This is a genomic window from Flavimobilis rhizosphaerae (assembly GCF_014852685.1).
GTDB lineage: Bacteria > Actinomycetota > Actinomycetes > Actinomycetales > Cellulomonadaceae > Flavimobilis > Flavimobilis rhizosphaerae.
In genome coordinates, this window is the sequence record NZ_JACZDF010000001.1 from 172,253 (window position 1) to 229,923 (window position 57,671).

45 protein-coding genes, 1 tRNA gene and 1 riboswitch (2 of these 47 running past the window's edge) are annotated in these 57,671 nt (G+C 73.8%); of the genes, 33 read left to right on the plus strand and 13 right to left on the minus strand.

The window, feature by feature from the left end; genetic code table 11:
* Together IGS67_RS00730 and IGS67_RS00735 are read left to right on the plus strand one after the other, a co-directional pair.
* A protein-coding gene (locus tag IGS67_RS00730; RefSeq protein WP_192276805.1) for a proline dehydrogenase family protein crosses the window boundary here: on the plus strand, positions 1 to 2,118 show its 3' portion. 1,470 nt of this gene lie to the left of the window's left edge; the window shows 2,118 of its 3,588 coding nt (coding positions 1,471-3,588); the start codon falls outside the window, past its left edge; it ends in the stop codon at positions 2,116 to 2,118.
* Positions 2,119 to 2,415: 297 nt separating this feature from the next.
* Positions 2,416 to 3,039, plus strand: a complete 624-nt coding sequence (locus tag IGS67_RS00735) for a hypothetical protein (protein WP_192276807.1) — start codon at positions 2,416 to 2,418, stop codon at positions 3,037 to 3,039.
* Between the two features lie 29 nt (positions 3,040 to 3,068).
* Here the strand turns inward: IGS67_RS00735 and IGS67_RS00740 are convergent, their stop codons facing one another.
* Positions 3,069 to 3,929 carry an HAD family hydrolase gene (locus tag IGS67_RS00740; protein ID WP_192276810.1) on the minus strand — a complete coding sequence of 287 codons (861 nt, stop codon included), beginning with the start codon at positions 3,927 to 3,929 and terminating at the stop codon, positions 3,069 to 3,071.
* Positions 3,930 to 4,022: 93 nt separating this feature from the next.
* On the opposite strand from IGS67_RS00740, the gene ssd reads away from it, so the two are divergent.
* The 8 genes from ssd (at position 4,023) to IGS67_RS00780 (ending at position 9,843) form a co-directional block, all read left to right on the plus strand.
* Positions 4,023 to 4,871: a septum site-determining protein Ssd gene (gene ssd, locus IGS67_RS00745; protein WP_192276813.1), complete on the plus strand. Its 849-nt coding sequence runs from the start codon at positions 4,023 to 4,025 to the stop codon at positions 4,869 to 4,871.
* The gene (locus IGS67_RS00750; RefSeq protein WP_192276816.1) at positions 4,868 to 6,028 is read left to right on the plus strand and encodes a TadA family conjugal transfer-associated ATPase; all 1,161 of its coding nucleotides are present in this window, start codon (positions 4,868 to 4,870) and stop codon (positions 6,026 to 6,028) included. Before ssd ends, IGS67_RS00750 begins: the two co-directional genes overlap by 4 nt.
* Positions 6,025 to 6,747, plus strand: coding sequence for a type II secretion protein F (locus tag IGS67_RS00755; RefSeq protein ID WP_192276819.1), 723 nt, complete (start codon positions 6,025 to 6,027; stop codon positions 6,745 to 6,747). The genes IGS67_RS00750 and IGS67_RS00755 overlap by 4 nt, the downstream gene beginning before the upstream one ends.
* Positions 6,744 to 7,478 carry a hypothetical protein gene (locus IGS67_RS00760; RefSeq protein WP_192276821.1) on the plus strand — a complete coding sequence of 245 codons (735 nt, stop codon included), beginning with the start codon at positions 6,744 to 6,746 and terminating at the stop codon, positions 7,476 to 7,478. The genes IGS67_RS00755 and IGS67_RS00760 overlap by 4 nt, the downstream gene beginning before the upstream one ends.
* A gap of 96 nt (positions 7,479 to 7,574) precedes the next feature.
* Positions 7,575 to 8,489 (plus strand): hypothetical protein, encoded by a 915-nt coding sequence (locus IGS67_RS00765; RefSeq protein ID WP_192276823.1) that lies wholly within the window; start codon positions 7,575 to 7,577, stop codon positions 8,487 to 8,489.
* A gap of 204 nt (positions 8,490 to 8,693) precedes the next feature.
* The gene (locus IGS67_RS00770) at positions 8,694 to 8,966 is read left to right on the plus strand and encodes a DUF4244 domain-containing protein (protein WP_192276825.1); all 273 of its coding nucleotides are present in this window, start codon (positions 8,694 to 8,696) and stop codon (positions 8,964 to 8,966) included.
* Entirely contained in the window at positions 8,966 to 9,328 is a 363-nt protein-coding gene (locus IGS67_RS00775) for a TadE family type IV pilus minor pilin (protein ID WP_235977473.1), read from the plus strand. Before IGS67_RS00770 ends, IGS67_RS00775 begins: the two co-directional genes overlap by 1 nt.
* 92 nt (positions 9,329 to 9,420) lie before the next feature.
* Positions 9,421 to 9,843: an Rv3654c family TadE-like protein gene (locus IGS67_RS00780; RefSeq protein ID WP_328741276.1), complete on the plus strand. Its 423-nt coding sequence runs from the start codon at positions 9,421 to 9,423 to the stop codon at positions 9,841 to 9,843.
* Between the two features lie 5 nt (positions 9,844 to 9,848).
* Here the strand turns inward: IGS67_RS00780 and IGS67_RS00785 are convergent, their stop codons facing one another.
* Positions 9,849 to 12,317 (minus strand): DEAD/DEAH box helicase, encoded by a 2,469-nt coding sequence (locus IGS67_RS00785; RefSeq protein ID WP_192276827.1) that lies wholly within the window; start codon positions 12,315 to 12,317, stop codon positions 9,849 to 9,851.
* Between the two features lie 143 nt (positions 12,318 to 12,460).
* Positions 12,461 to 12,571: riboswitch (SAM riboswitch) on the plus strand.
* A gap of 316 nt (positions 12,572 to 12,887) precedes the next feature.
* Between IGS67_RS00785 and IGS67_RS00790 the strand changes: the two genes are divergently transcribed.
* From IGS67_RS00790 to IGS67_RS00810, 5 genes are all read left to right on the plus strand, one after another.
* Positions 12,888 to 13,883, plus strand: coding sequence for an LLM class flavin-dependent oxidoreductase (locus IGS67_RS00790; RefSeq protein WP_192276828.1), 996 nt, complete (start codon positions 12,888 to 12,890; stop codon positions 13,881 to 13,883).
* A gap of 273 nt (positions 13,884 to 14,156) precedes the next feature.
* Positions 14,157 to 15,413, plus strand: coding sequence for an MFS transporter (locus IGS67_RS00795; RefSeq protein ID WP_192276830.1), 1,257 nt, complete (start codon positions 14,157 to 14,159; stop codon positions 15,411 to 15,413).
* 114 nt (positions 15,414 to 15,527) lie between these two features.
* Complete coding sequence (locus tag IGS67_RS00800) at positions 15,528 to 15,932, plus strand: PadR family transcriptional regulator (protein ID WP_192276832.1); 405 nt, start codon at positions 15,528 to 15,530, stop codon at positions 15,930 to 15,932.
* Positions 15,929 to 16,645 carry a hypothetical protein gene (locus IGS67_RS00805; protein WP_192276835.1) on the plus strand — a complete coding sequence of 239 codons (717 nt, stop codon included), beginning with the start codon at positions 15,929 to 15,931 and terminating at the stop codon, positions 16,643 to 16,645. Before IGS67_RS00800 ends, IGS67_RS00805 begins: the two co-directional genes overlap by 4 nt.
* Before the next feature lie 176 nt (positions 16,646 to 16,821).
* Positions 16,822 to 18,102, plus strand: coding sequence for an aminotransferase class I/II-fold pyridoxal phosphate-dependent enzyme (locus IGS67_RS00810; RefSeq protein WP_192276838.1), 1,281 nt, complete (start codon positions 16,822 to 16,824; stop codon positions 18,100 to 18,102).
* A gap of 98 nt (positions 18,103 to 18,200) precedes the next feature.
* Here the strand turns inward: IGS67_RS00810 and IGS67_RS00815 are convergent, their stop codons facing one another.
* The 4 genes from IGS67_RS00815 to IGS67_RS00830 all read right to left on the minus strand — a co-directional run bounded on the left by IGS67_RS00815 (position 18,201) and on the right by IGS67_RS00830 (position 23,363).
* Positions 18,201 to 20,369: a hypothetical protein gene (locus IGS67_RS00815; protein ID WP_192276841.1), complete on the minus strand. Its 2,169-nt coding sequence runs from the start codon at positions 20,367 to 20,369 to the stop codon at positions 18,201 to 18,203.
* Positions 20,366 to 20,914 (minus strand): SigE family RNA polymerase sigma factor, encoded by a 549-nt coding sequence (locus IGS67_RS00820; protein WP_192276844.1) that lies wholly within the window; start codon positions 20,912 to 20,914, stop codon positions 20,366 to 20,368. The genes IGS67_RS00815 and IGS67_RS00820 overlap by 4 nt, the downstream gene beginning before the upstream one ends.
* 170 nt (positions 20,915 to 21,084) lie before the next feature.
* Entirely contained in the window at positions 21,085 to 22,812 is a 1,728-nt protein-coding gene (locus tag IGS67_RS00825) for a hypothetical protein (RefSeq protein WP_192276847.1), read from the minus strand.
* The gene (locus tag IGS67_RS00830; RefSeq protein WP_192276850.1) at positions 22,809 to 23,363 is read right to left on the minus strand and encodes an RNA polymerase sigma factor; all 555 of its coding nucleotides are present in this window, start codon (positions 23,361 to 23,363) and stop codon (positions 22,809 to 22,811) included. Before IGS67_RS00830 ends, IGS67_RS00825 begins: the two co-directional genes overlap by 4 nt.
* A gap of 237 nt (positions 23,364 to 23,600) precedes the next feature.
* Here IGS67_RS00830 and IGS67_RS00835 point away from each other — a divergent pair, with 237 nt between their 5' ends.
* From IGS67_RS00835 to topA, 5 genes are all read left to right on the plus strand, one after another.
* The gene (locus tag IGS67_RS00835; protein ID WP_192276853.1) at positions 23,601 to 25,901 is read left to right on the plus strand and encodes a sodium-translocating pyrophosphatase; all 2,301 of its coding nucleotides are present in this window, start codon (positions 23,601 to 23,603) and stop codon (positions 25,899 to 25,901) included.
* A 93-nt stretch (positions 25,902 to 25,994) separates the two neighbouring features.
* On the plus strand, positions 25,995 to 27,647 hold the full coding sequence (locus IGS67_RS00840; protein ID WP_192276856.1) for a DUF7059 domain-containing protein: 1,653 nt from the start codon (positions 25,995 to 25,997) through the stop codon (positions 27,645 to 27,647).
* A 13-nt stretch (positions 27,648 to 27,660) separates the two neighbouring features.
* Entirely contained in the window at positions 27,661 to 28,437 is a 777-nt protein-coding gene (locus tag IGS67_RS00845) for an endonuclease/exonuclease/phosphatase family protein (RefSeq protein WP_192276859.1), read from the plus strand.
* Positions 28,438 to 28,503: 66 nt separating this feature from the next.
* Positions 28,504 to 29,622: a phosphatase PAP2 family protein gene (locus IGS67_RS00850; protein ID WP_328741288.1), complete on the plus strand. Its 1,119-nt coding sequence runs from the start codon at positions 28,504 to 28,506 to the stop codon at positions 29,620 to 29,622.
* Positions 29,623 to 29,787: 165 nt separating this feature from the next.
* Positions 29,788 to 32,613 (plus strand): type I DNA topoisomerase, encoded by a 2,826-nt coding sequence (topA, locus tag IGS67_RS00855; RefSeq protein ID WP_192276862.1) that lies wholly within the window; start codon positions 29,788 to 29,790, stop codon positions 32,611 to 32,613.
* A gap of 386 nt (positions 32,614 to 32,999) precedes the next feature.
* On the opposite strand, the gene IGS67_RS00860 is transcribed toward topA, so the two are convergent.
* From IGS67_RS00860 to IGS67_RS00870, 3 genes are all read right to left on the minus strand, one after another.
* The gene (locus IGS67_RS00860; RefSeq protein ID WP_192276865.1) at positions 33,000 to 33,923 is read right to left on the minus strand and encodes a type IV toxin-antitoxin system AbiEi family antitoxin domain-containing protein; all 924 of its coding nucleotides are present in this window, start codon (positions 33,921 to 33,923) and stop codon (positions 33,000 to 33,002) included.
* 467 nt (positions 33,924 to 34,390) lie between these two features.
* Complete coding sequence (locus IGS67_RS00865; protein WP_192276868.1) at positions 34,391 to 37,009, minus strand: ABC transporter permease; 2,619 nt, start codon at positions 37,007 to 37,009, stop codon at positions 34,391 to 34,393.
* Positions 37,006 to 37,818, minus strand: coding sequence for an ABC transporter ATP-binding protein (locus IGS67_RS00870; RefSeq protein ID WP_192276871.1), 813 nt, complete (start codon positions 37,816 to 37,818; stop codon positions 37,006 to 37,008). The genes IGS67_RS00865 and IGS67_RS00870 overlap by 4 nt, the downstream gene beginning before the upstream one ends.
* Positions 37,819 to 37,990: 172 nt before the next feature.
* Here IGS67_RS00870 and IGS67_RS00875 point away from each other — a divergent pair, with 172 nt between their 5' ends.
* From IGS67_RS00875 to IGS67_RS00910, 8 genes are all read left to right on the plus strand, one after another.
* On the plus strand, positions 37,991 to 39,025 hold the full coding sequence (locus IGS67_RS00875) for a Gfo/Idh/MocA family protein (protein ID WP_192276874.1): 1,035 nt from the start codon (positions 37,991 to 37,993) through the stop codon (positions 39,023 to 39,025).
* Positions 39,026 to 39,066: 41 nt separating this feature from the next.
* Positions 39,067 to 39,780 (plus strand): dTMP kinase, encoded by a 714-nt coding sequence (gene tmk / locus IGS67_RS00880; protein ID WP_192276877.1) that lies wholly within the window; start codon positions 39,067 to 39,069, stop codon positions 39,778 to 39,780.
* The gene (locus IGS67_RS00885; RefSeq protein WP_192276882.1) at positions 39,777 to 40,922 is read left to right on the plus strand and encodes a DNA polymerase III subunit delta'; all 1,146 of its coding nucleotides are present in this window, start codon (positions 39,777 to 39,779) and stop codon (positions 40,920 to 40,922) included. Before tmk ends, IGS67_RS00885 begins: the two co-directional genes overlap by 4 nt.
* A 96-nt stretch (positions 40,923 to 41,018) precedes the next feature.
* The gene (locus IGS67_RS13580; protein WP_210766947.1) at positions 41,019 to 41,621 is read left to right on the plus strand and encodes an ArsR/SmtB family transcription factor; all 603 of its coding nucleotides are present in this window, start codon (positions 41,019 to 41,021) and stop codon (positions 41,619 to 41,621) included.
* 257 nt (positions 41,622 to 41,878) lie between these two features.
* Positions 41,879 to 43,213: an MFS transporter gene (locus IGS67_RS00895; protein ID WP_192276885.1), complete on the plus strand. Its 1,335-nt coding sequence runs from the start codon at positions 41,879 to 41,881 to the stop codon at positions 43,211 to 43,213.
* A 165-nt stretch (positions 43,214 to 43,378) separates the two neighbouring features.
* Positions 43,379 to 44,968 (plus strand): alpha/beta hydrolase, encoded by a 1,590-nt coding sequence (locus IGS67_RS00900; protein ID WP_328741301.1) that lies wholly within the window; start codon positions 43,379 to 43,381, stop codon positions 44,966 to 44,968.
* A 94-nt stretch (positions 44,969 to 45,062) separates the two neighbouring features.
* Positions 45,063 to 45,135: transfer RNA gene (locus IGS67_RS00905), tRNA-Thr, on the plus strand.
* 145 nt (positions 45,136 to 45,280) lie between these two features.
* Positions 45,281 to 46,453: an MFS transporter gene (locus IGS67_RS00910; RefSeq protein ID WP_407925802.1), complete on the plus strand. Its 1,173-nt coding sequence runs from the start codon at positions 45,281 to 45,283 to the stop codon at positions 46,451 to 46,453.
* Between the two features lie 279 nt (positions 46,454 to 46,732).
* On the opposite strand, the gene IGS67_RS00915 is transcribed toward IGS67_RS00910, so the two are convergent.
* Positions 46,733 to 47,650 (minus strand): universal stress protein, encoded by a 918-nt coding sequence (locus IGS67_RS00915; protein WP_192276891.1) that lies wholly within the window; start codon positions 47,648 to 47,650, stop codon positions 46,733 to 46,735.
* Positions 47,651 to 47,860: 210 nt separating this feature from the next.
* Here IGS67_RS00915 and IGS67_RS00920 point away from each other — a divergent pair, with 210 nt between their 5' ends.
* Both IGS67_RS00920 and IGS67_RS00925 read left to right on the plus strand, forming a co-directional pair.
* Positions 47,861 to 48,346 carry an RNA polymerase sigma factor gene (locus tag IGS67_RS00920; RefSeq protein WP_328741304.1) on the plus strand — a complete coding sequence of 162 codons (486 nt, stop codon included), beginning with the start codon at positions 47,861 to 47,863 and terminating at the stop codon, positions 48,344 to 48,346.
* A gap of 5 nt (positions 48,347 to 48,351) precedes the next feature.
* A complete protein-coding gene (locus IGS67_RS00925) occupies positions 48,352 to 49,515 on the plus strand; it encodes a hypothetical protein (protein ID WP_192276897.1) in 1,164 nt (387 codons plus the stop codon).
* Positions 49,516 to 49,575: 60 nt separating this feature from the next.
* On the opposite strand, the gene IGS67_RS00930 is transcribed toward IGS67_RS00925, so the two are convergent.
* Positions 49,576 to 50,094, minus strand: a complete 519-nt coding sequence (locus IGS67_RS00930; RefSeq protein WP_192276900.1) for a DUF3806 domain-containing protein — start codon at positions 50,092 to 50,094, stop codon at positions 49,576 to 49,578.
* 169 nt (positions 50,095 to 50,263) lie between these two features.
* Here IGS67_RS00930 and IGS67_RS00935 point away from each other — a divergent pair, with 169 nt between their 5' ends.
* From IGS67_RS00935 to IGS67_RS00945, 3 genes are all read left to right on the plus strand, one after another.
* Positions 50,264 to 50,701 carry an OsmC family peroxiredoxin gene (locus IGS67_RS00935; protein WP_102510050.1) on the plus strand — a complete coding sequence of 146 codons (438 nt, stop codon included), beginning with the start codon at positions 50,264 to 50,266 and terminating at the stop codon, positions 50,699 to 50,701.
* A gap of 77 nt (positions 50,702 to 50,778) precedes the next feature.
* The gene (locus tag IGS67_RS00940) at positions 50,779 to 53,757 is read left to right on the plus strand and encodes an FAD-binding and (Fe-S)-binding domain-containing protein (RefSeq protein ID WP_328741310.1); all 2,979 of its coding nucleotides are present in this window, start codon (positions 50,779 to 50,781) and stop codon (positions 53,755 to 53,757) included.
* Positions 53,758 to 53,874: 117 nt separating this feature from the next.
* Positions 53,875 to 55,803: a hypothetical protein gene (locus tag IGS67_RS00945; RefSeq protein ID WP_192276904.1), complete on the plus strand. Its 1,929-nt coding sequence runs from the start codon at positions 53,875 to 53,877 to the stop codon at positions 55,801 to 55,803.
* Between the two features lie 61 nt (positions 55,804 to 55,864).
* On the opposite strand, the gene IGS67_RS00950 is transcribed toward IGS67_RS00945, so the two are convergent.
* Entirely contained in the window at positions 55,865 to 56,896 is a 1,032-nt protein-coding gene (locus tag IGS67_RS00950; RefSeq protein WP_328741312.1) for an alpha/beta hydrolase, read from the minus strand.
* Positions 56,893 to 57,671: the 3' portion of a zinc-binding dehydrogenase gene (locus tag IGS67_RS00955; RefSeq protein ID WP_192276907.1), read on the minus strand. 178 nt of this gene lie beyond the right edge of the window; 779 of the gene's 957 nt are visible here — the last part of the coding sequence; its start codon lies beyond the right edge, outside the window; its stop codon occupies positions 56,893 to 56,895. The genes IGS67_RS00950 and IGS67_RS00955 overlap by 4 nt, the downstream gene beginning before the upstream one ends.

Here is a 57,671-nt window from a genome sequence, read left to right on the forward strand (position 1 = left end):
GAACCGCGTGTAGGCGTGGAAGACCAGGACCGGGACCCGACCGGGGGTGCGGAGCTCGAGTTCTGGAACGTGCCCGACCTCGACCCTGCCCTCGCCGTCGTGCGGGAGCGGGCAGCGCGGATGCGGGACGGGTCCGCGCCGCCCGCCGAGCCTGCGCCGCTCGTGCCCGTGACGAGCACGGCCGCCGCCGACGCGGTCGTCGCGCGTGCGGTCGAGGTCGGTGCGACGTGGGCGGCCGTCCCGCCCGGCGCCCGCGGGGCCGCGTTGAGGAGGGCGGCCGAGCTCCTCGAGGAACGTCGGGATGCGATCGCGCAGACGGCGGTCGCGGAGGCCGGCAAGACCGTCGCGGAGATCGACCCGGAGATCTCGGAGGCGATCGACCTCGCCCGCTGGTACGCGGGGTCCGCCGAACGGCTCGACCCCGACCACGAGGACGCCGACCCGGACGCTGTCCACAGGCCGTGGGGCGTCACGCTCGTCACCCCGCCGTGGAACTTCCCCGTCGCCATCCCGCTCGGCTCCGCGCTCGCGTCGCTCGCCGCGGGCTCGCCCGCGCTCCTCAAACCCTCGCACCTCACGCCCCTGTCCGCCGCCATGGCGGCGGGCGCGGTGCGCGACGCGCTCGCGGAGCGGGGGCACGCGCCCGACGTCCTCCAGGTGCTCGACGTCGCCGGCAGCGGCGAGGCTGACGTCGGCAGCCACCTCGTGCGCCACCCCGACGTCGCGCGCGTCCTGCTCACCGGGTCGCTCGCGACCGCGCGGCTCTTCGCGCGCATGCGCCCGGGCCTCGACGTCCTCGCGGAGACGTCGGGCAAGAACGCCATGATCGTCACGCCGTCCGCCGACGTCGACCTCGCCGTCGCCGACACCGTGCGCTCCGCCTTCGGCCACGCCGGGCAGAAGTGCTCGGCCGCGTCCCTGCTCGTCCTCGTCGGCTCTGCCGGCACCGACGACCGCCTGCGCAGCCAGCTCGCCGACGCCGTGACGTCCCTCGCCGTCGGGCCCGCGACCGACGCCGGAACCGTCATGGGCCCGCTCACGCCCGTCGCCGACGGCGACCTCCTGCGCGCCCTCACGACGCTCGAGCCCGGCGAGAGCTGGCTCGTCGAGCCCCGGCGCCTCGACGACGCCGGCCGCGCGTGGACGCCCGGGGTGCGCTACGACGTCCGGCCCGGCTCGTGGTTCGCCCGCACGGAGGCGTTCGGCCCCGTCCTCGGCGTCGTCCGTGTCCCGACGCTCGACGACGCGATCGCCGTCGTCAACAGCGTCGACCTCGGCCTCACGAGCGGCCTGCACTCGCTCGACGACGACGAGATCGACCGCTGGACCGAGCGCGTCGAGGCCGGGAACCTCTACGTCAACCGGCACACGACCGGCGCGATCGTCCGCCGCCAACCGTTCGGCGGCTGGAAGGCGTCCGTCGTCGGGCCCGGAGCCAAGGCCGGAGGCCCCCACTACGTCGCGCAGATCGGCACGTGGGCCGACGCCCCCGACGTGCCCGACCGCGAGACCGCGCCCGGCGCGTGGCTCGCGCGGGCGGGGGAGTCCGACGCCCGCTGGTGGCGCGAGCAATTCTCGCGCGAGCACGACCCGAGCGGCCTCACCGTCGAGTCGAACGTCCTGCGCTACCGACCTCTGCCGCACGCGACCGTGCGTGTCGGACCCGGCGCGCTTGCAGTCGAGGTGACGCGCGTGCTCGCCGCCGCCGAGCGGTGCGGCGTGCCCGTCGACGTGTCGGTCGATCCGGGCGTCGTGCGTGGGGGCGTGGGTGCCGCGGGAGTCGAGCGCAGCCGTGCGCCGGCGGACGCCGGGCACGGCACGGCGCCTGGGGACGCGGGGGCGGACGGCGCGTACCTCGATCTCGTCCTGCCCGGCGACGCCCGCGTCGAGGACGCCGCGTCGTTCGCGTCGCGCGTCGCCGCGGGCGACGTCGACGGGCGCGTCCGCGTCGTCGGGCGCAGTCCCGGACTCCGCGAGGCCGCCGCGAGCCGGACCGGGTTCGTCACCGTGCTCGACGCGCCCGTCGTCGCCTCGGGCGGACGCGAGCTGCTCGCGTTCCTCCGCGAGCAGGCCGTGAGCCGCACGCGGCACCGGTACGGGCACGTCGAGCCGCGCTGAACCCACGAGACGGGTGACCTCGGGACAAGGTGCCTACGACCAGGAGTGCAAAAGCGCCAAATTTAGCACAACGCCAATCGCATATCGGTGGTGGACGGGGTGAGTCCCGGAACGTGGAGTCAGTGGGTGCGGTGGACAACCTTGCACGAGCTCGGACACGCGCTCTCGCTCGACGACAATCCGGTGACCTCTCAGGCGTCGATCATGAAATATCCGTCTGCGTCTGTGGTGCCCTTTCAGTCGCCGCGTCCGTACGACATTGCCGACGTCCTTGCCTTTTGCTGAGGAGCGAGCATCATGGGAGCCATCCGTCTGCGAACCGATGTGTCGTACGTGCTGCGAGGGGTCGCTGTGGTGATTGCCGCGGCCGGTCTCGCGAGCTGCTCGACGGGGGTGTCGACGCCGCCCGAGGAGACCATCACCTACAGCGCCGCGTACGTGTCGTACGACAGTCCGGAGTCCCTCACCGCCGATGCCGCCTTGGTCGTTGAGGGGCGCGTCGTCCGGAGCGAGGTCAGGGAGATCCCTCTGGAGAGTCACCCGGACGGGACCGGCCCGCGGTCCAACCCTGCTCTCGGTGCGACGTCGGAGACGGTGGCGATGCCCCCGCTCGTCTACACGGTGGCGACGGTGAAGATCCAGCGGGTGATACGTGGAGACGCCGAGGTAGGGGCCGCCCTCGAGGTCAAGCAGCTGGGCGGCACGCTCGACGGTAGGAGCGCTGTGCTTCCCGGCGCGGCGACGCTCGCCACCGGTAGCACGTACGTCCTGTACCTGGGACCGGGAGGAGTAGGCCCCTCGAGTCTCCTCAACCAGGACCAGGCCGCCTATATCGAGGTCACGCCCGGAGAGTTTGCCCCCGCTGTTCAGGGTGATGCAGTCGCACGCGAGGTGGCGACGTTGCTCTCGTCAGATCGCTGACCGCGCCCGCGTCGGGAGCGGGCCCAACCTCATCGGGCGGCGCGGCGCCGCCGCTGCACCGCCCACACGATCGCGCCCGCTGCGGCCGCGAGCGCGACGCCGGCCGCGATCCCGCGCCGCGGCGTGAGGAACGCCTCGATCGCGACGGGGCGCGTGAAGGTGAGCACGTCCCAGCCCTCCTCGGCGGCGAGCCGCCGCAGCGTGCGGTCGGGGTTGACGACGAACCCGTGCCCGACGGCCCCGAGCATCGGCGCGTCCGTGATCGAGTCGGAGTACGCGTAGGACTCCTCGAGGTCGTAGCCGTGCAGCGCGGCGAGCTCGCGGACCGCGACGGCCTTGTTCTCGCCGTACGCGTAAAAGTCGATGCCGCCCGTGTACCGGCCGTCGACGATCTCCATGCGCGTCGCGACGACGTGGTCCGCGCCGAGCGCGGCCGCGATGGGCTCGACGACCTCCGTGCCGGACGCGGAGACGATGACGACGTCCCGCCCGGCCGCGTGATGCTCGGCCATGAGCTCGACGGCCTCGGCGTAGACGTACGGGTCGATGAGGTCGTGGAGCGTCTCGGCGACGATCTCGCTCACCTGCGCGACGTCCCATCCCTCGACGAGCGCGGAGAGCGTGCGGCGCATGCGCTCGGTCTGCTCGGCGTCCGCGCCGCCCGCCATGTAGAGGACGTGCGCGTACGCGGAGCGGAGCATCGCGCGGCGTGAGAGGAGGCCGCCCGCGGCGAAGGGTCGGGAGAACGCGGACACGCTCGACGTTGCGATGACGGTCTTGTCGAGGTCGAAGAACGCGGCGGTCGGCCGGGGCCGTGACGCCGCAGGTCGCTGCGCGGTCACGGGACCGAGCCTAGCGGCACGGCTGACCACAGGCTGGGCGGCCGGCATCCCGTCCACAGATCCGGAAGGAGGGATCGCGCGGTGCGTGCCGACGGGGGAACGTCGGCTGCGGAACGTGCACGACGAGACCCGGAGGTGACCATGGCGCTGTGGACCGTGCCGCCCGTCAGCGAGACCGCCACAGGGGCGGCGCCCGGCGACGTCGCCCGGCAGCGGCTGGCGCTCGACGGCGACGTGTGGGACGCAGGCCCGACCATGCTTGCGGCGCCGCCCGCCCGCCTGCGTCTCGTCCTCGGCGTGAGCGGGGCACGCGGCGGGACCGGCGCGAGCACGCTCGCAGCCGCGTGCGCCCGCGCGCTCGCCCGGCGCGACGGCGCGTGCGTCCTCGTCGACCTCGACGAGGATGGCGGCGGCATCGACGTCCTCTGCGGGGTCGAGGACCAGCCCGGCCTGCGCTGGGCGGACCTGCGCGACGCGACCGGTGACGTGCCGGCAGCCGAGCTCCGTGCGCTCCTGCCGACCTGGGGCGACGTCGACGTGCTCAGCCACGACCGGGCCCGCCCCGGCGAGGTCGCGCCCGGCGCGCTCCACGACGTCCTCGCGGCGCTCGGCACCGACGTGCCGCTCGTCCTCGACCTGCCCCGGCACGTGCGCTCGCGACCGCCCGTGCCCGTCGACCTCCACGTGCTCGTCGTGCCGCGCGACCTCCAAGGAGTTGCCGCCGCGCAGCGCAGCCTCCACGACCTCCACCCCGCCGCCCCGGTGCGGCTCGTGACGTCAGGCGCAGCTCCGGGTGGTCTCACCGAGGGCGTCGTCGCGGACGCCGTCGGAGTCGACGTCCTCGCGCGCCTCCACCTCGACCGCACCCTGCCGCGCGCCGTCGAACGAGGCGTCGGCCCCTGCGGGCCACGCCTGCACCGCACGGCGCTCGCGGTGCTCGGCGCGCTCGAGCGCGCCCGCGCGCCGCTCGCCGCCGGGAGCCGGCCATGAGGACGTGCGACGACGCGTTGCTCGCCGACGTCCGCGCACGTCTCGCGACCGTGCCCGCGGGCGCGGCCGACCTCACGGACGTCGTCCGCGACGCCGTCCGCCGCCGCGGCGTCGTCCTCGGCTCGCACGCCCTCGAACGGCTCGTCCACGACGTGCGCGACGCGACCTACGGCGCCGGCCCCCTCCAGACGCTGCTCGACGAGCCCGGCGTCACCGACGTCCTCGTCAACGGCCCACGCGACGTGTGGATCGACCGGGGCGACGGGCTCGAGCCCGTCCCGATCGACCTCGGCACGGACGACGACGTGCGCGCTCTCGCCGTCCACCTCGCCGCCGCAGAAGGGCAGCGGCTCGACGACGCGAGCCCCGTCGTCGACGCCCGCCTGCCCGACGGCACGCGGCTGCACGCCGTCGTCGCACCCGTGTGCCCGCGGGGCGCGATCGTGTCACTGCGCGTCCTGAGGCCCGGCAGCCTGCCCTACACCGAGCTTGTCGAGGCCGGCATGCTCCCACCCGGCAGCAGCGACCTCCTGCCCGCGCTCGTGACGTCGCGCGCGAACGTCGTCGTGGCCGGCGCGACGGGAAGCGGCAAGACGACGCTCCTCGCGGCGCTGCTCGCTCTCGTCCCCGCCGACGAGCGGATCGTCGTCGTCGAGGAGGCGCGCGAGCTCGTCCCGACGCACCCCCACGTCCTCCACCTGCTCGCGCGACGCCCCAACGTCGAGGGGCGTGGCGAGGTGACGCTCGCCGACCTCGTCCGCGCGACCCTGCGCATGCGACCCGACAGGATCGTCCTCGGCGAGTGCCGGGGAGCTGAGGTGCGCGAGCTCCTCACCGCCCTCAACACTGGGCACGACGGCGGCTGGGCGACCCTCCACGCGAACTCCGCCGCTGACGTGCCCGCTCGGCTCGCGGCGCTCGGCGCGCTCGCCGGCCTCGCGCCGGAGGCCGTCGCCGCGCAGGCCGCGGCGGCTCTCGATGCGGTCGTCCACGTGCGCCGCACCGCCGGGCATCGGCACGTCGCCGAGGTCGGGATCGTCGCGCTCGATGCGGGGCAGCTCGTCGTCACGCCCGCGCTCACGTGGGACGGCCACGGCGCACCGCGCCGCGGGCCCGGCTGGGAACGGCTCGTCGACCGTCTCGGGGAAGGCCCGTGATGGCCGTCGTCGTCGGAGCGCTCGTCGGTGTGCTCGCGTTCCTCGCCGCGGGCGGCGTGCCGCGCACCGGCGTGCGGCCGGTCCGCACGACGACGGAGTCGACGCTGCGCGCACCGGGCAGCGCGGTCGACGTGCTGCTCGCGACCGTTGCCGCCTCGCTGCGGGCTGGCACCCCGCCCGCGCACGCGTGGGCGCACGCCGGGGTGCTCGCGACGCCCGACGGCGTCCCGCACGCCGGCTCGCTCGCCCTCCGGATCGACGGCTCGGCCCGTGAGGACCCCGACGACGAAGGTGCATCGGACCGTCCCGATGACGCACGCGCGCCGCGTCCACGGCCGGGGAGACGGCGCCGCCACGGGCACACCGCCGCACGGGAACGCCGCGCGCAGGTTGCCGCCCTCGTTGCGGCCAGCCGTCTCGCCGCGCGGCTCGGCGCCCCGCTCGCCGACACCCTCGAGCACGTCGGCCGCGAGGCCGTCGCCGCCGAGACCCGTGCCGCACGACGCCGCGCCGCACTCGCCGGCCCCCGCGCGACCGCACGGCTCCTCGCATGGCTGCCGCTGCTCGGACTCCTCGTCGCGAGCCTCCTCGGCGGCGACCCCGTGAACACCGTGCTCGGCGGAGGCGCGGGCGCCCTCTCCGTCACGTGCGGCGCGCTCGCGCTCGCGGCCGGACACCGCTGGATCCGGGTGCTCGTGCGACAGGCGGAACACCCGTGACGGACCCGGCCGTGCTCGTCGTCCTCGGCACGGCGCTCCTCCTCGCCGCGTCGGGCGACGGGTGGGGGAGAGGTCGCGGCGTCCGTGGCCCAGGCAGAGCGGTGAACGACGGCGCGCGGGACGGTCACACGCTGGCCGGCGGCCCCGACCCGGGGCGTGCGGCGTCGGCAGGGCGGCTCGTCGCCGCCACCTCGGCCACGGACGACACCGAGAGCGCCGACGACCCCGTCGACGACGTCGGCGTCGTGCTCGAGCTGCTCGCCGTCGCGACGGGCGCCACGTCGCTGCCAGACGCCCTCCGCGTCGTCGGGGACGCGGTCGACGGCCCGACAGGCCGCGGCCTCGTCACCGCGGGAGCCGCGCTCGTCCTCGGCGCCGCATGGGACGAGGCCTGGGCCGCCGCAGGCGCTGAGGGGAAGCCGTCGGACGACGCCGTCGGCCGTCGGACCAGACGCTCTGTCGGCTCAGCGGGGCACAGCGGCACCCGACCGCGCATCCTCGACCTCGTCGCTGACTGCCTCCGCCCCGCCTGGGAGCAGGGCGCCGCACCCGGGGCCGCGCTCCGCGCCGCACGTGACCGGCACGACCGCGAGGCCGACGCGCGCGCCGTCGAGGCCGCAGAACGGCTCGCCGTGCGCCTCGTCGTCCCGCTCGGCCTGTGCCTCCTGCCCGCGTTCGCGCTGCTCGGGCTCGTCCCCGCGGTCATCGCGCTCGGTGCGGGGCTCCTCTGAGCCGACCCACGACCGACCCGCCGCCGAAACATCTTGGAAGCACGCTCCACCTACCGTCGGACGCGGAACCGCGCCCCGCGTGGAAGGAGCCCGTCCGTGAGCGTCCAGGTGAGCTGCACCGCCCTCGTCGTCCCCCGCACCATCGACGTGCGTACGCTTGCGCGCGCCTGGTTCCCGCACGCCACGTGGCTGCGCGAACCTCTCGCTCCCCGTCCCGCGCAGGCACTCGTCGGGGCGCGGTTCCGGGGAGCGCCGGCCACCGACGAGAACGGTGCCCTCGGGCTCCTCGAGGTCGCTGACGGCGCACGCGTCGTCGGGCCCTTCCCGACCGCGCGCGACGACGAGGTGACGTGGTGGGTCACCGAGGTCGACGAGGACGGGAGCACAGGGTCGGTCGCCCGCGCGTGGGCGCGCGCGGTCGCCGCGCACACCGCAGGGGCGACCGGCACACCTGCCCACCCGGCGGCGGGCGCGCTCGTCGCGGCCGTCGAGCATGCGTGCCGCGCTCCCGGCGCGGGCCCCGACGCGGGCGTGCGCGAGGCCGCAGAGCGGGCGTGGGCCGACGTCCGTGCGACCGGGCTCGACCGGTCCGAGAGCGTCCGCGGCGGGTGGCGCACCCTCTTCTCGCCCATGCTCGTCGACGTCCAGCAGGCCTTCGACCTGCTCGTACGGCACGGCCTGCGGACGAGCCTCGACAACGTCGCCGAACGACACCGCGGCGTCGTCGGTGCCCTCGGGTACACGCTCGTCGGCCGCACCGCGTTCGACGGGGCCGTCGTCCTGCGCATGTACCGCGCCGAGCTCGAGCCGCCCGCGCTGCGGGAGCTGCCGTGGCGCGACCACGGTCCGTTCGCGTACGAGCTCACGTGGCAGTCTGAGCACGAGGGAGGCGAGGCCGTCGACGCGATCGCCCGGCGCCGGGTGCTGCCGACGATCACGCGGCTCGCGCACGCGATGCGCGACGCGTGCACCGGCACGATCCTCACCGGGGACGGGTTCGTCGAGGCCTGACACCCCGGCGCGTGCGGGGCGGCGACCGTCCCGTGCCGAGATGCGTCAGCGTGCAGGGCTGCCCACAGGAGGGGGCGGTGGGAACCTCGTCCACGGATCTCGCCGCGCCCCTTCCGTGACCTCCTCGCACGGCCCACCGTGGTGCTCCGCGGGCCGCCTGGCCCGCGCGCACCGCGGCCCCGGCCGCCGACCAGAGGAGGACCCATGAGTGCCCTGACGCTCGTCCCCGACCTGCCCACCGACCACCCTGAGACCGCGGTGGCCGACGCGCCGCCGACCGACGCCCCCACCCGCAGCTGGCTCGCGACGACCGTCGCCCAGCTGCGCGCCCACCGCGAGCGTGGCGCCGCGACCGCCGAGTACGCCGTGACGATCATCGCGGCCGTCGGCCTCGCCGGCCTCCTCGTGACGATCCTCGCGAGCAGCGACGTGCGCACGATGCTCCTCAAGATCGTCAAGCAGGCGCTGACGATCTGATGAGCGGCCAGTCACGACCGCGACCCCGCCGCGACGACCGCGGGTCCGTCACGGCCGAGGTCGCGGTCGTGCTGCCGGTCGTCGTCGTCGCGCTCCTCGTTGTCCTCACTGTCGCGGCCGTCGGCGTCGCGCACCTGAGCGTGCTCGACGGCGCCCGGGCGGGCGCACGCGCCGCAGCGCTCGGGCTCACCGAGGCCGACGCCGTCGCGGCAGCCCGCCGCGTCGCAGGCGCGACGGCGTCGGTCGATCTCGTCGTCACCGATGGGTGGGCGAGCGTCGCCGTCCGGCGCGGCGTCGGCGACGGACGGGGCCCGCTCGGGGCGCTCGGTGTCAGCGCGACCGCTGTCGCGGCGGTGGAGTGACCGTGCTGCGGACGAGGCAGGCCCGCTCCAGGTTACCGAGGACGCGGGACCGGGCGCGCCGCGGGCGTGACCGTCACCGATCCGCTCGGCCGGTGAGCCGCCCGCTCGACGACCGCTGCATCGACGGACCGGCGCCCGACGACGGCAGTGCCTCCGTCCTGCTCCTCGCGGTGCTCGCCGTCGCCGCGGTGCTCGCCGGGACGCTCGCCCTCACGGCGTCGGCGCGGGCGCTCGGAGCCGCGACCTCGTCGGCCGCAGATCTGGCGGCGCTCGCGGGCGCGCAGGCTGCTGCGGCTCCGTGGACGGGCGCGGTGCCGTGCACGGTCGCAGCCGAGGCCGCGACCCGCAACGGCGCCGAGATCGTCACGTGCGACGTCGACGGGCTCGGCGTCGTCGAGGTCACCGTGCGCAGGTCGCCGCGCGGTGCGCTCGCGCGCGTCGCCGGGCCGCGCACCGCCACCGCGCGTGCAGGCCCGGCATGGGTGCGCGACGCCGAGCAGGCAGGTGCCCGATGACCGCGTCAGCGCATGACGTGCCCGCCGGGAGCGCACGCGAGCACCGCGTCGAGCAGCCGCACCGCGGCCTCCTTCTCGAGCGGGTTGTTCTGCGAGCCGCACTTGGGCGACTGCACGCATGCGGGGCAGCCCGCCTGGCACGGGCAGTCCGCGATCGACTCGCGCGTCGCGCGCAGCCACGTCGCGCCGAGCTCGAAGCCGCGCTCCGCGAAGCCCGCGCCGCCCGGGTAGGCGTCGTAGACGAAGACCGTCGCCTCGCCCGTGTCGACGTGCATCGCGGTCGAGACGCCGCCGAGGTCCCAGCGGTCGCATGTCGCGAGCAGCGGCAGCAGACCGATCGACGCATGCTCGGCCGCGTGGAGCGCACCGGGCGCGAGCTCGGCGGTGACGCCCGCCGCCTCGAGCACGTCGGCCGGCGCCGTCCACCACACGGCGGTCGTCGGCAGCGTGCGCGGCGGCAGGTTGAGGTCGTGGTTCGAGACGATCTCGAGGCCCGGCAGGCGACGCTTCGTGTACGAGACGACCTGCGTCGTCACGTCGACGTCACCGAGGCCCCAGCGCACCGAGCGCCCGCCCGCGGTCCACGTGCGCTCGCGCGCGCCGTCGTGCACGGCGATCGTCGTGATGTCGTGCGACCACGTGCCGTAGTCGACGTCCTTGCGCCCGACGAGCGCGACCTTGTCCTCGAGGTCGAGCTCCCGCACGACGTACGACGTGCCCTGATGGACGTACACGGCGCCCGTGTGCACGGAACCGTCGGCGCCCGCCGCGTCGACCGTGCCGAGCATGCGGCCGGTGCCGTCCTCGACGACGCGCACCGGCTCGCCGCCCGAGCCGCGCAGGTCGGTGAGCCCGGCCGCCGACGTCGGGTGCGTCCAGAACCAGCCCGACGGCCGGCGTCGCAGAGCGCCGCGCCGCTCGAGCACGACGAGCACCTCGCGGGCGTGCGGCCCGAACGCGTCGAGGTCGTCCTCGCGCAGCGGTAGCTCGGCCGCGGCAGCGCACAGGTGCGGCGCGAGCACGTGCGGGTTGCCCGGGTCGAAGACCGTCGCCTCGAGCGGGGCGTCGAAGATCGCCTCGGGATGGTGGACGAGGTACGTGTCGAGAGGGTCCTCGCGTGCGACGAACGCGACGAGACCGTCGGCCCCCGCCCTCCCGGCGCGCCCCGCCTGCTGCCAGATCGACATGCGCGTGCCCGGCCAACCGACGACGAGCACCGCGTCGAGACCCGAGATGTCGACGCCGAGCTCAAGGGCGTTCGTCGTCGCGAGCGCCCGCAGCCGGCCCGAGCGGATCGCGTCCTCGAGCTCGCGGCGCTCCTCGGGCAGGTAGCCGCCGCGGTACGCCGCGACCGCGTCGCGCAGGCGCGGGGACACCGCGGCCAGCGCCCGCTGCGCGCTCAGCGCGACCGACTCGGCGCCGCGCCGCGACCGGCAGAACGCGAGCGTCCGGGCGCCCGCCGACGTGAGGTCCGCGAGGAGGTCGGCGGCCTCCGCGGTCGCCGAGCGGCGAGGCCGCGGCTCGGTCTCCTCGGGTGCGTCGACCCACCACTCTTCGGGCGTCGTCCCGGGCGTGAACGTGACGAAGCCGTCGTCGACGCCCGCGTCCGTGCCGGGCAGCTCAGCGGGCTCCCACAGGACGAACGTGCGGCGGCCCGTGGGCGCCGTGTCCGCGGTCACCGCGACGACCTCGCCCGCGTCGACGCCCACGAGACGCGCGGTCGTGCGCGCCGGCTCGGCACTCGTCGCCGACGCGACGACGAACGTCGGGCCCTCCGGGCGGCCCGAGTAGTGCGCGCACAGGCGTCGCAGGCGGCGCAGCACGAGCGCGACGTGCGCGCCGAGCACACCGCGGAACGCGTGGCCCTCGTCGACGACGACGTACCGCAGCGAGCGCAGCAGCCGAGCCCACCGCGCGTGCTGCGGCAGGAGCGCGAAGTGCAGGAAGTCGGGGTTCGTCAGCACGACGTCCGCGTGGTCGCGGACCCAGCGCCGCTCCTCGTACGGGGTGTCGCCGTCGCACGTCGCGACCTTGACGTCGGGCGTGCCTGCGGCCGCGAGCAGCTGCTCGAGGCCGACGAGCTGGTCGGCGGCGAGCGCCTTCGTCGGGCAGAGGTACAGGACGGAGCCGCGGGAACGCACAGACTCGATCCGGCCCGGGTCGAACGTGCCGCGCGCGTGGTCGACCCGGACCGACGTGAGCGCGGGCAGCCAGAACGCGAGGGACTTGCCCGAGCCCGTCGACGTGCCGATGACCGTGTGGTGCCCCGCCCACGCGGCGTCCGCCGCCTCGACCTGGTGACGCCACGGGCGTTCGACGCCCAGTGCGCGGTAGCCCGAGACGAGGTCTCGGTCCGCCCACTCGGGCCAGTCCGCGTGCGTCCCCGCGCGCGCCGGCACGTGCTCGACGTGCGTCGCACGGTCGGCGCGACGCCCGCCCGCGAGGAGCACGTCAAGAAGGTCGGTGGGCACCAACACATCCTCCCACCGCGACAATGTCCCGAAGGGTGGGATGAATCGGTCCGAACCGTTGACACGTGCGCGACCAAGGTCCTAGTTTCGAAGCACTTGCGGTGGGCGCCTGACGGCGCTTGCCGAGAAGAGAACGATCAACCTCAGGTCATGAGCGTCAGCGCCAAGCCCCGGCTGGCTGACCAGCAACCCCCGCGCGGGGGTGCTCCGGGTGAGGACCAGGCTCCGTCCGCCGTGGACGGGGCAACGAGCGCAGCCGCCACGTGCGGCGCGGACAGGAGAGCACGATGCACCAGGCAGGATGGCAGCGACCCGTCGCGGCGACCCGTCAGGCCCGAATGTGCATGTGTATGTCGACCTGTGCCGACCGGTGCTGTCAGCGCTGACCAGCGCGACCACCGTCTGAGCACTCAGCTCGCGACCAGCTCGCGCGCCCCCGTCCACGCCGGCGCCACGCGCCGCCCGGACCACCCCCGCCGTCGCGCGGGACCACGACACTCTTTGGACGACCCCCTGCCGCCGAGCGCCACGACGCGCCGCCCGGAGGGTCGTCCCTGCCCGGAAGGCACAGCCATGACCCCGCAGAACCGCACCAACACCCCGAACCCTGCACTGAACGAGCGCGCCCGGATCCACCTCGGCCTCGACCTCAGCGCCGCCGGCGCCCGCCGCTTCTCGGGCCACCTGCCCGTCCCCGCGCCCGTGGGCGCCCTCAACGCCGAGCGCCTCAACGACCTCGTGCGCACCGCCGAGCGCGGAACTCTCGACCTCGTCGCCATCAGCGACGACTTCCGGCTCCAGCCCGAGACCATCGGCCTGCTCCGCGGCCGCCTCGACGCTGCCGTCATCACCTCCCGCCTCGGTCGCATCACCGACCGCCTCGGCCTCGTCGCGACGATCTCGCCCGAGTCCAACGAGCCCGGCCACGTCGCGACGGCCCTCCAGACGATCTCCCGGAACTCGGGCGGGCGCGCCGGCTGGCAGGTCGACGGCTCGACGCCCGACCGCCTTGTCCAGGCCGTCACCCGCCAGGTGTCCTCGATCGCGCCGACCGTCGTCTCTGTCCGCAACCACGCCCACCTCGAGCGCGCGGGCCGCCTCGCGGACGTCGTCCGCATCGGCGCTCACACCCTCGAGGACGCGCGCGAGCAGCGCCGCATCGTGCGGACCGCGGCCCTCGAGGCCGGTCGCGACGCTGACGACGTGCTCGTGCTCGTCGACCTCTTCGCCGTCACCGGCCCCGACCGTGCGAGCGCCGAGGCGCGCCTCGACCTCCTCGACGCGTTTGAGGGCACCGAGGTCGTCGCCGCGCACTCCGGCTCGATCATCCAGGTCGGCACGCCCCTCGACCTCGCCGACCTCATCGAGGAGTGGCACGCCGCGGGCGCCGTCGACGGCTTCGTCGTGACGCCGTCGTCGCTCGTCGCCGACGTCACGGGCCTCGTCGACGGGGTCGTGCCCGCGCTGCGCGCCAAGGGCCTGTTCCGCGACTCGTACCCGGGCGCAACCCTTCGCGAGACGCTCGGCCTCGCAAGCTCGGTGCGCTCGCTCACGGGCTCGGGTCGCTAACCGAACCCGCCTGCGCCCCGCCACCTCTGCCGAGGAGTCCGCGCAGATGGTCACGCCGAGTGGCCATCTGCGCGGACTCCTGGGGTCGGGGGTGGCGTCGCTCACCAGCCCGGCCATACGCGCCAGCCGCGTGCTACCGTCAACGGCGGTGCCCATCGGCACCCCGGCAGGACCCCGCCGACGCCACCAGGCCGCGGACGAGTCCTCCGCCCACGTGCATCACCTGCTCCCGCAGCAAGGCGGCACCGCCCCTGCACGAGAAGGACCACGCGCATGAGCACCACGACGTCCACGCCCGCACCCGCTCACCCGACGAGCCTCGCGAGCTCGCTCGTCCGCGCGACCGGCTGGGGCTACTACCCGGTCGCCGCGATCGCGCGCCTGCCGTTCGCGATGGTCGTCGTCGGCGTCCTTACCTACGTGACGACGGTGACGGGCTCGGTCGCGCTCGGCGGGCTCGCCTCGGGCGCGGTCGGTGTGGGCGTCGTGCTCGCGGGACCGTTCGTCGGCGGGCTCGTCGACCGTCACGGGCAGCGCCGCGTCGTGCCCGTCGTCGGTCTGCTCAACGCGGTGGCCGTCGCCGTCGTGCCGCTCGTCGTCCATGCGGACGCGACGCGCCCGCTCGTCGTCGCCGTCGCGTTCCTCGCGGGAGCGACCGTCCCGCAGGTCGCGCCGCTGTCGCGGACGCGGCTTGTGACGATCGTCGGGGCGCGCGTCGTCCCGGAGAAGCGGGTGTCGACGTTCGCGCACGTCATGTCGTACGAGTCGGCGATCGACGAGACGGCGTTCGTCATCGGCCCCGTGCTCGTCGGTGTGCTCGCCGCGATGGTCGCGCCGTGGCTGCCGCTCGCGGTCGCGGCGACGCTGAGTCTCACCGCCGTCGTCGCGTTCGCGCTGCACCCGACGGCGGCCGTGCGGGCCGTCGGCCATGCGACCGAGGAGCGTGCGCCGCTGCGCGAGATCGTGCGGGCGCGGGTGCTCGTCGTCGTCGGTGGGGCGTTTGCCGTCGGCCTGTTCTTCGGGACGACGCTCACATCGCTCACCGCCTTCATGGGGGAGCAGGGCCGCGGTGACGAGGCTGGTCTCGCGTACGGCGCGATGGGTCTGACGTCGGCCGTGCTCGCGCTCGGGGTGGCGCTGCTGCCGCGGGCGTTCGTGCCGCGTTGGCGATGGGTCGTGTTCGGCACGGTCATCGTCGTGTCGTCGGCGCTCTACGCGACGCTCGCGGCGGGGGCGTCGCCGATCCTCGCGCTGCTGCTCATGGGGCTCGGCGTCGGCCCGGTGCTCGTCACGGTGCTATCGATGGCGTCGGCGCGCAGCCCGCAGGGGCGTGCGGCGACGACGATGACGCTGACGACCGCAGCGCTCAGCCTCGCGCAGGCCGTGGCGTCCGCGGTGACGGGCCAGGTGGCGGAGGCGCAGGGTGCGGGGCCGGCGATGGTTCTGCCGCTCGTGTCGGCGGTGCTGCTCGTCGTGCTGGGCCTGGCCAACGTCGCGCTCGAGCGCCGCGCCACGCCCGCAGCCGCCTGACGCCCACGCCTCAATACCGCGCGCGGGCAGGCCTGGCGGGCACTGCCAGTCCGACGCCCTGGCAGCATCGCGAGGTAGGTGGCATGGCTGACTAGATTGCGTTACTGTCTAGCCATGACCGACACGACCTGGCCCGCCGAGTGGCTTCGCGGCGTGCTCGAACCCTGCGTCCTCCACGTCCTCGCCGACGGCCCGACGTATGGCTACGCGATCGCCGAGCGGCTCGACGAGCTCGGCCTCGGCCGTCTCAAGGGCGGCACCCTCTACCCGCTTCTCGGCCGCCTCGAGACCGCCGGCCACGTCACCGTCGAGTGGCGCGCCGGCGACGGCGGCCCCGGCCGCAAGTACTACGAGCTCACGCCCGACGGCCGCGCCGCGCTCGCCGACGCCCGGGTGCGCTGGCGCGCGTTCACGACGACGACGCTCGCAATCCTCGCGCCCGACGGCGCGCCGCCCGACGGGCGCGACGTTCCCCACCCCCACCCCATGCGCACCCCGACGACGGAGGTCCTCCCGTGACACGCACCCCTGACCCTGCGGCCCTCGCCCCGCACGTCGAGCCGTCGTGGCTCGACGCGTTCGTCCTCGCCCTCCGGGTGCACGGCGTGCCCGGCACCCTCATCGGCGACGCGCTCGCGGAGGTCGAGTCGCACTGCGCCGAGGCCGGGGAACCGGCAGCGGAGGCGTTCGGCGACCCCGTGGCGTACGCACAGTCGCTCGAACTCGCGCCCGACGAGAGCCTCGAGTCGGAGATCCGGTGGGGCGGGGTGTGGTCCGGGCTGCAGCTCGTCGCGCTCTTCGCCGTCCCCGCGGCCGTCCGGGGCCTCGTCCGCGGCGAGCCCGTCAACGTCACGGGAGGGATGCTGCTCACGGTCGTGCTCATGCTGGGGATCGTCGCCGTGCTGGGGGCGAGGTCCACGTGGGCCATGCGCACCGTCGTCGAACGTCCGGGGCTCGCGTCGATCATGCTCGGTGCCTCGCTCACGTCGGTCGTGCTGCCCTCGGTGCTGTGGCGGACGGTCGTCGTGAGCCTTCCGGTGCTTCCGGTGCTTGTCGTAGCCGTGCTGCTGCTCGTCGTTGGCACGACGCGGAGCGTCCGAACCCTGGGGGCACCCGACGACATCGTCGGGCCGTCGGATCCCCGCTCGGTGCGCCTGCGGCTGCCGTTCTCCGCGTTCCTCATGCCGCTCGGCACGATCGTCCTCGCGATCATCGCCGCGCTCACTGCCTGACGGCACGTGCCGCGGGGTACACGGAGCGGCCAGGCGACCCCGGCGCGGGCGCGTGGACGTCCTAGGACGCTCGCGGTGCGTGGCCCTAGGATCAGGGAGGTCGCGCGGCGTCCGCGCCCGTGGCCCTGTCGGAACTCACCCAGACTCCCGGCCCCGGCCGGGGAGAGGCGCCAACGATGTCCCCTGCGTTCGAGAACCTCAGCCCTGACGAGCTCGCCGCCGAGCACGCCCGCCTCCAGCAGGCGTACGCCGACCTCCAGGCGACGGGCCTCACGCTCGATCTCACGCGCGGCAAGCCCGCGCCCGCGCAGCTCGACCTCTCCAACGCACTGCTCTCGCTCCCGGGCGACGGCGACTTCCGTGACGGCACGGGCACGGACGTCCGCAACTACGGCGGCCTCCAGGGTCTCCCGGAACTGCGCGCGATCTTCGGCGAGCTCCTGAGCATCGACCCAGCCAACCTCTGGGCGGCGGGCAACGCGAGCCTCGAGATCATGCACGACCTCGTCGCGTTCGCGTTGCTCCTCGGGACGAACGACTCCGAACGCCCGTGGCGCGACGAGCCCGCCGTGAAGTTCCTCTGCCCTGTGCCGGGCTACGACCGCCACTTCGCGATCGCCGAGGCGTACGGCATCGAGATGATCCCCGTGACGCTCCACGCGGACGGCCCAGACCTCGACGAGGTGCGCGCCGCCGTCGCCGACCCGGCCGTCAAGGGCATGTGGTGCGTGCCGACGTACGCGAACCCGACGGGCGCCGTGTACTCCGAGGAAGTGACGCGCGCGCTCCTCGCCCTCGAGACGGCCGCGCCTGACTTCCGCATCGTCTGGGACAACGCGTACGCCGTCCACCCGCTCGCCGAGCAGTGCGCCCCCGCCCTGCCGATCCTCGAGCTCGCCGCCGAGGAAGGCCACCCGAACCGCGTCTGGACCGTCGCGTCGACGTCGAAGATCACGTTCGCGGGCGCGGGCGTCGCGTTCCTCGGCTCCTCTGCGGAGAACCTCGCCTGGTACGGCAACCTCTACGGCAAGCGCTCGATCGGCCCCGACAAGGTCAACCAGCTCCGCCACCTGCGGTTCTTCGGCGACGCGGCGGGCGTGCGCGCGCACATGGAGAAGCACCGGCAGATCCTCGCGCCCAAGTTCGACGCGGTGCTCGAGATCCTCGACGCCCGCCTCGGCGGCACAGGCGCGGCCACGTGGACGCGGCCCGAGGGTGGCTACTTCATCAGCCTCGACGTCGTGCCCGGCACCGCGCGTCGGGTCGTCGAGCTCGCGAAGGCCGCGGGCATCGCTCTCACGGCCGCGGGCGCGACGTTCCCGGGCGGGGTCGACCCGCGCGACGAGAACATCCGTCTCGCCCCGAGCTTCCCGTCGGCCGACGACGTCCGCACGAGCATGGACGGTGTCGCGACGTGCGTCCTGCTCGCAGCACTTGAGGCGCGTCTCGCCGGCTGACGGCGGACCGACTGCACGACGAAGGGCCCGGCCGCGAGGCCGGGCCCTTCGTCGATCGACGGTCCGGGAGCGCCCCCTGCGCGCCCCGGGGCCGACGATCAGTCGGTGACCCGCTCGGGATTGACCGTCACCGTCGCGACCTTGCCGGTCGCCGACTCCTTCGTCCCGTCGGTGCCGGTGAGCGTCGCCGTCGCCCACACCTCGTAGGTGCCGGCGCCGACGTGCTCGCCCGTCGAGCAGGACCGCAGGTCTGTGTTCCACGTGAGATCGGTCGAGTCGCCGCGGGCGAGGTCATACCCGCTCGTCGGGGTATCGTTCGAGTTGTCGGGGATCTGGCCGACGACGATCCCGTTGCGGGTGAGGACCCCGCCGACGACCCCCGGGAACGAACCCGCGAGGCGCGTGTCGCCGATGTTCGTCACCGTCATCTCGCCGCCGTGCGCGTTGTCGAGCCCGACGGTCGTCTTCTCCGGCGTCCCCGAGACCTCGAGCGAGTCGCCCTGGAAACCGGGGACCTCGGCGCCGCACGCGGGGAACGTCGCCGACGCGTCCTTCGTGGGCAGTTCCGGCCCGCCACCGATCGTGAGGTCCTGACGCACCGAGATGATCTCGGTCGCGGTCTCGGTGGTGCCGTCGAGCTGGGTGACGGGGACGACGACGAGGAGCGTGTACGTGCCGTCGGGCAGGGCGGTGCCGTCGCAGTCCGTCGTCGGGATGTCCGCGACGAGCGCGTCGCGCTCGGGGTACTTCGGGAGGATGCTCGCGGGCAGCTCGCCCGTGTGCCACTTGTCGCTGCCCTGGCGGGTCCGCGAGGCTGCGACGACGGTCTCGTCACGCAGGAGGTAGACCTCGGCGGCGTCGCCCGTGTACCAGGCCGTCGATCCCTTCGCGTGGCGGATCTGCGCCCTCATGGCGCCGTCGCCGACCTCTCCGGCCGGGACGCGTGTCGCGGTGCCGTCGAGGGTGAGGGTCACCGTGTCGCCGCCGGCGACGGTCGACGAGGTGATCTCGGCCGTCGGGTCGCCGCACGCGAGCATCGTCGACCCCTGGCTGGGAGCGTCCGTCGGGTCGCCGAGCATCAGGTCGACAGTGTTGCTTGCCGTGATCGTCCTCGTCGGGAGGTCGTCAGGGCCGATCGACGTGAACTCGAGGATCACAGAGGCCTGGTAGTCGCCCGCGGGCAGGAGCCCGGAGCTGTCGCAGGCCGTGGCGCTGCCGCCCACGCGCAGCCCGTCGACGATCCGTGACGTGCCGGGCATGATGTCCGTCGCGTCCTCGGGTCCGAACCAGGCCATGAGTTCCGTGCCCTCGGTCTTGTGGGCGGAGACGATCTTGCCGTCGCGGGTGAGGTACGTCCAGACGCCGGTGACGGTGCGTGCGTGCGTGCTGCCGTCGGTGATGGCCGGGTCGATGCGGAGCAGGTCGGGCAGGACCGGAGCCGGGGTGACGGGGCGCTCCGGGCCGATGATCTCGGTGCGGTACTCGCCGCCGAGGGACCGTGAGTCGTCGTCGCTGAGCGACTCGCCGCACGCGAAGACCTGGGTGCCCATCGTGAGGCCCAGTGCGTCGATCGTCACGTCCCACGGTCCGCCGACAACGTCGACCTGGCGTGAGGCGTCGCCGACGAGCGTGCCGTCGACGGTCGCCCACACCTGGTAGGTCCCGGCGGGCAGGGTCCCGGACGGGTCGCACGCGACGGACGCGGTGCGCTGGAAAGCCTCGCTCGGGTCGCCGCCCGCGGTCAGCTCGGCCTGAGTGAACGGCTCGGGCATGGCGCCGGGCAGGGCGACGATCTTGCCATCCTGGACGACGGTGTAGCTGACGTAGCCGGTCGAGCCGAGCGTCAGCGACTTCTCGGCCGCGCCCTCGTGGAGGACCGCGACGACGTGCGGCAGGTCGGCGAGGCTCCGGGCCGTGAGCGGCGGCGTGGCCGTCGAGAGCACGAGGTCGAGCCCCTCGATGCTGCCCTTCGGCGGCGTGAACGTCGTGCCGCACGCGGCCGGCAGGTCGGTGTTCGTCGCGGGCGGCGGCGTGCCGTCGCTGCCGCCGATGTTCTGCGCGACGAGCACACCGCCGACGGCGACGAGTGCGACGGACGCCGCGGCGACGAGCGACCGGGCCGCAGTACGGCGGCGACGCGCGGCGAGGCCGTGCGTGCGGGCGGTCGCGGCCATGTCCTCGAGGGAGCGGGCGCGCGGGGCGTGGGCGGCGTCGTCGGCGATGCCTCGCAGGAGGCCCGACAGGTCGCGGTGGTCGTCGTGGGTCATCGTGCACCTCCGTGGGTGACGTCAAGATCGATGTGGTGGGCGTCGGCGAGCGGGCCCAGGTGGTGCTCGAGGCGCTTGACCGCGTCGGACAGGTAGCGCTTGACAGAGCCCTGGGCGAGCCCGAGCTCGGCAGCGACCTGCGGGACTGTCATGTCCTCGTAGAAGCGCAGGACGACGCACACGCGCTCGCGGGGCGTGAGCGTCGACAGCGCGCGCAGCACGTCGAGGTGCGCGGGCACGTGCTCGGGCGTCGCGGCGCCGTCGTCGGGCTGGGACGGGGGCGCCACTTGGAGGTGGCGGACCGCGGCCCAGCGCTTGCGTCGACGGAAGCCGTCGACGAACGTGTTGCGGATCGTGCGGCGGACGTACGCCTCCGCGCTGCGGATGTCGTCGTCCGTGCGTCTGCGCGAGTATGCCGCGACGAGCGCGTCCTGCACGAGGTCCTCGGCCTCGGCCAGGTCGCCCGTGAGCAGGTACGCCGCTGACACGAGGGCGTCACCGCGGGTGCGGACGAGCTCGTCCAGCATGGTGGCCCAGTCGGTCATCGGCGTGCTCCTCGTCGCGGCCCGCACGGACGCGGGATGCACACGGTACGTGTGCGCGGTCCCTGCGACCATCGTGCCCTCCCGGTCCCGCCGCGTGGAGCGGCGTGGTCGGGGCGCCCCGTGCGGGCGCCTCTACCTGTATGACGACCGGGAGGGCACGTTTCGTTGGGTCAGTCCGTGACGGTGATCGTTCCGAGGCTCTCGACGACGGTCACCTCGACCTGGAAGCCGACGGAGCCGTAGAGGCCGACGACGAGCTCGTAGTCGCCCGCGGGCAGGAGCGCGCCTGTCTCGCACGAGCGGCCGGGGACGTCGACGTCGAGCGGGCCGTCGAGGCGCGGGACGTCGGCGGCGGGCCAGGCGTCGATGCCGCCGTCGCCAGGGCCTGCTGGGAACGTCGTCCACGTGCCGTCCGGGGTCGGCGTGTGGGCGCGGGCGACGACGCGGCCGTCCTTGAGGAGGAACGCCTGGACGCCGTCGGCGAGCACGTCGCCGTCGACCGTGAGGGTCGTGCCGAGGTCGAGGGTCGTGCCCCGCATCGACGTGGTGCGCGCTGTCGTTCCGGCGATGCGCAACGGGGTGCCGCCCTGTGCGAACACGTCCTTGCTGCGGTCGAGCCACGCCGTGTCGTCGGCCGTCGGGCCCCCGCAGCCGTATGCCATCGTCGGGGCGACGTCGTCGGGGACCTCCCAGGCGGGCTCGGGCTCGAGCGTCACGGGCCGGCGCTCGGAGACGAGCCTGAGGACCTCGGAGCTCGACGAGACGAGGTCGGTGACGTCCGCGACGACGAGCAGCGTCAACGGCCCCGAGAGGTCCGTGTCGCTGTCGCACGACCCTCTCTGCACGGGCACCCGCGCTCGGGCGTCGTCGCCGGCGACCACGAGATCGAGGTCGAGCTCGCGCGGGTAGGCGTTGGACGCCCCGACGACAGTGTCGCCGTCGAGCAGGTACGCCGAGAGCCGCTCGACCCGGTAGGGCCGCGGGTCGTCGGCTGCAACCTCGATGCGGGCCTCGGGGGCGTCGTCGAGCCCTGGTGCGAGGGTTCGGGAAGCGGTCACCGTGAGCCGCGGTGTACCCGGCGTGGTGCTCGCCACGAGGTCGGTCGCGGTAGCCCCGCACGCGAGCGCCTCGGGTCGTACGGCGGCATCACCGTCAGAGAGCGTGACGATCCAGGGACCGCCGACGACGACCGCGGGCTGTCCGCCGCTGACGTCCTCCCCGGGCTTGCCCTCGTGGACCCGCGCGTCGCGGACGGACGCCCAGACCTCGTACTCGCCCGCGGGAAGCGACCCGGACGGCAGCGAGGTCTCGGACGTCCGTCGTGACGGGTCGCACGGCTCGGGGAACATCCCGACGAACGGCGTGCTCGCCGGACCGCCCGCGGTGAGCGGCGTGGTGACGAGCGGCTGGACCCCGGAGCCTCCGTTCGCGACGACGCGGCCGTCCTGGACGACCGTGTACTCCACGTTGCCGTCCGACGTGAGCGTCAGCGCGTCGAGCGAGGCGTCGGCGTCGAGCGTCGCGACGACGCTCGGCAGCTCCGTGAGCCCGCGCTCGGCGAGGACCTCCGAGCCCGGGGAGAGCGTGAGACGCAACCCCTCGAACGTCGGCGTCGGCGGGGTGAACACCTCCCCGCAGCGCGCCTCCGTGGCGGCCGCGGGCCCGGGTACGGCGCGCGTCCCGCCGAGCTGCTGCGCAGCGACGACGCCGCCAGCCGCGACCGCGACGACCGCGGCCGCCGCGGTCGCCGCACGGCCTGCGGCACGCCTGCGTCGCAGGACCGTCGCGCGGCGGCGGACGCCCGCCACGAGCTCGTCGTCCGTGAGGTGGCTCGTCGAGCGGCCGGCGGCGCCGGCGATGTCGCCGAGCGCGTCGGCGAAGCGGTCGTTGTGGTTCATCGGGTGCCTCCCAGCGTCATGCGGTCGGTTCCAGGTGCGGAGGTGTCCGGCGCGTCGGGGCCGAGGGTGGCGGCGAGGCGGCGGTGGGCGTCGGACAGGTAGCGCTTGACGGTGCCGACGGACAGGCCGAGGCGGCCCGCGATGTCGGCGATCGGCAGGTCGTCGTAGTGCCGCAGGACGACGCACGCGCGCTCGCGGGGCGAGAGCGTCGCAAGGGCCTCCTGGACGTCGAGGCGCACGGGCACGTGGTCGGTCGTCGCGGACTCGTGCGGCGGCTGCTCGTCGGGGACGACCGAGAGGTGCCGGATCGTCGCCCACGTCCTGCGACGGCGGAAGCCGTCGAGGTACGTCCTCAGGACGGCCTTGCGGACGTAAGCCTCGAGCGCCACGACGTCCGTGCCGGCGCGGACGCGTGCGCACGTCGCGACGAGCGCGTCCTGGACGAGGTCCTCGGCCTCGCGCACGTCCCCGCTCAGCAGGTACGCGTACCCGACGAGCGCTCGCCGTCTGGTCGCGACGAGCTCCGAGAGCGTCTGCTCCCATGTCCCCACGGCCTGCTCCGATCCTCGAGGTTCCCTGTCACAAGCACCGACGGGCGAGCGACGCAGAAGGTTGGGGGCCGACCTGCGGAAATACCGAGACGCAGGTCACAGTCAGGTTACGGGATGCCGGAAACCCGGGTTCCGGCTGTGTGTCCGCCGCCACATCGGTAGTCTGGCCGAAGCCCGGACGACGATGGGGTCGCCCGGGCCCACCTGTCTCTATCGGCAGGACGTCGAGGAGGACGTATGCAGCTCGGGACCACAAGCCTCGTCATCGTCTCGGTCATCACCGTCGTCGGAGCGCTCTGCCTGCTCGTCGCGGTCGGCCTCAGACGCCAGGTCCTCGCCGCAGGCGAGGGAACCGTCTCCATGCAGGCCATCGCGCAGGCCATCCAGGAGGGCGCGGCCGCCTACCTCAGCCGGCAGTTCCGCACCCTCGCGCTCTTCGCGGTCGTCGTCGTCGCGCTCCTCACGCTCCTGCCGGGGGACACCGGCGTGCGCGTCGGACGCTCGATTGCGTTCCTGTTCGGCGCGGGCTTCTCCGCCGCGATCGGCTACCTCGGCATGTGGCTCGCCGTCCGCGCCAACCTGCGCGTCGCCGCAGCCGCCCAGGTGCCCGGTCCCGTCGAGGGCCGCCGCGCCGAGGGCGCTCGCATCGCGTTCCGCACGGGCGGCGTCGTCGGCATGAGCGTCGTCGGCCTCGGCCTGCTCGGTGCGGGCGTCGTCGTCCTCGTCTACCGGGCCGACGCCCCCGCCGTCCTCGAGGGCTTCGGCTTCGGCGCCGCGCTCCTCGCGATGTTCATGCGCGTCGGCGGCGGCATCTTCACGAAGGCCGCGGACGTCGGCGCGGACCTCGTCGGCAAGGTCGAGCAGGGCATCCCCGAGGACGACCCGCGCAACGCTGCGACGATCGCGGACAACGTCGGCGACAACGTCGGCGACTGCGCAGGCATGGCCGCCGACCTCTTCGAGTCCTACGCGGTGACGCTCGTCGCCGCACTCATCCTCGGCAAGGCCGTCCTCGGCGAGCAGGGCCTCGTCCTGCCGCTCATCATCACCGCGATCGGTGCGTTCGTCGCGCTCCTCGGCATCGTCATCACGCGGACGCGAGCGGGCGAGGACGGGCTGCGTGCCATCTACCGCGGCTTCTACGTCTCCGCGCTCGTCGGCACGGGCCTCGCGGCGATCGCCGCGTTCGTCTACCTGCCCGGCACGTTCGCCGAGATCGAGGGAGTCGCGGCCGAGCTCGTCACGTCGACGTCGGACCCGCGCCTCGTCGCGTCGGGCGCCGTCGTCATCGGCATCGTCCTCGCGGGCATCATTCTCGCGGTGACGGGCTACTTCACGGGCACGACGTCGAAGCCGACGCTCCACGTCGCCCGCACCTCCCGCACGGGAGCCGCGACCGTCGTGCTCTCCGGCATCGGCGTCGGCTTCGAGTCCGCCGTCTACACGGCGGGCATCATCGCGGCCGCCGTGTGCGCGGCATTCCTCCTCGCGGGCGGCTCCGTGTGGCTCGCGCTCTTCCTCATCGCCCTCGCGGGCTGCGGCCTGCTCACGACGGTCGGCGTCATCGTCGCGATGGACACGTTCGGCCCCGTCTCGGACAACGCGCAGGGCATCGCGGAGATGTCGGGCGACGTCGACGCGGACGGCGCCCAGATCCTCACGGAGCTCGACGCGGTCGGCAACACGACGAAGGCCATCACGAAGGGCATCGCGATCGCGACCGCCGTCCTCGCCGCGACCGCGCTCTTCGGCTCGTACGCCGACGCCGTCACGCAGTCGCTCACGAAGATCACCGACCCCGCGTCGTCGGGCATCGTCGCCTCGATGCTGACGTTCGAGATCATCTCGCCCGTGACGCTCGTCGGCGTCATCCTCGGCGGCGCGACAGTCTTCCTCTTCTCCGGCCTGGCGATCGACGCCGTGACCCGAGCCGCCGGCGCGATCGTCTTCGAGGTGCGCCGGCAGTTCCGCGACCACCCGGGCATCATGACGGGGCAGACGCGACCCGAGTACGGCAAGGTCGTCGACATCTGCACGCGCGACTCCCTGCGCGAGCTCGCGACGCCGGGTCTCCTCGCGGCGTTCGCACCGATCGCCGTCGGCTTCGGCCTCGGCGTGGGTCCGCTCGCAGGGTTCCTCGCGGGCGCCATCGGCACGGGCGTCCTCATGGCCGTGTTCCTCGCGAACGCGGGCGGTACCTGGGACAACGCAAAGAAGATCGTCGAGGACGGAGCGTACGGCGGCAAGAACTCCGACGCGCACGCGGCCGTCGTCATCGGCGACACCGTGGGCGACCCGTTCAAGGACACGGCTGGCCCCGCGATCAACCCGCTCATCAAGGTGATGAACCTCGTCTCGGTGCTCATCGCGCCAGCGGTCGTCGCCATGAGCGTCCCCGCCGATGCCAACCATGTCCTGCGCATCGCGATCGCGACCGTCGCGGCGGCCATCGCGTTCGGCGCGGTCATCCTCTCGCGGCTCCGTGCCGCGCAGGTCGACGAGGCCGAGGAGCTCGAGAAGGAGGTCGGGCTCGTCTGAGCCCCGCCCTCCGCGACCGGAGCGCCCTCGCACACGTGATGGTGTGCGGGGGCGCTCCGAGCCGTTCGGGGGTCGACGCGGGATGATGGGGCGGTGAGCAACCCACCACGTCTCCTTCCGGACCTCGTCCCCGCGCTGCGCTCCGACCTCCTCGCGGCGGGCTTCACCGTCGCGGGCGTCGGCGAGATCCTCGGGGAGGTCGCGCTCGACGCGCTCGGCCGCGAGGAGGCGGTGCCCGCGCGCCTCGCGGTCGCGCGGCTGCTCGCCGACCCCGGTACCGACACCGTCGTGCGAGCACGGGCCGCGCTCACGTCGCTCTTCCTGCTCGGCGGCTCGGTCGCGCGCGAGGATGTCGCGTCGGCGCTGCCGACGCTCGGTGCCCAGGGCGCAGTCGCGCTCGGGCTCGTCGGACAGGCGCCCGCTCTCGGCGCGCAGGCCCCCGCCGACGTGCCCGACGGGACCGTGCCCGACCGGACCGTGCCCGACGGGACCGTGCCCGACGGGACCGTGCCCGACGTTCTGCGCGCGATCGTCGACCTGCGCCCCTACGCGGCCGACGACGCGCGCGGGCCGATCGACTGGTGGCTCGCGTCCGACCTCGGCGAGCTCGCGACCGGCCGTGCCCTCGAGCCGGACCACGTCCTCGGGGCGGGGGGTGCGTCGCTCACGCTCGCGCAGGTGACGTCGCGCGCGGACGTCGGGCGGGTGCTCGACCTCGGGACTGGCTGCGGCATCCAGGCCCTCCACGCGTCGCGGCACGCGCGCGAGGTCGTCGCGACCGACCTGTCGACGCCCGCCCTCGCGTTCGCGGCGTTCACCGCCGCCCTCAACGGCGTCGAGATCGAGCTGCGCGAGGGCTCGATGCTCGAGCCCGTCGCTGGCGAGCTCTTCGACCTCGTCGTCTCCAACCCGCCGTTCGTCATCACGCCCCACGCTCCGGGCGGTGACGACGCGCTGCCGCTGTTCGAGTACCGCGACGGCGGACGCGCGGGCGACGACCTCGTGCGGGACCTCGTCACGGGTGTCGGCAGCGTCCTCGCCCCGGGCGGGACCGTCCAGATGCTCGGCAACTGGGAGGTGCGGCGCGGACAGGACTGGACCGAGCGCGTGGGGGAGTGGCTCGACGCGTCGGGCCTCGACGGCTGGGTCATCCAGCGGGAGCTGCTCGACCCCGCGCGCTATGCGGAGACGTGGCTGCGCGACGGCGGACTTACCGCCGACCGCGACCCCGACGGCTACGCGGCCGCGTACGCGGCGTGGCTCGACGACTTCGCGAGCCGTGACGTCGAGGCCATCGGCTTCGGCATCGTCTACCTGCGCAAGCCGGCAGACGGGCGCGTGACCCTGCGTCGTCTCGAGGAGCACACCGGCACCGTCCACCAGCCGCTCGGCGAGCACCTCGCGGCATCGCTCGCGGCGCACGACTGGCTCGAGGCCCGCTCGGACGCGGCCCTCGCCGACGAGCACCTGCTCGTCGCGCCCGACGTCACCGAGGAGCGCTACCTCACGCCCGGCGCGGAGGACCCGAACGTCGTCATCGTGCGGCAGGGCGGCGGCCTCGGGCGCGGTGTCCACGCGTCGACGGCGCTCGCGGCGCTCGTCGGGGTGTGCGACGGAGAGTTGAGCGTCGGGCAGATCCTCGGCGCGATCGCCGCGCTCTTCGAGGTCGACGCGGACGAGCTCACGGCCGAGGTCCTGCCAGGCGTCCGCGGGCTCGTCCGCGACGGCCTCCTCATCCCCGCCTGATCCGGAGGCTCCCGTGCGACTGCGCGTCATGACGTACAACATCAAGTTCCTCGCGCTCGACGCGGCCGCCGCGCGACGCGTCGTGCGTGCCGAGAAGCCCGACGTGCTGCTCCTCCAGGAGACGCCTCGCTGGGTCCTCGGGCGGTGGCGCACGCGCGCGTTCGCGCGGTCGGTCGGGCTCGAGGTCGTCGCCGGCGGGATCGCGGGCCGCGCGTGCGCGATCGCGGTCGCTCCGCACCTGCTCACGCAGGTCGTCGAGGGCCGCGGCGTCGCGTTCGAGCCGCGCTGGGTGCGGTTCCGGACGGGGTGGCCGACGCCGCGCGGGTACGCGTACGTGCGGCTCGCGCGGCGGGTGGCGGACGGGGCGTCCGGTGCGGACTCGTCCGGCACGGAACCGTCGGGCACGGACGTGCCGCGCCCCGGCACCCGGGGCGCGGGCCCGGACGACGTCCTCACGCTCGTGAGCGTGCACTTCTCGGCGCAGCCCCCGTCCCGCGCCGTCCACGTGCCGGTGTACCGCGCACTCGCGGCGCGTGAGGCGCCCGACGTCGTCGTCGGTGGCGACCTCAACGAGAACCCGCGCGGGCCGAGCGTCGTCGCCCTCCAGCCGCCGCTGCGTGACGCAGACCCGGCCCAGGCACCCACGCAGCCGGTCACCGCACCGCGCTCCCGCCTCGACGGCTTCCTCGTCGGCGACACCGTCACGGTGCGTTCGGTCCGGGTGCCCGACGGCCCCGACGTGCTCGTCGGCTCCGACCACCGGCCTGCCGTGCTGGAGCTCGAGTGGTGAGGGTCGACGCACGCCGTCGACGTGCCCTTCGCGCAACCGTCACACACGGTCGCTAGGTTGGGCGACGTGACCCATTCCTCCACCCCGGACGACGCGACGCACCCACTGCCGCTCGGCGAGCCCGACGGCCCGCCGGCGCACGCCCCGGACGTCGCGCCGCCGACGCAGCCGCTCGGGCGCGTCGAGCCGCGCACGCCCGCGCTCGGCGTGCCGATGACGTGGGGCGGGCCCGGACGGGACGCGGCCGCGCCCGGGAGGACGGCGACGGCACCGACCGCGGTCGTCACCCCCGCACCTCGCACCGACGCGGCCCCCGAACACGGTCGCCAAGCACGGCCCGCAGCGCGCGTCGTCCCCCGGATCGTCGCGCTCCTCACGTTCGCAGCGTTCGCCGTCGCGTTCGCGCAGACCGTGAAGATCTTCCTCGGGACCGCCGCCGGACAGCGCTTCGACGAGCTCGCGCTGCGCGGCTCCGAGCACGGCAGCGGCACCCTCTGGCAGGTCGCGGAACCCGTGCTCGACGTCGTCTCCGTCGCGTTCATCGTCGTCGCCGTCGTCGTCGTGCTCGTGATCGCCGCGCTGCGACGCGCGTGGGGGCTCGGGCTGCAGGTCGCGGTCCTTGTCGCCGGGGCCAACATCACGACGCAGATCCTCAAGCGCGACCTGCTCGAACGCGCTCAGCTGGACGTGCTCACGCAGCGGCCCGGCAACTCGCTGCCGTCCGGGCACACGACCGTCGCCGCGTCCGTCGCGATCGCGCTGCTCCTCGTCGTGCCGCGCCGCATGCGGCCCTACGTCGCGCTGCTCGGCGCGGCGTGGACCGCGGCGACGGGAGTCTCGACGCTCGTGGGGCAGTGGCACCGCCCGTCCGACGTCCTCGCTGCCCTGCTCGTCGTCGGCGCGTGGACGGGGCTCGTCGTCGCGTTCACGCCGCGTTCCGCGGTCGACCGCACCGTCGGCGGCTCGATCTCGACGACCGCAGGGGTCGTCGTCCTCGGGCTCGGGGCGTTCGTCGGTGGAGGGTTCACGGCTCTCACGCTCGGGCTCGGGGTCACGGTGCCAGGACTCGAGGCCGACGACGTCGTCGCGTACGCCGCGTCCGTCGCCGCCGTCGTCGGGCTCACCTGCCTGCTGTTCCTCGTCGCGCTGCTGCTCCGGCAGGAAGCAGCGCGGCGCACGCACTGACGTGCGGACCTCCCCACAGGGGGCGCCCTCGCGGGCGCCGTCCACGGATCCTGGGCCTCGTCGGCCCCCGGGTCGTGGCCCGAGTACGATCCCGTACGCTGACACGGAGCGCCCGGACCGGGCGCCGGCAGGACGCGCCCACTGGGCGCGGGGAAGCAGGCAGTGATGTCGTCAGGTCGCAAGCTCGTCATCGTGGAGTCGCCCGCCAAGGCGCGCACGATCGCGTCGTACCTCGGTGACGGGTACGAGGTCGAGGCGAGCGTCGGCCACATCCGCGACCTCCCTCAGCCTTCCGAGCTCCCCGCGGACATGAAGAAGGGCCCCTTCGGCAAGTTCGCCGTCGACGTCGAGAACGGCTTCACGCCGTACTACGAGGTCTACGGCGACAAGAAGAAGAAGGTCGCCGAGCTCAAGCGGCTCCTCAAGGACGCCGACGAGCTCTACCTCGCCACTGATGAGGACCGCGAGGGCGAGGCCATCGCGTGGCACCTCCTCGAGGCCCTGCGCCCCAAGGTGCCCGTCAAGCGCATGGTGTTCCACGAGATCACCCGCGAGGCCATCGAGCGCGCCCTGCAGAACACGCGCGACCTCGACGACCGCCTCGTCGACGCGCAGGAGACCCGCCGCATCCTCGACCGCCTCTACGGCTACGAGGTCTCGCCCGTCCTGTGGCGCAAGGTCCGCCAGGGCCTCTCCGCCGGCCGCGTGCAGTCCGTCGCGACGCGCCTCGTCGTCGAGCGCGAGCGTGAGCGCATGGCGTTCGTCAACGCCGAGTACTGGGACGTCACCGGCGAGTTCACGACCGCCGGCGGCGACCAGTGGTTCTCCGCGCGCCTCACGGGCCTCGACGGCGCGAAGGTCGCCTCGGGCCGCGACTTCACCGACCGCGGCGAGCTCAAGGGCTCGGACGTCGTCCACCTCGACGAGGCCGCCGCACGCTCCGTCGTCGCCGCCGCCGAGGACGGGACCACGACCGTCCGCAGCCTCGAGACCAAGCCGTACACGCGCCGCCCCGCGGCGCCGTTCACGACCTCGACCCTCCAGCAGGAGGCGTCGCGCAAGCTCCGCATGAGCGCACGCCAGACCATGCGCACCGCACAGTCGCTCTACGAGAACGGCTACATCACGTACATGCGTACGGACTCGCCCGCGCTGTCGACGCAGGCGATCGACGCCGCGCGTCGCCAGGCGGCCGAGCTCTACGGCGGCGACTTCGTGCCCGCCAAGCCGCGCATCTACACGTCGAAGGCCAAGGGCGCGCAGGAGGCCCACGAGGCCATCCGCCCCGCAGGCGACGAGTTCCGCACGCCGCAGCAGGTCGCGACCGAGCTCTCGGGCGACCAGCTCAAGCTCTACGACCTCATCTGGAAGCGCACCGTCGCCTCCCAGATGGGTGACGCTCGCGGATCGACCGCGTCCGTGCGCCTCGGCGTCACGGGCACACGGCCCGACGGCACGGCGCTCGACGCAGTGTTCTCCGCGTCCGGCACCGTCATCACCTTCCGCGGCTTCCTCGCGGCGTACGAGGAGGGGCGCGACACCGAACGCTACGACTCCGACGACGCCGAGGGCTCACGCCTGCCGACGATGGCCGAGGGCGACGCGATGGACGCGCGCGAGCTCGCCGCCGCCGGGCACTCGACGACCCCGCCGCCGCGCTACACCGAGGCGAGCCTCGTCAAGGCGCTCGAGGAGCGCGGCATCGGCCGCCCGTCGACGTACGCGTCGACGATCTCGACGATCCTCGACCGCGGCTACGTCCTTGCTCGCGGACAGGCGCTCGTGCCGTCGTGGCTCGCGTTCGCCGTCGTACGACTGCTCGAGGAGCACTTCCCGAAGCTCGTTGACTACGACTTCACGGCCGCGATGGAGGCCGACCTCGACGAGATCGCGGCCGGCGGGCGCGACCGCACCGCGTGGCTGTCGCAGTTCTACTACGGCTCCGAGGCCGGCCCTGCCGACGGCGGGCTGCACGGGCTCGTCGAGAACCTTGGCGACATCGACGCGCGCGACATCAACTCTGTGCCGATCGGTGACGGCATCACGCTGCGCGTCGGCCGTTACGGCCCGTACATCGAGGACCTCTCGGCCGAGGTCGCGGAGGGTGCGACCCCGCCGCGTGCTTCCGTGCCGGACGACGTCGCGCCGGACGAGCTCACGCCTGAGCGTGCGCGCGAGCTGCTTGCGACGCAGGCGGAGGGTGACAACGTCCTCGGTCAGGACCCGGTGACGGGCCACGACATCGTCGCGAAGAACGGCCGCTACGGCCCGTACGTCACCGAGGTGCTGCCCGAGCCCGAGCTCGACGAGGGCCTGTCGGCGGCCGCACGCAAGCGTGCGCTCGCCGCGCTGCCCAAGCCGCGCACCGGGTCGCTCTTCAAGTCGATGTCGCTCGCGACGGTGACGCTCGAGGAGGCGCTGCAGCTGCTGTCGCTGCCGCGCGTCGTCGGCGTCGACCCGGAGTCGGGCGACGAGATCACCGCGCAGAACGGCCGCTACGGGCCGTACCTCAAGAAGGGCACGGACTCGCGGACTCTTCCGAGCGAGGAGCAGCTGCTGACTATCACGCTCGAGGAGGCGCTCGCGATCTACGCGCAGCCCAAGCGTGGCCGCGGGGCGACGGCGTCCGCGCCGCTGCGCGAGCTCGGTGAGGACCCGACGAGCGGTAAGCCGATCGTCATCAAGGACGGCCGCTTCGGCCCGTACGTCACCGACGGCGAGACGAACCGCACGCTGCCGAAGGACGCGTCGATCGAGTCGGTGACGTTCGAGCAGGCGGTCGAGCTCCTCGCGCTCAAGCGCGCGGCAGGCCCAGCGAAGAAGCGCACGACGGCCAAGAAGCCGGCAGCGAAGAAGCCGGCGGCCAAGTCGACGGCAACGAAGACTACTGCGACAAAGGCAGTTGCTGCGAAGAAGCCGGCGACGAAGACGACGGCGACGAAGTCCGCAGCCGCCAAGAAGCCCACGACGAAGAAGCCGGCAGCCGACTGACCCCTGCGGCCCACCCTCCCTTTGTTCCGATAGCCGATCCGACCACTTCACGTGTTCGGATCGGCTATCGGCTTCGTCGGCCCTGAGGTGGCTCCCGATCGATAGCGGATCCTGACACGATCCGTGTCCGGATCCGCTATCGAACCTCTTCGGGTCGTGGAGGCTCGGAGCTCGATAGCCGATCCGGACACGTAGTGCGCACCGATCCGCTATCGGGCGGTCTTGCGAACGCGATCAGGGAGTGGCTGGGCGGTGAGCGGCGGGGCTCCCGGGCACGCCATGATCGTGACGATCGGCTATCGGCGTATGCGATGGGTGTGGATGGGCTATCGACGCGCGCGATGGGCATGGATCGGCTATCGGCGCATGCGATGGGTGTGGATGGGCTATCGACGCGCACGGAGCGTGGCGAGCGTCGTGCCGACCGTCGAGACGAAGCGGTCCGGCTCGTAGAGCACCACGCGGGCGGGGAAGCGGAGGACGGTCCTGCCCGACGCGTGCATGCGGTTGTCCCGCTCTCGGTCCTCGTCCGAACGATGCCCGTGCGCCGCACGTCCATCGATCTCGACGTCGAGCTGGACGTCGTCGAAGAAGATGTCGGCTCGGCCCACGACCCCGATGCGGTCCCGCACCTGGACATTGGCGTGCCAGCCAGTGATGCCCGCGGCCCTGAGCGCGTCGTGGCCCCTGCGTTCGGCGACGCTGAACGCACCGTTGACGGTCGCCTCGAGAAGTCGCCTCAGCTGGCGGTTTCCGACGAGCCCCGGAAGCTCGACGAGCGCACGCTCGATCCCGTCGCGGTCGAACTCGTCACGCGCGGCGAGCCACGCGGACAGGTCGAGCGCGCTGTCGAACGGTAGCCATGCGAGTGCGTCGCGCCACGCGCGTTCGCGGTGAGTGGTGAGCGCGGGCGCGCCTCCGAACGTCCCGACGTGTTCGACCTCCCACGGCGCGAGGGGGACCCGGTGCGGCTTGATGCGGTCGCGGATGCCGTCGCCGAGCTGGTCGGTCCAGATGTCGACGCGTTCGAGCTGCGGGACGGGCGCGCCGTGCCATGCTGCGGCGGCGGGTCCCATGACGATCGAGCCGGGACGGTGGACCCACGTCGCGATGATCGGCGCGGTGGGCATCTGACGGGACGTCGCGCTCACGAGGCCGCGTGCAGGGAGCGGGATCCAAGCGCCGGAGGCGATGCGATAGCTGACCTGCCGGGTGGTGTACCCGGCGGCGTGCGCCTGCACGCGCGTGAAGACGCCTCGCTGGCGGCGGGCGATCCCGGGGACGTCGTCGGGTCGCAAGAGCATCGGCATGAGGAGATCGTCGTCGTCCGGAGCACCGCTCGCCGCGTGAGCCGCTGAACCTGTGAACGGCGAGGCGATTCCGATGACTGTGGTCAGCCGTGCCGCGTCGGCGGCAGACTCATGATCGCGCCGCATCGTCACCGCGCCTGGACCGTGTCTCCGGGGGAGCGGCCCGGGAAGGCTCCGGCCGGCGCATGCTCGATAGCGGGTTCGTACGCCTGACATGTGCGAATCGGCTATCCGGCACTTGAGGCTTCCCAAGCACGTGGCTCGATAGCCGATCGGCGCACCTGTAGTGCATCGATCGGCTATCGAGCCAGCTAGGGCGGGCCACCTAGGGCGGGCCACCTAGGGCGGGCCACCTGGGGCGAGCCACGAAGGGACGGGAGGGGAGTCGACGGATTGATGGCTTCCCCCCTCGAATGGCGGGAAGCCAACAATCCGTCAGCAGAGGGGTGGTGGGAGGGGACAGGTCGCTACTCCGACGCCAGGCCCTCGAGGACCGGGACGCGGGAGGCACGGATCGCGGGCCACAGGGCCGCGACCACCCCGACGACCGCAGCGAGCACCACGAGCACCCCGATCTGGCCCCACGGCACGACGAGGTCCGTCAGCCCCATGTCCGCCATGACCGTCGGCAGCGCGCTCGACCCCCCGACGCCCACCGCGACGCCCAGCGCCGTCCCGAACACTGCCGTGAGCACCGACTCGATCCCCACGACGCTCGCCAGCTGCAGCCGCCCGAGGCCGACCGCCCGCAGCAGCGAGATCTCCCGGCGCCGCTCGACGACCGACAGCGCGAGCGTGTTGACGATGCCGAGCACCGCGATGAGGATGCTCAGCGCGAGCATCGCGTAGACGATCGTCAGCATCTGGTTGACCTGCGCCGCGAGCGAGTCCGCGAGGTCGTCGGCGTCCTGCACGGAGACCGCCCCGTACGCGGTGACCGCGGGCGTCACGGCGTCGCGCATCTGCTCGACGCTCGTCCCGGGCGCCACCCCGAGGAACGCCACGGCGATGTCGCGCGTCGCCGGAACTGTGACGTCGGCGAAGAGGTCCTGCGGCAGGAAGAACGACCCGCCGAAGGCCCGCGATTCGACGACCGCGCCGACCCGCACCGTCACCGCACCGTCCGCACCGGCGACGGGCGACGCCGCCGTGCCGAGCGTCAGCGTGTCGCCGACCTCCCAGCCGTTCGCGGTCGCGGCGGACTCGAGGACGAGCGCCTCGCCGCGGTCGAGCGCGTCGAGCGTCCCGTCGACGACGTGAATCTCGATCGACCGGCGCGGCAGCTCGCGCGGCATGTCGAACGCCCACTGGGCGCCCTCGACCCCCGCGACGGACGTGAGCCCAGCGGAGACGGGGTCGAGCGCCCCGACCTCGGGCAGCGCGGCGACGGCGTCGATCGCGCCCGACGGCACGCCCGGGAAGCCCGACACCATGAGGTCGGCCTTGAGGTCGGACTCGACGACGTTCCGCATGGACGTCGAGGCGGAGGCCGCGAGGACGGCGGACGCCGAGACGAGGACCATGCCGATGGTGAGGGCGCCCGCGGTCGCGGCCGTGCGCCGCGGCTGCCGGACGACGTTCCCCCGGGCGAGGGCGCCGAGGGGCCGGGCGAGGACGACGGACGGCCAGGCGAGCACCGTGACGACGGGACGGGCGAGGACGGGGGCGAGGACGAGCACGCCCACGACGAGCGCGACGGCGCTCGCGGCGAGGACGGCACCGCCCATGCCTGCGGCCTCGCCGTCCGCAGCGCCGAGGAGGTCCTGCCAGCGGGCCTCGGAGACGGTCGACGCGACGACGACGCCCGCGACGCCGAGAGCGACGAGCACCGCGCCGATCGCGCCGCGCACGCGGAGCCCGCGCTCGGAGGGGGTGTCCTCGCGCATGGCCTCGACGGGCGCGACGAGGGCGGCGCGTCGGGCGGGCAGGAGGGCGCCGACGACGGAGACGACGACGCCGACGGCGACGGCGAGCAGGATCGTGGGCCACGTCGGGACGACGGACCCGGAGAGCTCGGTACCGGTCGCGGAGAAGATCGCGCCGATGCCGGCGGCGAGGCCGGTGCCGAGGGCGACGCCGACGACGGACCCGACGACGCCGACGACGAGCGCCTGGACGAGGACGGAGCCGAGCACCTGGCCGGGCGAGGCGCCGAGGGCGCGCAGGAGCGCGAGCTCGCGGCGTCGCTGGCGGACCTGCATGGAGAAGGCGTTGGCGATGAGGAAGGTCGCGACGGCGAGCGACACCCCGGCGAAGCCGAGGAGGAAGATCTGGAGGAAGCCGATCTGGTCGTCGATCTGGGCGCGGGTCTCGCCGCGGACGGTGTCGCCGGTGACGGCCTCGGCGGCGGACGCGCCGGGGACGTCGGTCGCGGCGAGGGCGGCGGCGAGTGTGTCGCGCAGCTCGTCCTGGCTGACGCCAGGGGCGGCCTCGACGGCGATCTGGGGGACGAGGCCGTCGGGCGCGAGGGTCTCGAGGGCGACGGCGGGGTCGAGCCCGACGACGAGGGCTCCGGCGAGCGGTCCGTCGAAGGAGAGGACGCCGGAGACGGTGACCTCGCGGATCTCGCCCGCGAGGACGACGGTCGTCGTGGAGCCGGTCGTGAGGCCGGAGCGCGCGGCGGTGTGCTCCTCGAGCGCGATCTCGGCCGGGCCGGACGGGGCACGTCCGGTGAGGTAGGGGTACCGGGTGTCGTCTGCGGGGAAGGGCGTCGCGATGGTGGGGGCGCCGCCGGTCGTCACGACGGTGCCGTCGGCGCCGAAGAGGGTGAGGAGCCCCGTGGGCTCGGGGCGGGCGTGGGCGACGCCGGGGGCGTCGGCGAGGACGTCGGCGAGGGCCGCGGGGACGGAGGCGTGGACGGTCGAGGAGCTTCCGGAGACGACGTCGGTCCCCGACGTCGTCGCGGCCCCGCGCACGTAGGCGTCGCCGGCCGCGGACGTGGAGATCACGGCGTCGAAGGTCGTCGACAGGAGGGTGCGGAAGCTGAAGGTGCCGGCGACGAACGCGACGCCGAGCGCGACGGCGAGGACGGCGAGCGCGGTGCGGCCAAGGTGGGCGCGGATGTCGCGCAGGGCGATCCGCCTCATGCGGTCACCGCCGCGGGGCTCGTGCCGGCGGTGAGCGCGCCGAGGCGCTCGAGGACCGTCTCGGCGGTGGGGTTCTCGAGGACGTCGGCGAGGCGGCCGTCGGCGAGGAAGAGGACGCGGTGCGCGTAGGAGGCGGCGCGCGGGTCGTGGGTCACCATCGCGACGGTTTGCCCGAGCTCGTCGACGGAGCGGCGCAGGAACCCGAGGACCTCACCGGCGGAGCGGGAGTCGAGGTTGCCGGTGGGCTCGTCGGCGAGGACGAGGGCGGGGCGTGTGACGAGTGCGCGGGCGCACGCGACGCGCTGCTGCTGGCCGCCGGAGAGCTCACCGGGGCGGTGACTGAGCCGGTCGCGGAGGCCGACGGCTTCGACGACCTCGTCGAACCAGGCGCGGTCGACGCGCTCGCGGGCGATGTCGAGGGGGAGGGTGATGTTCTCCTCGGCGGTGAGCGTCGGGACGAGGTTGAAGGACTGGAAGACGAAGCCGAGGCCGGTGCGGCGCAGCTGGGTGAGGTGGCGCTGGCGCATGCGGGTGACGTCGTGGTCGCCGACGACGACGGTTCCGGAGGTTGGGCGGTCGAGGCCTGCGAGGCAGTGCATGAGGGTTGACTTGCCGGAGCCGGACGGGCCCATGATCGCGGTGAGCCGGCCCTCCTCGAGGTCGACGTCGACGTCGTCGAGCGCGGTGACGGCGGTCGCGCCGGTGCCGTACTCCTTGGTGAGGTTGCGGGCCCAGGCGCGGGCGACGCGCCCGACGGGGAGGATGCCGACGCCGGTGCGGCGGGGGGCGTGGGCGGTCGCGGTGGTCATGGGGTGCTCCTCGTGCTTGTCATGCGGAGTTCTGGTGTCGAGTCGACCTTCTCGCAGTGCACGTATCGGGCGGCATCGGGTGAGTCCCTGGACGGACCCTGGATGTGGGATGGGTGAAGTCCCTGAGCGGGGACCGGCGCCTTCGTCATGGCGGACCGGTAGCGTTGCGCCCATGAGCGACGTCGCCCTCCCTGGTCCTGTGCCCGTGTCCGTCCCTGATCCTGCGTCGGCGCCGCCCGTGCGGTGGGGGATCCTCGGTGCGGGAGGGATCGCGGGTTCGTTCGCGACGGCGGTCGCGTCGTCGACGCGCGCGCAGCTTGTCGCGGTGGGTTCGCGCGACCGTGTGCGTGGGGAGCGTTTCGCGACGGCGCACGGCATCCCGACGACGCACATCGGGTACGACGCTCTCGTGGCCGACGATCACGTCGACGTCGTCTATGTGGCGACGCCGCACTCGGAGCACCGGGAGCATGCGCTGCTCGCGATCGAGGCGGGCAAGCACGTGCTCGTCGAGAAGGCGTTCACGCGCAATGTCGCGGAGGCGCGCGAGGTGTTCGACGCGGCGCGTGCGGCGGGCACGTTCGTCATGGAGGCGATGTGGACGCGGCACCTGCCGCACGTCGCGGCGCTGCGGCAGGTCGTCGCGTCGGGTGTCATCGGTGAGGTCGTCAACGTGTCGGCGGACCACGGTCAGCGGTTCGAGGAGGACCCGTCGCACCGGCTCTTCGCGCCGGGGCTCGCGGGCGGTGCGCTGCTCGATCTCGGGGTGTACCCGGTGGCGTTCGCGCACGACCTGCTGGGGGCGCCGTCGTCGGTGACGGCGGTCGGTGACCTCACGGGGACGGGGGTCGACGGTCAGGTGTCGATGGTCCTCGGGTACGAGGGCCGTGCGCAGGCGACGCTGTCGACGACGTTGTGGTCGCAGACGCCGACGGTCGGGATGATCTCGGGGACGCTGGGGCGGATCGAGGTGGCGGGGGCGTTCTACGCGCCGTCGTCGTTCCGGGTCTCGCTGCGTGACGGGACGTCGTGGGAGTACGCGCGTCCGGTGGCGCACGGGCTGGCGTACGAGGCTGCGGAGGTCGCGCGTTGTGTGTCGGAGGGTCTCACGGAGTCGCCGCGGATGACGTGGCAGGACACGCTCGACGTCATGGCGACGCTCGACGAGGTGCGTCGCCAGGTGGGCGTCGTCTACCCGGGGGAGTGAGCGCGGGTCGGGGTGTCGGTGGCGCTCGGTAGGCTGGCGGGGTGACTTCGATCCTTTCCGGCAGCACTGCCGATGCCGGTGTCTTCGTGTCCTTCGAGGGCGGTGACGGCTCGGGCAAGACGACGCAGATCGGTCTGCTGGGCGACTGGTTCACGCGCCTGGGGCATGAGGTCGTCGTGACGCGGGAGCCGGGCGGTACGACGCTCGGCGCGGAGCTGCGCAGGCTCGTGCTGCACGGCGAGGACATGGCTCCGCGCACGGAGGCGCTGCTCTACGCGGCGGACCGCGCGCACCACGTGTCGACGGTCGTGCGCCCAGCGCTCGCGCGCGGGGCCGTCGTCGTCACGGACCGTTACCTCGACTCGTCGGTCGCGTACCAGGCGGGTGGACGCGAGCTCGGTGCGGACGAGGTCGAGAACCTCTCGCTGTGGGCGACGGGCGGGCTGCTGCCACACGTCACGGTGCTGCTCGATCTTGATCCTGCGGTGGGTGTCGCGCGCGTGCCGGGCGGTCTCGACCGTCTCGAGCGGGCGGGTGCCGCGTTTCACGAGCGGACGCGTGAGGCGTACCTCGCGCGGGCTGCGGCGCACCCGGAGCGGATCGCGGTCGTCGACGCGTCGCTCCCGGTCGAGGACGTGCATGCGCTCGTCGTCGCGGCGGTCGCGGAGAAGCTGGGGATCGACGTCCCGACGTCGGTCGCGGTCGTGCCGGGAGCGCCGGGAGCGCCCGCTGCAGCGGACGGGCCGCGCTCGTGACGGACGTCTGGGAGGACGTCGTCGGGCAGGAGGACGCGGTCGCGCGCCTGCGCGCGGCGGCGACGGACGACGCGGCGATGACGCACGCATGGCTCGTCACGGGCCCGCCGGGCTCGGGGCGGTCGGTCGCGGCGAAGGCGTTCGCGGCAGCGTTGCAGTGCTCGGGCGACCCGGTGGCTGACGAGGTCGCGGTCGCGGAGGTGCGTGCGGGCACGCACCCGGACGTCACGGTCGTGACGACGGACAAGGTGACGATCTCGATCGACGAGGTGCGCGGGCTCATCGGGCTCGCCCAGCGGGCGCCTGCGCGCGGCCGGTGGCGCGTCATCGTCGTCGAGGACGCGGACCGCATGCTCGAGCGCACGTCGAACGTGCTGCTCAAGGCGATCGAGGAGCCGCCGCCGCGTACGGTGTGGGTGCTGTGCGCGCCGAGCCCGCAGGACGTCGTCGTGACGATCCGTTCGCGGTGCCGGCAGGTGGGGCTGCGCGTGCCGTCGGTCGAGGCGGTCGCGGAGCTGCTCGTGCGGCGGGACGGCCTCGAGCCGGGGCTTGCGCTCGAGTCGGCGCGCGCGGCGCAGTCGCACGTCGGGATGGCGCGCAGGCTCGCGCGGGATCCGGAGGCGCGGGCGCGGCGACGGCGGATCCTCGAGTCGGCGGCGCGGATCCGGGGCGTCGGGGACGCGGTGCTCGCGGCCGACGACCTCGTCGAGACGGCGAAGGCGGAGGCGGCTGCGCGCTCGGAGGAGCGTGACGCGCGTGAGAAGGCGGAGCTGCTGCGGGCGCTCGGCGTCGAGGCGGGCGCGACGGTGCCGCCGGCGTTGCGGGCTCAGGTCAAGCAGCTCGAGGAGGACCAGAAGCGGCGTGCGACGCGGCAGCAGCGTGACTCGCTCGACACTGCGATGCTCGACCTGCTGTCGCTGTACCGGGACGTGCTCGTCGTGCAGCTTGGGGCGTCGGGCGACGTCGCGCTCGTCAACGAGGGTGCGGAGGAGCTCGTGCGGTCGCTCGCGGAGTCCTCGACGCCGGAGCAGTCGTTGCACCGCATGGATGCGATCGGCGAGGTCCGGCAGCGCCTGGCGGGCAACGTTGCGCCGCTCCTCGCGCTCGAGGCGATGATGGTGGCGCTTCGGCCGCAGGTCTGACCCCGCCCGGAGCGCGCGGGGCTAATGCCCGGATGCAAAGAACTTGTTGCAAAGAAGTCCTTGCAAAGAAGTCTTTGCATGCGTAGTGTTGCTCGCATGACGCACGACGACCCCACCCAGCGGCACTACCCGGAGCCCGTGAGCTCCGACGCGCTCAAGGCGCTCGCGCACCCGCTGCGCGTCGCGATCTTCGACGCGATCGCCCACGGACCCGCCACGGCGAGCACCCTCGCCGAGCAGCTTGGGGAGTCGTCGGGCGCCACGAGCTACCACTTGCGGCAGCTCGCCCGTCACGGCCTCGTCCGTGAGGCCGTGGGCCGCGGCCGCGGCCGCGAACGCTGGTGGGAGAAGGTTCCGGGCGGCGTCACTGTCGGCGCTACGCCTGACGCCGGCCCCGCCGAGAAGGCCGCCGCCCGCATGGTCGTCGGCGAGCTCCTCGGCCTCCGCGAGAAGGCGCTGCGCGCGTTCGTCTCAGAGCTCGAGTCCTTCGACGACGACTGGCAGGAGGCCAGCCTCGTCTCGACCGTCCACCTCGACCTGCCGCGCGAGGTCCTCGCCGAGCTCGGCACCCGGCTCACCGAGCTCGTCGGCGAGTACGCCGAGACCTACGGCAGCGACCGGGCACCCGCGCCCGGCAGCCGCTCGGTCACCGTCCAGCTCGCCGCGTTCCCCGTCGTCGGGGGTCGCGAGAACCCCTGACCGTCACGGCGGCCCTGCCGCCGCACCCGCATCCCTCCCGACGGCACCGCCGTCGTAGCCGCCCGACGGCACCGAAGCCGCCCCGCACGACACCACCGACCGGCCCGCCGGCGCGGTGCTCCGTCGACCCCTGAGAGGACCCCTGCCATGCGTATCCGCCGCCGCCGCGCACCCCACCGCCCCACGTTCCCGAGCCGCGACGTCGCGACCGACGCCCTCGGCCGCCCCGTGCTCTACGGCGCACCGCGAGCCGGCCAATGACCGGCGCCGACGCCCGCACCGCGGCGCAGCCCGAGGCCCTCACGACCGAGCGCGACGAGCCCGCGACCGCCGTTCCCGCTCTCGACGACGCCCGCCTCACGACGACCGGCCTCCTGCCCGGCTTCGGCCGCCTGTGGACGTCGTCGATCGCCTCGAACCTCGCCGACGGCATCGGCCGTGTCGCCGTCCCGCTGCTCGGCACGACGCTCACCCGCGACCCGCTCGCGATCTCGGTGCTCGGCGCCCTCGCGTTCCTGCCGTGGCTGCTCCTCGGCCTGCCGGCGGGCGTGCTCGTCGACCGGGTCGACCGCCGCCGGGCGATGGCCGTCGCCAACGGCGTCCGTGTGCTTGCCGCGGCGGGGCTCGCGCTCACCGTAGCGACCGGCGCCGTGACGATCTGGTGGCTCTACGCCGCCGTGCTCGTGTGGGGCGTCGGCGAGACGGTCTACGACAACGCAGCGACCGCGCTCGTCCCCGACTTCGTCGAGCGCCACGGCCTCGACCGCGCGAACGGCCGCATGCAGTCGAGCGAGATCGTCGTCCAGACGTTCGTCGCGACACCGCTCGGCGCGTGGCTCTTCGCTGTCGCGATGGTCGTGCCGCTGTGGTCGACCGCGGCGGGCTTCGCGCTCGCGGCGCTGCTCGTGCTCGCGCTGCCCGCGACGGTCGCCGTGGGCGCCCGCGCCGCCACCGAACCGGCCCCGTCCCGCCCCGGTGTGCTCGCGGACATGCGCGACGCGTTCGTCTTCGTGTGGCGTCACCGGTACCTGCGGCAGATGACCGTGCTCACGGTCGTCGTCGGCAACGCGCTGGCCTTCGGCCAGGCGGCGAGCCTGCTGCTGTTCCTCGACACGTTCGGCGTCTCGGAGGCATCGGTCGGCGCGCTCACGGCAGTCGTCGGCGCGGGCGCGCTCGTCGGCGCGATGTCCGGCGGGGCGGTCGTGCGGCGGATCGGTCGTGGTCGGACGCTCCTCGTCGGGACGCTTCTCGGCGGTCTGGGGATCCTGCTCGTCGGCCTGGCACCGAGCCTGTGGACGGCGCTCGTCGCCTACGCCCTGGGGGCAGCCGGGGTGTCGCTGTGGAACGTGCCGTGGGGTGCGCTGCGCCAGATCCTCGTGCCGAGTCACCTGCTGGGGCGCGTGAGCGGCCTGCTGCGGGCGATTAACTGGGGTCTCATGCCGGTCGCGACGCTCCTGGGCGGCTGGGTCGCGCGCGTCGACCTCCAGCTCCCGTTCCTCCTGGGAGGCGCCATCGTCGTAGCGATGTCGGTGCTCCGCACCCGCACGATCCTCCGCGCGGACGCGGCAGCCGACACGACCCCCACCCGCTGACACCCTCCCGCGAGATAGCGCTCGAGCGACGAGATAGCGCGAGGCGCGCGCTATCTCGTCGCTCGAGCGCTATCTCGCGGACTCGGTGGCGCGGAGATGGGCTGCCCCACCCTCGTCGTGCGGTCGGTGCCGCAGGTGTCGGTGGGGGCCGCTACCGTGGGGGGCGTGCCCTCGCTCTCCCGCCGTGCGTCCGTCCGTCCCCGCGCCCTGCGCGCGTCCGCCGCGCTCGCCGCGCTCGCGCTGCTCGTCACCGGCTGCGTCGCCGGCAAGCAGGCGACGCCCGTGTCCGACGGGGGCCCGACGCACTCGTCGGAGCTTCCCGCGAACTTCGACGCGCTCCTGCCCGACGGTCTCGACCCGGCGTTCCGCGAGTACTACGCCCAGCAGGTGACGTGGGACGCGTGCATCGGCGGCTCGCTCGAGTGTGCGACCGTCTCGATCCCCGTGAGCTGGCGCGACGCGTCGCTCGGCTCGGCGTCCCTCGAGGTCGTGCGTTCGCCCGCGCTCGGCGAGCGCACCGGGTCGATCCTCGTCAACCCGGGCGGCCCCGGCGGTTCCGGCGTCGACTTCATCGAGACGGCCGTCGGGCTCGTGAGCCGTGACGTCCGCCAGGAGTACGACCTCGTGAGCTTCGACCCGCGCGGAGTCGGCCGGTCGACGCCCGTCGAGTGCGTCGACGACGACGTGCTCGACCGCATGACGCAGGCAGACCACGACCTGCGCACGGAGGAGGGCCGCGCGTCGTTCGCCGCCGAGCAGAAGACGTTCGCCGACGGATGCCTCGAGCGCACCGGCACGCTCCTCGGCAACGTCGACACAGCGTCGGCCGCTCACGACATGGACCTCCTTCGCGTCCTCGTGCGCGACGAGCAGCTCCACTACCTCGGCTACTCCTACGGCACGCAGCTCGGCGCCGCGTACGCCGGGCAGTTCCCGGACAAGGTCGGCCGGCTCGTGCTCGACGCGGCCGTCGACATCACGCAGACGAGCGACGAGGCGAGCCTCGGGCAGGCGAAGGGCTTCGAACTCGCGCTGCGGAACTACGTCACCGCGTGCCAGGCGGGCCCGCAGTGCCCGCTCACGGGGGACGTCGACTCCGGCCTCCAGCAGATCCACGACCTCACGGAGCGTGCGCTCGCGAACCCGCTGCCGACGGACGACGACGCGCGCCCGCTCACGCGGAACCTCGCCTTCTACGGCATCGCGGTCGCGCTCTACTCGGACGACTCGTGGCCGTACCTCACGGCTGCGCTGAGGCTCGCGCTCGTCGACGGCGACGGCACCGGGCTGCTCCAGCTCGCGGACATGTACAACGACCGCAAGCCGGACGGCACCTTCGGGGCGAACAGCTTCTCAGCGTTCCGTGCGGTGGGCTGCGCGGACTCCCGCGGCTCGACGGACCTCGCGACGATGGAGGCCGAGCGCCTCAAGATCCTTGAGGTCGCCCCGACGCTCGGCGAGTCGTTCGCGTTCGGCGGGCTCGTGTGCGCGGACTGGCCGACGCCTGTTGTCGAGATCGACTACGACATCTCGGCGAAGGGCGCGGCACCGATCGTCGTCATCGGCACGACGGGCGACCCGGCGACGCCCTACGAGAGCGCGGAGGCTCTCGCGGGGACGCTCGAGTCGGCGACGCTCCTCACGTGGGAGGGCGAGGGCCACACGGCGTACGGCCGGTCGAACTCCTGCATCAAGGAGGCTGTCGACGCGTACTTCCTCGAGGGCACGGTGCCGGCCGAGGGGCTCGTCTGCTGACGTGACGCACGTGACCCGCACGGATTTTGCGTGCGCCCGGGTCACTGGGTATTGTTGCCGAGGCTTGAGGGCGCTACGGCGCACGACGAGCCACGCCGCCTTAGCTCAGTCGGCAGAGCGTTTCACTCGTAATGAAAAGGTCGTGAGTTCGATTCTCACAGGCGGCTCGTCCGAAGGCCCCCACCCGACGGTGGGGGCCTTCGTCGTTCAACGGGCAGGTCGGACCCTCCGACGGCCCTGACCTGGGAGGACATCATCACCACGCGCGCCCGCTCCGCCGTCGGCGGGGCATCGGGCCTCCTGCTCGTCGCCATCATCCTCTACGCGTTCAACCTGCGTGGCCCGATCGTTGCGGTCGCCCCCGTCATCCGGGAGCTCGCCGCCGACCTCGGCGTCACGGACGGGACGGCGGGCCTCCTCTCGACGATCCCCGTGATCTGCTTCGCGGCCGCGACGCCGTTCGTCGCGGCCTACCTGCGGCGGGCCTCGCTCGAGCGGGCCGTCCTCGTGTCGCTCGCGCTCGTGCTCGTCGGCACGGTCGTGCGGTCGGTCGGCGGGTTCCCGCTCGCGATCGCGGGCACGATCGTCATCGGTGTCGCCATCACGATCGGCAACGTCGCGGTCCCCGTCATCGTCGCGCGTGACTTCCCGTCGCGGGTCGGCATTGTCACGGGCATCTACACGTCGGCGCTCAACATTGGCTCGGTCATCACGACGATCGGGACGGCGCCGCTCGCGGCGCTCGTCGGCTGGCGCTGGGCGCTCGCGTTGTGGGGCGTGCTCGTGCTCGTCGCGGCGGTCGTCTGGCGCATCGCGACGGCGCGGATCGCGGCGGCTCCGGTGTCGGCGCCCTCGGCCGACGCGGCGGACAGCACGCCGGTCCCGGCTGACAGCATCGCGCTGCTGCCGCCGTGGCGGCGCTGGGACGTGTGGCTGCTCGTCGCGGCGTTCGGGGCGCAGTCGTTCAGCTACTACGGGTCGAGCACGTGGCTGCCGTCGATCCTCGCGGACACGATCGGGCTGTCGAAGGACGGTGCGGGTGCGGCGTCGTCGGTGTTCCAGCTCATGGCGATCGTCGGGAGCCTCGGAGCTCCGGCGCTGCTGGCGCGCGGCCTGCCCCTGCGGACGGTGTCGGCGGTGCTCGTCGGGTGCTGGCTCGTGCTGCCGACGGGTCTGTTGCTCGCACCGCACGGGTACCTCGTGTGGATGGCGGCGGCGGGCGTCGCGCAGGGCGGGTTCTTCACGATGGTCGTCGTCATGATGGTGCGGCGCTCGGGCGGGTCGTCGAACATGCGGCGCATGTCGGCGTTCGTCCAGGGGCTCGGGTACTGCCTCGCGGCGGCGGGGCCCGTGGCGCTGGGTCTCGTGCATGACGCGACGGGGTCGTGGACGGCGCCGTTGCTGACGGTGCTCGTCATGGTGGGGATCATGGCGGCGGCGGGTCTCACGGTCGCGTCGGCGAAGCCGGTCGCGACGATCGACTGATCCAGGGCCGACCCTCCCCGAGTGTCGATAGCCGATCCGCGCGCCATAGGCGTGCGGATCGGCTATCGACGTCCCCGGGCCAGGTGCGGTCCTTGGCTCCCCACGCCCGATAGCGGATCCGTGCACCCCAAGCGTGCGGATCGGCTATCCATGGTCGCGAGCCGCGGTGCGGCTCGCGACCCTCGACGCGATAGCCGATCCGCACGCCATGCGTGCACGGATCGGCTATCGGACCACTGGAGCGGTGGCTGCGCCAGGGGCAGAACGGCAGGAGGATCGTCAGGCCCGGACGACCGTCACGGGGCAGGGCGTGTGCTCGACCATCTGCGACGATACGGACCCGAGCAGGAGCCGCTCGAACCCGCCGAGCCCGCGCGAACCCAGGACGAGATGACGCGCCCCGGCGGCCGCGCGCAGGAGCCCGCGGGCCGGCGCGGACCGTTCGACGCGCTCGACGAGCCGGCCCTCAGGAAGATCGAGCTTCGCGTGCGCGATCGCGCGTGCGAGGAGCTCCTCCGTGTGCTGGATGTAGTCCTCGACGGGTGGTGCCCAGCCGAACTGGTTGGGCAGGGGCCCTGTCGTCGTCACCTGCCAGCACGCCACGGCGTGCAGCGGCAGGTCATGGCGCGTCGCGAGCTCGGCACCGTGACGCAGCGCGGTGACGGACGCGTCGGAGCCGTCGACGCCGACGACGACGCGGGGCGTCTCGTCGATCTCGTGGTCGCGGGCGGCCTGCTCGAGGATCGCAGCGGCATGGTCCGGGTCGGGGATGATCGTCACGGGGACGCGGGCCTGCCGGACGACGCCGGCGGAGACGGATCCCATGAAGAGGCGGCCGAGGCGGCCCAGGCCGCGCCGTCCGACGACGATGCGGTCGGCGCCGGTGCCGCGCTCGAGGATCGTCGGGACGACGGTGCCGCGGATCTCCTCGGCAGTGACCCGGAGCCCCGACGTGTCGGCCTCGGCGATGAGCTGGTCGAGGCGTTCGCGGGCGCTGCGAGCGATGTGCTCGTAGTTGTCGGCGGCCTCGAGCACGGCGATGGGACCGAGGGGAGCGGTCTCGAGCCAGGTCGTGTCCCACACGAGAACGACCTGGAGGTGTGCGCCGTCGGTGCGGGCGTCGCGGACGGCCCAGTCGAGCGCGTGGGCGGAGCTGGGGGATCCGTCGACGCCGACGACGATCCTGCGGTCTGTCATCGTGCTCACCACCTTCCGACGTCGCGGTGGTGCGACGTCCTCGTCGGTCCTTCCATCCTCGCGTGCGGGGCGTGCGGGGGCAACGGCCCAAGGTCCTCGTGTAGGTAAGGGCCGGATGTCGGTTGCGGGTGCAAGGATCGGCGGGGTCGGGACAGAGACGGGTGAGGAGGGCGGCTCGTGCCGCCCCGTGGCGGGCCGGGAGGAGGGCGCGTGGAGCACGGACCGCTGTGGTTCGAGGACGTGTTCCGTCGTCATGCGACGGCGGTCCACCGGTACTTCGCGCGTCGCGCGCACCCGGGCGAGGTCGACGACCTCACGGCGGAGGTCTTCGCGACGGCGTGGCGCCGGCGCGACGACGTGCCCGACGGTCTCGAGCTCGCGTGGCTGTACCGGACGGCGGGCTACCTGCTTGCGAACCATCGTCGCAAGGCGCGGCCGGTGCTCGTCGAGACGATGCCGGTCGAGGTCGATCACGCGGACCCGCAGCATCTCGTTGTCGTCGACGACAGTGTGCGGGAGGTGCTCGGCAGGTTGAGCGCGCGGGACCGTCAGGTGCTCGTGCTGCATGCGTGGGAGGGGCTCTCGGGGGCCGAGCTGGGGGCGGTCCTGGGGATCTCGAAGGGTGGCGCGGAGGCGGCGTTGTCGCGTGCGCGTGCCCGGTTGCGTGAGCTGTGGGCGGAGCGTGAGGCGGGGTGACGTGGGTGAGTGACGACGAGGCGTTCGCGCGGCTGCGTGCGACGGACCCGGCGGCGGGCGTGGAGCCCGACGTCGTGGCGTTGCGTGCGCGGGTGACGGCGCTCGTGGGCGACGTCGCAGGACCGGAGGACGGCACCGACCTGGGGCTGCGGCTGCGGGTCGCGCGGCTGCTCGTCGAGGACGGTGCGCAGGAGGAGGACGCCGCGGCGGCCGCCGCGATCCTCGGAGCCGGCGGCACGGCGGAGCCGGCGGCCGGGGTGGCGCTGCCTGCGGCCGCCGCCGGTGCGTCGGCGGTCCCTGCGCGGCGCGCGCGCCGGCGTGGGCCTGCGCGGTGGCTCGCCGCTGCTGCCGCGGTTCTCGTCGTCGGCGGGGTGACGTACGTGGCAGCGGACCGGCTGGGTGTCGGGACGGGCGCGGACGCCCCGAGCGCAGCGATGGCGTCGATGGCGGCGGGCCCCGACGATGTCAGGGTACGGGGGTACGCCGTCGAGGACACGGGTGGCGAGCTGGGCTCGCGCGAGGTCGTCCCCGCGGACGCACTGTGGTCCGAGAGCATGACGCTCCGGGCGGTCGCGCTCGAGCCGGTGCCCGGGACGCGTGCGACGGTCGCGGCGCTCGCCCGGGTCGTCGGTGTCGCGGGAGATCCGGTGCGGTCCGGGACGGTGTGGACGGTCGCGGACGGGAACGGCACGCTCACGGTCGACGGCACGTACGTCGACTATGCGCGTTCGGGGGCGTCGTCGGGCGTGGTGTCGTCGCCCGACGCTTCGGGCGTGACGGCGCGTCTTGTCGCGGTCGTCGGCGCGGCGGGCCTCGACGTCGATGGCATGGCGTTCGCGGTCGACTCGGACGGCACGGCGGCCTGGACGACGCCGCGCGCGTCGGACCGCGCTGCGGACGCGGACGTCGTGGGCGACGGGGTGCCGGCCGTCGACTCGTGGTCGATGAAGGTCGACGACGACGGAATCGTCGCGCTCGCGGGGACCTTGCTGCGCAGGACGACGACGGACCTCGAGGTGCGCGCGGTGACGGACGTCCTCGGGGCAGGCGCTCCTGCGGACGGCGTGACGCTGCGTGTCGTGCTGCAGCCGGACGGCGACGGGTGGGTTCCGGTCGCGTCGTACGTCGTGCGAGGGCCGGACGGGACGGAGGCGCGTCCTGCGTCGTAAGGAAGGCGGGCCGTGAGGTTGACCGCGTCGTGAGGGTGCGGGTCGTGAGGGCCCGACGCGTCAGGCGACGCTGCTCGCGCGCGACCGCTGCGGCCGGAGGTGCGGCGCGGGCCGGTTCGACAGCACCGGGGAGACGGCGAGGCGCGTGAGCAGCACCGTGATGCCGGCGAGCTCGCGCGCCATCCACCAGGTGGCGATGTCGGTGAGGGGGCTCGCGACGGGCCGGTTGTCGGCATCGGCGAGGATGAGCGTCGTGGGGCTGCAGCCTGCGACGACGCGCCAGCGCAGGTCGGGTCGGGCCGCCCGGAGGAGGTCGCCGACGGCGATGCCGAGCGCGGTGAGCGACGGCAGGGGGTCCCAGCGTTCGGCGGGCGTCGTCGCGTGCCAGCGGCAGCACCAGTCGACGAAGAGCCGCTCGACGTGCTCGGGGACGGTGAGGTCGACGCCCGGGCCGCGGAGGAGCTCGCGGAGCTCCTCCATCCAGACGAGCTGGCACGGGTCGGGCTCCTCGAACTGAGGCTTGCCGTCGGTGGCACGGCGGAGGTCACCCTCGGGGCTGTGCTCGGTGCGGTGCGCCATGCCCCCTTTATCGGCAGGAGCGGCGCACGGCATGAGGAAGCCGGGTGAAGTCTCCGCGACATGTGGCTGACCTGCCACATCGCGGGACGCTGGACTGACCCGTGGCCGATGTCGGTGGCCGGGGCTAGGTTCGGAAGGGTCAGCTCGTCCCGATGCACCGGAGGTTGTCATGCCTACACGTACCGCTCGCACCGCCTGGAACGGCTCGTTCGAGGAGGGGGCCGGCCAGGTCGAGCTCTCGAGCTCGGGGGCCGGCACGTACACGGTCTCGTTCCCGACGCGGTCCGCCGACGACGCCAACGGAACGACGAGCCCCGAGGAGCTCATCGCGGCCGCGCACTCGTCGTGCTACGCGATGCAGCTCTCGGCGCTCCTCGGGCAGGCCGGGCACGCGCCCGACGCGCTGCACGTGAGTGTCGAGGTCGACCTCGGTCCGGATCCGGCGGGCGGGTTCCGCATCCCGGCGATCCGTGTCGCGGTCGAGGGTGAGGTCGCGGGGATCGACGAGGCGCGCTTCGTCGAGATCGCCGAGGAGGCGAAGGCGACGTGCCCGGTGAGCAAGGCTCTGGCGGGCACGGAGATCTCGCTCACGGCGTCGCTCGCCTGAGACGAGGGCTGGGGCGGGCGAGGTCCGCTAGGTCCAACGGCCGGACACGAGCGTCCAGGTCGTGGGAGGATTCAGTCGTGTCGAGCGCACCTGAAACTCTGCCCGCCCCCCGTCCCTCCGAGGTCGCGGACCTCGTCGCGGCGCTGAGCGTCGCCGTCTCGGGGGAGGTCGACGCGTCGTCGTCGCGTCGTGCGCAGTACTCGACGGACGCGTCGAACTACCGGGTGCCGCCGCAGGTCGTCGTCTTCCCGCGAAGCACGGACGACGTGCTCGCGGCGCTCGAGGTCGCGCGCGAGGCCCGCGTGCCGGTGACGGCACGTGGCGCGGGCACGTCGGTCGCAGGCAATGCGGTCGGGCCCGGCGTCGTCCTCGACCTGTCCCGTCACCTGCACCGCATCCACGAGATCGACCCGGAGGCACGCACGGCGCGCGTCGAGCCGGGCGTCGTCATGTCGAGCCTCCAGCAGGCTGCTGCACCGTTCGGGCTGCGCTTCGGGCCTGACCCGTCGACCCAGAACCGCGCGACGCTCGGCGGCATGATCGGCAACAACGCGTGCGGCCCTCACGCGGTCGCATACGGCCGCATGGCCGACAACACTCTTGAGCTCGACGTCGTCGACGGCCTGGGCCGGCGCTTCACGGCGGGGGCGGGCGCGGGGTCGCTCGCGGTCGTGCCGGGCCTCGAGGACCTCGTCACCGCAGAGATGGCCCTCATCCGCACCGAGCTGGGACGCTTCGGCCGCCAGGTGTCGGGCTACTCCCTCGAGCACCTGCTCCCCGAGAACGGGCGAGACCTCGCGAAGGCGCTCGTCGGCACGGAGGGCACGGTCGTCACGGTGCTCGGCGCGACGGTGCGGCTCGTCGAGCAGGCGGCGGCGCCGGTCGTCGTCGTGCTCGGGTACCCGGACATGCCGACGGCCGCGGACGACGTGCCGGCGCTGCTCGCGCTCGACCCGCTCGCGATCGAGGGTCTCGACGCGCGGCTCGTCGACGTCGTGCGCCGGGTCAAGGGACCGGGCGCGGTGCCGGCGCTGCCTGCGGGCGCGGGTTGGCTCATGGTCGAGGTTGCGGGCGCGGACCTCGACGAGGCGCTCGACAGGGCGCGGCGCATCGCGCAGGCTGCGTCGACGGACGCGTCGGTCGTCCTGCCCCCGGGGCCGGAGGCGACCGCGATGTGGCGGATCCGCGCGGACGGCGCGGGGCTCGGCGGGCGCACGCCGTCGGGCAACCAGGCGTGGCCCGGATGGGAGGACGCGGCGGTGCCGCCGGAGCGGCTCGGTGCGTATCTGCGCGAGTTCGACGCGCTCATGGAGTCCTACGGCGTTGAGGGCATGGCGTTCGGGCACTTCGGCGACGGCTGCATCCACGTGCGGATCGACCTGCCGCTCGAGCACGACGCAGCGGTGTTCCGCAGGTTCATCGTCGACTCCGCGACGCTCGTCGCGAAGCACGGCGGCTCGCTCTCGGGGGAGCACGGCGACGGCCGGGCGCGCAGCGAGCTGCTGCCGCTCATGTACTCGGCGGGGGCGATCGACCTCTTCGAGCGCTTCAAGGCGCTCCTCGACCCTGACGACGCGCTCAACCCGGGTGTCGTCGTGCGCCCAGCCCCGCTCGACGCGGACCTGCGCCGCCCCGCGGCGCGGCGCGAGGTCGTCGCGCACCCGGGGAAGAAGGGCACGGGCTTCGCGTTCACGCACGATGACGGCGACATCACGAAGGCCGTCCACCGGTGCACGGGCGTGGGCAAGTGCCGCGCGGACAACGCGACCGCCGGGGCGGGCTTCATGTGCCCCTCCTATCAGGCGACGCGCGACGAGAACGACGTCACGCGCGGGCGTGCGCGCACGCTCCAGGAGATGCTCAACGGGCGGCTCGTCCAGGGTGGCTGGCGTTCTCCGGAGGTCCACGGCGCGCTCGACCTGTGCCTGTCGTGCAAGGCGTGCTCGAAGGACTGCCCTGCGGGCGTCGACATGGCGATGCTCAAGTCTGAGGTGCTCCACCGCTCGTACCAGGGCCGGTTGCGGCCGATCGACCACTACTCGCTCGGCTGGCTGCCGCGCTGGGCGCGGCTCGTCACGACGGTTCCGGGGCTCGCGGCGCTCGCGAACGCGGTGTTCAAGGTGCGTCCGCTCGCGAAGCTCATCCTCGCGGTCGGCGGCATGGACACTGCGCGTCCCAAGATGGTGACGTTCGCGTCGACGCCGTTCCGGCGCCTGTGGCGCCGCGGCGGGGTCCCTGTGACGTCGTCGGCGGACGCGACGGTGACGACGGGCGTCCTCGGCGCGGCCGACGGCACGCCGCTCACGCCGGGCGTGCGCGGCCGCACGAAGGTCGTCCTGTGGACCGACACGTTCTCGGACACCATGGCGCCGCAGGTGCCCGAGGCCGCGGTCGAGGTGCTCGTCGCGGCGGGCTACGACGTCATCGTCCCCGATCAGGAGGCGTGCTGCGGTCTCACGTGGATCTCGACGGGCCAGCTCGACGGCGCGCGGCGCCGCCTCGCAGGGCTGCTCGACGTTCTCGGGCCGTTCGGCGTCAACGGCGTGCCGATCGTCGGCCTCGAGCCGTCGTGCACGGCCGTGCTGCGATCGGACCTCCTCGAGCTCCTGCCCGACGACCCGCGTGCGCATGCGGTCGCGCGGGCGACGACGACGCTCGCCGAGCTGCTCACGGCGCCCGCGCCGCTCGGCCCGGACCCTGAGGTGTGGCAGATGCCCGACCTCTCGGACGTCACGGCGGTCGTGCAGCCGCACTGCCACCACCACTCGGTCATGGGTTTCGAGGCCGACCGTGCGCTCCTCAGCGCTGCGGGTGCGACGGTGACGGAGCTCTCGGGGTGCTGCGGTCTTGCGGGGAACTTCGGTATGCAGAAGGGCCACTACGACGTTTCGGTGAAGGTCGCCGAGCAGCAGTTGCTGCCCGCGCTCGACGCGATGGCCGACGGCGACGTCTACGTCGCGGACGGCTTCTCGTGCCGCACGCAGGCCGACCACCTGCGCGGCACGCACGGGGTGGCGCTCGCCGAGCTGCTTGCGGAGCACCTGCGACGCAGCTGATCTCGGTCGGGACCGGGTGCGATTCGCCCGGTCCGGGGCTGCGCTCCGCGCGTCGAAGCCCTAGGCTGGCCCCGCGCGTGGTATTCCGTGCGCATTCGGGGACTAGCAGGAGTTGACGTGGCGATCTTCGAGCTCGATGCCGAGAGGGCGGTCGCGGTGCAGGCCATGGAGCCCGCGCCGGGCGCGGTCGGTGCTCAGGTGGAGCAGATCATCGAGCAGCGGCTCGGTGCGATCCTCGGGGAGCGTCTGCTCACCGTCGCGCGAGGCCGGGCCGGGCACGACGAGCCGTTCCTCCTGTCGGTCGACGGGTTCGGCGGCGTCGTCGTCACGGAGATCGTCACGAACCTCGACGCGGCGACGCTTGCGTCGGCGCTCGTGCGCGCGGGGAGCGCGTCACGGCTCGGTGACGCCGAGCTCGCGCAGCGCTACCACCGCGGTCCGCAGGCGTTCGTCGGCGACCGCTCCCAGCTCTTCACGACCGTGCCGGAGGTCGTGGGCGGCGAGCGTCGCCCGGGGGGTGCGCGCCTCGTCGTCGTGTGCGCCGCGGTCGCGCTCGACGCGCTCGACGCGCTCGAGTTCCTCCGCCAGCCCGGCAGCCGTGTCGAGGTGCTGCGGGTGGGTGTCCTGCGGGGCACCGACGGCCGCCGCGTCCTCGACGTGTCGCCGCTCGGCCTCGGCGGCCGTGGTCCGCGTGGTCTCGAGCCGACGGAGGCTGCGCCGACCGCGGCTGCGGCCGCCCCCGCGGCGGCGACGTCGCAGGTGACGCGCACGTCGGTCTTTGACCCGCGCGACCCGGTCGATCACGAGGCGGAGCGGCGTCGCCTCGCCGCGATGGTCTCGACGCAGGCGCTGCCCGTCGTCACGGACCCGCAGGACGGGCAGTCGCAGCCGTACGAGCACAGCGCCGTCCCCGCGGCCGCGCACACCGCAGGTCCGTCCGCGTACGCCGCGCAGCGCCCGTCGGCGTACTCGACGCAGCAGCCGTCGGCCTACGTTGCGCGCCCGTCCGCGCCGGTCAAGGAGCGGACGCCCGTGCACGAGCCCGTGCACGAGCCCGTCTCGCCGGCCCGCACCGCGATCGGCGTCACCCAGACCCCGTCCCGTGCCGCGACGCACCCGCGCCCGTACCACCCGTCGGGCGCGCCCGGCACGACGGGCGCGACGGCGCACCCCGCCGGATACGCGGGGGCGCGCTACCGTGCACGTCTCGCGTCGGTCGAAGAGGTGTCGATCGACACCAACCCCAACGACCTCAGCTCGCTGCGGGACTCGTCGCGGTCCTTCGCGGCGGCGATGGCGTACGGCGACCCGTCGCCCACCACGGCGCAGGTGTACGACGACGCGCCCCCGCTGGCGGACCCGGAGCCCGAGCCTGCGCCGCTCGCGGCGTCGTTCGAGGAGCCGGCGTCGTACGACGCGCACCCCTATGACGCGCACTCCTTTGACAAGTCTTCGTACGACGCCACGTCCTATGGGGCAGCCGGTGGGTACGCGGCCGAAGGGCACCGTGCAGCGTCGACCTCCACAGCGCCGGCGGCTGCGCCCGGGCGCTACTCGGTCGTCGACGTCCTCGAGCACGACACGCGCGTCGTGGAGCCCTACGCGGGCCCCAGCCACCCGCAGACCGCACCGTACGGTGCGCCGGCTCCTGCCGCGTCGGCCCCTGCCTACGCGGCTGCTCCCATGTCGTCGTACGCGGCACCCCGGAGCTCGTCGTACGCGCCGGGGCACGGAGCGCCGTCCGCGACCGTGCAGCCCGCGCACGAGCCGCGCGCCCAGGCCCCCAAGGGGCCGCGGGACCCGGCGCTCGAGGCACTCGCGGCCCGGCTCGACGGCCCGGCCCCGCTCGTGTGGGTGCGACACCGGCGGGGGGAGTCGATCCACGCGACGCTCTTCACCGACGGGATCATCGAGCTCGACGACGGCCAGCGCTTCTGGTCCGCGGACCTCGCGGCGTCGGCCGCGGTCGGGGCGTCGGGGGTCGACGGGTGGCGCATGTGGCGTCTGGGCGACGAGACGGGCCCGACGCTCGCCGAGTGCCGCTGACCCGCAGCCCCTCCCGTCGGTCAGGCCGAGTCGGCCGCAGCCGCACCGAGGCGCAGTCGCGTCAGCCCCAGCCGTAGGCGAGCGACCAGCGCGCGAGCTGCCGGTAGAACTGCGCGCGCGGACCGGGCGGCGAGAGCGCGAGGTCGTGGATGCCCCCGTCGATGCGCACGAGGGTGACGGTGTCGCCGAGCGACGACGCGCGCCGCGCGATCGTCTCGACGTCGAGCACGATGTCGGCGGCGCGCATGTCCTCGCTCCAGCGCGGGTTGATGTGCGTTCGAGCAGAGAGGCTCACGAGCACGGGAACGTCGATGGACAGACCTGCCGCAACCGTGGCGTGACCCGCGAGGATCGCGCGCAACCACCCTGCGCGCACGGGGAACGACGGGTTGGGACGCCAGTGAGGGTCCGTCACCCAGGTTCCTCCCGAGTGCTCGTCGACCACCCGCGCGTAGTAGCCGGGGTCGATGTTCGGCAGCGGCGTGCGCGGGTGGAAGCGCGCGATCTGGGCGACGGCCGGCGTCGAGACGGTCCGGGCGATCGATGAACCCTGGAGCTCGAGCCACGGCGAGTTGAGCGCGAGCCCGGTGACCCGCCCGGGGTGGCGGTCCGCCCAGAGAGCCGTGACGAGCCCGCCCGTCGAGTGCGCGGTGAGGAGCACGGCGCAGTGCGGACCGAGCTCGGCGTGGATCGTCGCGAGGGCAGCGTCGATCTCCTCGTCGTACGTCACGAGCGTCTCGACGTAGCCGGGAGTCTGGTGCTCGCGCAGGGACCGCCCGTACTTGCGCAGGTCGAGCGCGTAGAACGCGATGCCCTGCGCGGTCCAGAACTCGGCGAGCCCCGTCTGGAAGAAGTAGTCGGACCAGCCGTGGAGGTAGAGGACGGCGCGCGCGGGCCGGAGCCCGACGAGCCCCGGGTCGTGGCGCACGAGGGTCGCGACGACCTCGCCCTCGTCGTCGTCCGCGAGGGGGAGCGTGAGTGCGCGGTAGTCGTCACCGAGGACGTCGGTGACCCAGCCGTCGGGCATGCCGAGCGGCGCGCGCGGCGGCAGGTCGGCGAGCGTGAACGGCTCGCCCGGGCGATCACCCGTCATGGTTGCAGGACGATCTTGCCGAAGTGGTCGCCGGCGTCGAGCGCGCGCAGGCCACGCTCCGCGTCCGCGAGGGGGAGGACCTCGGCGATCGGAGGCTCGATGCCGGTGCGGGCGACGAAAGCGGCGAGCGCGGCGAGGTCGTCGCGCGTGCCCATGGTGACGCCCTGGACGCGGATCTCCTGGAAGAAGATGCGCGTGAGCTCGGCGGCGTCGGGGTCGCCCGTCGTCGCGCCGGCGACGGCGACGGTGCCGCCCGGGCGGACGGACGAAACGGAGTGCCGCCACGTCGCGCGGCCGACGGTCTCGACGACGCCGTCGACCCTGCGGGGAAGGCGTGCGCCGGGCTCGAGTGCCGCCGCACCGAGGGCCGTGGCACGCTCGCGCTTGGCGGCGGAACGGCTCGTCGCGAAGACCTCGAGGCCCGCGGCGACGCCGAGGACGATCGCGGCCGACGCGACACCGCCGCCCGCCCCCTGGACGAGCACGGAGTCGCCGGGCCGCAGGTCGCACGCCCGGAACAGGAGGCTGTACGCGGTGAGCCACGCGGTCGGCAGGCACGCGGCGACCGTGAGGTCGAGGCCGTCGGGTACGTCGAGGAGGTTCGCGGTCGGGACGGACACCTGCTGCGCGAGCGTCCCCGGGTAACGCTCGGAGAGCAACGAGCGGCGCTCGGTGGGGCCGACGCCGTGGCCGTCCGCCCCGATGACACCGTGGACGAGGACGCGTCGGCCGTCCGCGGTCGTGCCGGCGGCGTCCGTGCCGAGGATCATCGGCA

Bases quoted from the DNA above. Each gene is read 5' to 3' on its own strand.
- IGS67_RS00735 (WP_192276807.1), top strand. From the start codon at position 2,416: ATGGGAGCCATCCGTCTGCGAACCGATGTGTCGTACGTGCTGCGAGGG.
- IGS67_RS00740 (WP_192276810.1), bottom strand. From the start codon at position 3,929: ATGCCGGCCGCCCAGCCTGTGGTCAGCCGTGCCGCTAGGCTCGGTCCC.
- ssd (WP_192276813.1), top strand. From the start codon at position 4,023: ATGGCGCTGTGGACCGTGCCGCCCGTCAGCGAGACCGCCACAGGGGCG.
- IGS67_RS00750 (WP_192276816.1), top strand. From the start codon at position 4,868: ATGAGGACGTGCGACGACGCGTTGCTCGCCGACGTCCGCGCACGTCTC.
- IGS67_RS00770 (WP_192276825.1), top strand. From the start codon at position 8,694: ATGAGTGCCCTGACGCTCGTCCCCGACCTGCCCACCGACCACCCTGAG.
- IGS67_RS00775 (WP_235977473.1), top strand. From the start codon at position 8,966: ATGAGCGGCCAGTCACGACCGCGACCCCGCCGCGACGACCGCGGGTCC.
- IGS67_RS00790 (WP_192276828.1), top strand. From the start codon at position 12,888: ATGACCCCGCAGAACCGCACCAACACCCCGAACCCTGCACTGAACGAG.
- IGS67_RS00795 (WP_192276830.1), top strand. From the start codon at position 14,157: ATGAGCACCACGACGTCCACGCCCGCACCCGCTCACCCGACGAGCCTC.
- IGS67_RS00800 (WP_192276832.1), top strand. From the start codon at position 15,528: ATGACCGACACGACCTGGCCCGCCGAGTGGCTTCGCGGCGTGCTCGAA.
- IGS67_RS00810 (WP_192276838.1), top strand. From the start codon at position 16,822: ATGTCCCCTGCGTTCGAGAACCTCAGCCCTGACGAGCTCGCCGCCGAG.
- IGS67_RS00815 (WP_192276841.1), bottom strand. From the start codon at position 20,369: ATGACCCACGACGACCACCGCGACCTGTCGGGCCTCCTGCGAGGCATC.
- IGS67_RS00820 (WP_192276844.1), bottom strand. From the start codon at position 20,914: ATGACCGACTGGGCCACCATGCTGGACGAGCTCGTCCGCACCCGCGGT.
- IGS67_RS00825 (WP_192276847.1), bottom strand. From the start codon at position 22,812: ATGAACCACAACGACCGCTTCGCCGACGCGCTCGGCGACATCGCCGGC.
- IGS67_RS00835 (WP_192276853.1), top strand. From the start codon at position 23,601: ATGCAGCTCGGGACCACAAGCCTCGTCATCGTCTCGGTCATCACCGTC.
- topA (WP_192276862.1), top strand. From the start codon at position 29,788: ATGTCGTCAGGTCGCAAGCTCGTCATCGTGGAGTCGCCCGCCAAGGCG.
- IGS67_RS00860 (WP_192276865.1), bottom strand. From the start codon at position 33,923: ATGCCGATGCTCTTGCGACCCGACGACGTCCCCGGGATCGCCCGCCGC.
- IGS67_RS00865 (WP_192276868.1), bottom strand. From the start codon at position 37,009: ATGAGGCGGATCGCCCTGCGCGACATCCGCGCCCACCTTGGCCGCACC.
- IGS67_RS00870 (WP_192276871.1), bottom strand. From the start codon at position 37,818: ATGACCACCGCGACCGCCCACGCCCCCCGCCGCACCGGCGTCGGCATC.
- IGS67_RS00875 (WP_192276874.1), top strand. From the start codon at position 37,991: ATGAGCGACGTCGCCCTCCCTGGTCCTGTGCCCGTGTCCGTCCCTGAT.
- IGS67_RS13580 (WP_210766947.1), top strand. From the start codon at position 41,019: ATGACGCACGACGACCCCACCCAGCGGCACTACCCGGAGCCCGTGAGC.
- IGS67_RS00895 (WP_192276885.1), top strand. From the start codon at position 41,879: ATGACCGGCGCCGACGCCCGCACCGCGGCGCAGCCCGAGGCCCTCACG.
- IGS67_RS00915 (WP_192276891.1), bottom strand. From the start codon at position 47,650: ATGACAGACCGCAGGATCGTCGTCGGCGTCGACGGATCCCCCAGCTCC.
- IGS67_RS00930 (WP_192276900.1), bottom strand. From the start codon at position 50,094: ATGGCGCACCGCACCGAGCACAGCCCCGAGGGTGACCTCCGCCGTGCC.
- IGS67_RS00935 (WP_102510050.1), top strand. From the start codon at position 50,264: ATGCCTACACGTACCGCTCGCACCGCCTGGAACGGCTCGTTCGAGGAG.
- IGS67_RS00950 (WP_328741312.1), bottom strand. From the start codon at position 56,896: ATGACGGGTGATCGCCCGGGCGAGCCGTTCACGCTCGCCGACCTGCCG.